The sequence below is a fragment of the Streptomyces sp. LaPpAH-108 genome, assembly GCF_000373625.1.
GTDB lineage: Bacteria > Actinomycetota > Actinomycetes > Streptomycetales > Streptomycetaceae > Streptomyces.
The window spans coordinates 740,520-795,786 of the sequence record NZ_KB891993.1; the positions used below are offsets into that span (position 1 = coordinate 740,520).

Below are 55,267 nucleotides of genomic sequence, written 5' to 3' on the forward strand. Positions count from 1 at the left end.
CCTCGCCACGGGGTACCGGCCGCGCGATCTGACCGCGCTCCTCGGGGAGTCGGCCAAGCTCTGCCTGCGTGACGACGGCGACGCCCTGCGGGTGGGCCGCGACCACCGGGTGGCGACGGCACCGGAGGTCACCGCCGGGATCTACCTCCAGGGCGGCACCGAGCACACGCACGGGCTGACCAGCACCCTGCTGTCCACGACGGCGGTCCGCGCGGAGGAGATCCACCGCTCCCTGCTCGCGGGGCGGGCACCCGCCTGACGCCCGGCGCTCCGCCACCCGTGACACCCCCGGCACCGGCTCACCCGGGGGTGCCCACCCACCGCTCCACCGGCGCCTTCTCGACACTCCCGCGCCCGCCGAACGCCGCCACCAGCGCGTCGGTGTCGGTGATCACGGCACAGGTCGCGGCCAGCCACCGTACGGCCATCGCATGCTCGGCGGCCGTACGGTCGGCCACCGCGTCGGCGGCGACGAAGGGCTCCAGATCCTGCATCCAGGCGTCCGCGGCGGTGAGCAGTATGTCCGTCGCGGCGGCGACCCCGGCGACCACCAGCTGGTCGCGGCCCAGCTCGGTCAGCCGTGCGCGCAGCCGGGTACCGGCGAAGGCGCTGCACCGCTTCCCGGTGAACAGGCTGTCGCCGGGCCGGGGTTGGACGGCGTCGACGACACCGCGTCCCGGCTGGACGGCACCCTGCTCCGGCACCCGTACCGCGTAGACGACGGGCACGCCCGCGTCCCGCGCGGCCCGGACCAGCCGCTCGGTGCGGGCGACGAACCCGGAGCCGTCCGCCACGGGACAGCCGCGTACGTCACGGACGAGGAGCACGGCCCGGCGCACCTCCAGACACCAGGAGGGGCCGCCACCGGGCTCGGGCGTCCCACCAGGGCCCGCACCGGCGGACACATCAGGGAGTTGGGCGGGTCCGGACAGCGGGACGGCATCGGCGGACGGGATCGCTCCGGACGGCATCACGGTCTCGGGGAACGGGAACGGCATGGGCTTCGCCTCTCGCGGTCGGCTCGACGGGTCGCACCCCGCCCTCGGGTACGGCCGCGTGTCGACGCGCCCGGGTGTCGCCGGGCGGGGCGAAGCCGGTCGGGGCCGCCGCGCGTTCCGGTGCCGAGGGGCACCGCCACACCTTCCGCATCCGGCGGTCGTGCCGCCGTCCACCCCGTGCGGCGCGCGCATCGGCGCACGCCGTCCACGGCTCCGCTCCGGAGACGAGAACCCAAGTTAGGGTACCCTAAGTATGCGCGCGGAACGGCGAAGCGCAAGCTCCCGCGCTCAGGCCGGTCCGTGGGTCCAGCGACCGCCGAGCATGGTCGCGAACACGGGCATCGCGCGCAGGGTCGTCAGGTCCGCCTCCCGCGGGTCCACGTCCGTGACCACCAGGTCGGCGGGGTCGCCCACCCTGACCAGCCGCCTGCCCCGGGCCGAGGCGGCGAGCGCGGCGGCCAGGGGCACGCGCTGCTCGGGGTGCCAGGCCGGGCGCTCGTCCCCGGTGCGGCCGACGGCCGACGCGATGCCGAGCCAGGGGTCCAGCGGCGAGACCGGCGCGTCCGAGCCGAACTCGAGCCGGGCCCCGGCCGCGAGCAGGTCCCCGTAGGCGAACGCGCGGTCCGTGCGGCCCGCCCAGTGCCGGTCCGCGATGTCCCGGTCGTCGGTGGCGTGCCGGGGCTGGACGCCCGCCGTGACCCCGAGCGCGGCGAACCTCGGCAGGTCGGCGGCGCTGAGCAGCTGGGCGTGCTCGATCCGGCCACGGCAGCGCACCGCCTCGAAGGCGTCCAGGGCGACCGTGTTGGCGTGGTCGCCGATGGCGTGCACGGCCGGTTCGATGCCGTGGGCGGCGGCGCGGCGCATCAGCGCGACCAGCTCCTCGGTGCCGGTCTCCTGGATGCCGTGCGCCTCGGGGGTGTCCCCGAGTCCCGGGTAGGGGTCGCGGCACAGGGCGGTACGGGTGTTGAGCGAACCGTCCGTGAACAGCTTGAGCGGGCCGACGCGCACGACTCCCGCTCCCTCGTCGACGGGTGAGCCGGTGCGCAGCCCGCGCTCGATCGCCGCGTCCAGATACGACGGGTAGACGGCCGCGTCCACCCGCACCGGGAGCGGTCCGGCCGCGCTCCGCCGCGCCCACTCCGTGACCGTGTCGCCGTACTGGAAGTCGATGATCCCGGTGACCCCGCGCGCGGCGGCGGCCCGGCAGGCTTCCTCAATGCGGCGGTCGACGGTCTCGACGGGCGCCTCGGGCAGCGCGGCGAGGGCTTCCAGGCACTCGTGCTCGCGCAGCAGTCCGCTGGGGTGCCCCACCCGGCCGATCAGCGCGAGGCAGGCCGAGTTGAGCCACGCGGTGTGCAGATCCTGGCTGACCAGCGCGACGGGGACATGGGGGACGACCGCGTCGAGCACGTCCTTGTGCGGGGCGTCGGGCCAGAGCCCGTCCCGGAAGCCGAACCCGGTCAACACCCCGTCGTCCAGCGCCTCTTGGGCCCGCTCGCGGACGGCTTCGGCGACCGCGCGGGCCGAGTCGAGTCCGGACACGTCGAGCCGGGTGCGGGCGGCGGCCCACTCCCCCAGGTGCACATGGGCGTCCCAGAGGCCGGGCAGTACGGTACGCCCGGCCAGGTCGAACACCGGCTCACCGGAGGCGAGTTGGCGGCCCGCGTCCTCCTCGGCCCAGATCCCGGTGATCCGGCCGTCCGCGACCCGGACGCGGGCGAGCGGGCCTCCGGCGCCGAGCCGTACCCGGGCGAGCCACAGCGGCCCCGCCCCCGCGCCGGCCGTCGCGGTGGACACATCGGCGGTGCTCGTCATGGCGGCCTCCAGCGGAAAGACGGGACGTCCGGCCACCGCACCCTACTTAGGCATGCCTAACTCACGCCAGGGCGGCGGCCGTCTCGCGCGCGAAGACCTCGGGGTTGTCCAGCATGATGTTGTGCCCGCAGTCGGGGACGGCCACGACCCGCACCCCGGCCTCCTCCAGGGCCTCCGCACCGGGGAACGGGCCGTCGGCCTCGGGGTAGAGAAAGGTGCGCAGAATCGGCAGCTTCAGCAGCAGCTCACGCATCGTGGGGGTGGTGCCCCGGGTGAGCCGGACCGCGCTGCGGTGCAGGGCCGTGCGGTCGGCCAGGCGCATGGTGGACCACCAGTGCGGGCCCGCCGCCTCGCGGACCTGCTCCCAGCCGCCGTCCAGGAACTCCCGCTCCGAGAACGCGGTGATGCCCGAGCTGCCGGGGGCGCCGGGGACGGGCGTGATCGGGTCCAGGTTGGCGTCGATCAGGACCAGCCGGGAGACCAGTCCGGGATGGCGTGCGGCCAGGACGATCGCGACGGAGCCGCCCATGCTGTGCGCGATCAGCTCGGCGCCGCTCACCTCGGCGGAGGTCAGCGCGGCGGCCAGGGCGTCGGCGTGGGACTCCAGGCTGTAGTCGAAGTCCGCCGGGCGGTCGCTGAGTCCGTGGCCCAGCAGGTCGATCAGCAGCGAGCGGTGACCGGCGAGCAGGGGGTGCACGGCGGTCTCGGTGAAGTAGGCGGGCGAGGTGGCGCCGAGGCCGTGCACATAGACGCGCGGGGCGTCCCGGCCGGGCAGCTCGACCCAGCGCATGAGGTCCCCTCGGGGCGTGACGGCGGCGTTGCGCATGGTCTGCTCCTTGATCACGACGAACGGACGAGTGTATCCGCCCGCACGGACCGCCGGAGCAGCGGCAGGGCAGCTCACGACCCCCGGCAACGCCCCGTGGAGGAACCGCCGAAGGCCCCCTCAGCCCTGTCGCGGCAGCCGTACCACCTGGACGAAGAAGTCGTCGATCTGGCGGACCGCCGCGATGAACTGGTCCAGGTCGACCGGCTTGGTGACGTACGCGTTGGCGTGCAGCTTGTAGCTGCGCAGGATGTCCTCCTCCGCGGCCGAGGTGGTGAGCACGACCACGGGGATGTGGGACAGGTCCGGGTCGGACTTGATCCGCTCCAGGACCTGACGGCCGTCGTACTTGGGGAGGTTGAGGTCGAGCAGGATCAGGTCCGGGCGGGGTGCGTCCGCGTGCTCGCCCTGGCGGTAGAGGAAGTGCAGCGCCTCCTCGCCGTCCCGGACGACATGCAGGGTGTTGCCGATCTTGTTGTCCTCGAACGCCTCCCGGGTCATCAGCTCGTCCCCGGGGTCGTCCTCGACCAGGAGGACGTCGATGGGGGTGGCGGCGGGGGTCGTCATGTCAGGGCCTTTTCCTGGGAGTCGGCGCCGGTCTCGTCCGGGACGGGGGCGGCCGGGGGGAGGGTGAGGCAGAAGCGGGTGCCGTCCGTGCAGGCGGTGTCGAGCCAGATCCTGCCCCCGTGATGTTCCACGATCTTCTTGCAGAGCGCCAGCCCGATGCCCGTACCACCGTAGGCGTCCCGGCTGTGCAGCCGCTGGAAGATGACGAAGACCTTCTCCGCGAACTGGCCGGGGATGCCTATGCCGTTGTCCTTGACGCAGATCCGGACCATGCCGGGCTCGTCGGGGTCGGGTTCGCAGGTGACGGTGAGGTGTGGCACGCGTTCGGCATCGCGGAACTTGAGGGCGTTGCCCACCAGGTTCTGCCAGAGCATGGCCAGCAGGGTCGGGTCGCCGACGACCTCGGGCAGCGTGTCCGGCCGGTCGATGACGGCGCCGGACTCCTCGACGGCCGCGCCCAGGTTGGTCAGCGCCTTGTCCAGCGCCTGGTCGAGACCCACCGGCACGCGGGTGTCGTTGAGGCGGCCGACGCGGGAGAAGGTGAGCAGGTCGTTGATGAGGACCTGCATCCGCTTGGCGCCGTCCACGGCGAAGTCGATGTACTGCCGTCCCCGGTCGTCCAGTTGGTCGCCGTAGCGCTTCTCCAGGAGCTGGCAGAAGGAGGCGACCTTGCGCAGGGGTTCCTGGAGGTCGTGGGAGGCGACGTAGGCGAACTGCTCCAACTCGACGTTGGACCGGCGCAGTTCGACGGCCTGGGCGTCCAGGTCGGCGGTCTGCTGGGCCAGGGTGCGCTCCTGGTCGCGGGAGGCGTCGAGTTCGGCGACGATGCGCTTGCGCATGCCCTCCACGTCGTCGGCGAGCGCGACGAGGTCGGCGGGGCCGCTGCCGGTGATGACGTGGGCGAAGTCACCGCCCGACACCCGGCGGGAGGCAGTGCCCAGGATCTCCAGCGGGCGGGCGACCAGCATGCGCACGAGGAAGGCGAGGGCGATGCCGGTCAGCAGGAAGAGGGCCACCATGCCGCCGAGCACCGAGTTGCGCACGGTGCGTTCGTGGGCGATCTCGACGTGGCCCTCGCGGACGGAGCGGGCCAGGTCGGCGTTCTGCTTCGCCCACGTGGCGCGCAGCCGGTCGAAGTCGCGTCGGCCGCGTTCGGCAGTGGTCTTGTCGACGCGCTTCGGGTCGCCGGGGGTGACGGAGGCCGCCATCGGCTCGGCGTAGGAGCGGCGCCAGTCGGCGGCCTGCCGCTCGACGGCCTCCAGGTCCGCGAGCAGGTCGGGGCGGTCCCCGACGAGCTTGCGCAGCCGGGCGGCCGAGCGGGCCTCGTCGCTCTTGCCCTCGGTGTAGGGGGTGAGGAACTGCCGGTCGGCGGCGATCGCGTAGCCGCGGATGCCGGTCTCCTGGTTGACCAGGGCGGCCTGGAGCCGGTACGCCTCCGTCCGCGCGGGCTGGACGTGCCGGAGCAGCCCGTCGGTGGCGGCGGCCGTTCGGCCCAGCAGGTCGGCGCCGATCACGGTGCCGACCACCACGAGCAGGGCCATCAGCGCCAGCACCAGCTGGAACCAGCCCTGCACCGTCAGGCTGCGCCGGTGCGCGCCCTTGTCGTTCCTCACCGTGTGCTCCGACTCCGTTGGTGTCACTTCTAGTTCCAGCTCACATGAACGACGGCCACATCGTCCGCGAGTCCGCCGCGTTCCTCGGCGAGGCCCTCGGCGCGGTCGATCAGGGTGTCGACGAAGTCCTCGGCGGGCAGGGTGGCCGACTCCCGGGCGAGGGCCAGCAGCCCTTCCTCGCCGAGGCGTTCGGGGCCCCGGCTGACGTGTCCCTCGAACAGGCCATCGGTGAACAGCACCACGGACGCGCCCGGCGGCACCGGCAGTTCGGAGGTGGGCCACCCGGCCACGCCGGGGACCATGCCGAGCGCGGGTCCGCCGGGCACCTCCACCCAGTCCACCTCGGCGCCGGTACGGCGCAGCAGCCCGGGGTGTCCAGCCCGTACGACGCTGGCGCTGTGGGCGCCGGGTACGGCGGCCAGGCTCACCAGGGTGGCGAAGACCTCGTCCCGGGCGCGCTCGGCGACCAGCAACTCCTCCAGGCGGCCGACCTGTTCGGCGCCGGTGATGCCGCTGAGCACGAGGGTGCGCCAGGCGATGCGCAGCGCGACACCGAGGGCGGCCTCGTCGGGGCCGTGTCCGGAGACGTCCCCGACCAGGGCGTGGACGGCGCCGTCGGCGCTCTGCACGATGTCGTAGAAGTCGCCGCCGAGCAGGGCCTGGGCGCGGCCGGGGCGGTAGCGGGCCACCACGTCGACGCCCTCGGCGCGCAGCAACGGCCTGGGCAGCAGGCCGCGTTCGAGGCGGGCGTTCTCCCGGGCCTGCATCTGGCTGGCCTGGAGGGCGACGGCGGACTGCTCGGCCTGCTTGCGCTGGATCGCGTAGCGCACGGCGCGGCCGAAGAGTTCGGGTTCGACGCGGCCCTTGACGAGGTAGTCCTGGGCGCCCGCCGCGACGGCGGCGAGGCCGGTCTGCTCCTCGGCGAGGCCGGTGAGGACGACGACGGCCACCTGGTCGGCGTGCGCCTGGACCAGGGACAGGGCCTCCAGGCCCTGGGCGTCCGGCAGATGCAGATCGAGCAGGACGCAGTCGGGCACCTCGGCGGCGAGCACGTCCGCGGCCTCGGCCATCGAACGCACCCAGCGCAGGCTCATCTTGAGCGCACTGTCGGTGACCAGTTCCTCCACCAGGAGGGCGTCCCCGGGGTCGTCCTCGACCAGCAGCACCGACGGCTCCCGGCCGTCCCACTCCGCCTCGTCCCGTGCCGTCGGCACGAGCCGTGCGGCATCCGACCGCGACGTCACCATGGCCCTGCCCCTCCCACCCCTACCCCGTCGCCTACGCTCAGTGGACGCCGACCGCCAGGGGCCGAGCATACTCATCGCGCCCATCCGATGGTCACCAGTCCCCTATGCCCAGGGAGCGGGGAAAGTGATCCGGGCAATGGGCCGTGCGGCCACGTTTTTCGCGACGGTGCCGGAAAGCCGACCGGGCCTCCAGGACGTTCACCCGGGGTTCGCCGATGAAGCCGAGTGTCCGCCGCTCCGTGTGCGCGCCGACCAACCACCGCACCTCGGACACGGGTTGACAGCCTCTTACGCCGCCGGGGCCGCCCTTGGCGAGGCTCTTACGGCGACGACTCCGCAGGTCGGCTCCCCCGCTGGAGCCTCGCAGAGGTACGGCGCAGCTCGGCCGTGGTGGCGCCCACCGCGAGGACCGCGAGGACGCACAGCAGGCCGCCGCTGACGAGTGCCGTCGTGCCCGTGGTGACGGACGCGACGAGGCCGCCGCGCACGTTGCCGAGGTCGGGCCCGGCCTGGCCGACGATCTGTTCGGCGGCGCCGACCCGGCCGAGCAGTGCGCGCGGGGTGTGTGCCTGGACGACGGTGCCGCGGGCCACGACGGACACCGTGTCGGCGGCGCCCGCGAGGACGAGGCAGCCCAGGCCGAGCCAGGGGTCGGTCGCCAGCCCGAAGAGGATCAGGGCGGCGCCCCACGCGGCGGAGGCGACGAGCATGACCAGGCCGGGGCGCGGGCTCCGGGTGAAGGTCCCGGAGAGCAGGGAGGCCGCCACGCCGCCGACGGCGACAGCGGTGAGGAACAGTCCGAGTGTGCGCGGGTCTCCGCCGAACCGTTCCGCGTTGACCAGCGGGAACAGGCTGATCGGCATGGACAGCACGGTCGCGGCCAGGTCGGTGAGCAGGGCCCCGCGCACGACGGGGGTGCGCACCAGGAAGGCCAGCCCGTCCCGTACGCCGCGCAGTCCGGGCCTGGCGGGCTCGGCGTCGCCGTCCGGGCTCATCCGGGGCAGGCCGAGGGCGCCCAGGAGCGCGGCGAGGAAGGTGAGGGAGTCGATCAGATAGCACCCGCCGACGCCCACCCCGCTCACGAGCAGGCCGCCCAGCGCGGGTCCGGCCAGCATCGCGGCCTGCATGGCGATGCGCCGCAGGGCGAGTCCGGCCGCGCGCTGCGGCTCGGGCAGCAGGTGCGGGACGAACGTCCGCGAGACCGGCGCCCCTCCGGCGACGAAGCAGGACTGGAGGGCGACGAGGCCCAGGACTCCGGCGGGCGGCAGCTGCCCGAGGAATCCCTGGAGGGCGAGGAGCAGTGAGCAGAGGGCCTGGCCGCCGGTCGTCCACAGATAGAACCGGCGCCGGTCCACCCGGTCGGCCAGCGCGCCCGCGAAGAGCCCGAGCCCGACGAGCGGCACCGCCTGCGCCAGCCCGACGGCACCGGTCCACGCCGTGCTCCCGGTCAGCTCCCAGATCTGGAACATCACGGCGACGGCCGTCATCTGGCCGCCGAACCCGGACAGCGTCTGCCCCAGCCACAGCCGCCGGAAGGCGGGCGACGACCGCAGCGGGGTCACATCGAGCAGCACGCGTTCCAGGCCCATGACCGGCCAGTCTGCCCCAGCGGCAACCGAGTTCACGCCACCCGCCCCGAACCGGTCATCCCCTCCCCCGCCTCGCATGAGTCCGCCCATGCCGGGGCAGTCTGAGCAAGCCCGCCACATCCGCCCGAGAGGTGCCGAAATGCCCGACGACGACACCGACTTCGTACCGGCGAAGAGCGGACGGACCCTGAACGTCATCGGCGTCCACCTGTACGCGGAGGACCCGGAGGGCCGCGTCCTGCTCGGCCTGCGCCATCCCGACTCCGCCTACCAGGGCGGGAGTTGGCACTTCCTGGCCGGACACTGCGAGCAGGAGTCCGCCGTCGCGTGCCTGATCCGGGAGGCGTACGAGGAGGGCGGGCTGGTGATCGACCCCGCCGACGTGGAGTTCGCGCACGTGGTGCATCTGCGGGACGCCCCCGGGAGGCGACCCCGCATGCAACTGATCTTCCGCGTGAGCGAGTTGAAAAGCACCCCCGAGGTGCGAGAGCCCGACAAGTGCCTGGCCTGGCGCTGGTGGCCCCCGGACGCCCTCCCGGACCCGCTCGTCCCTTACGCCCGCGCGGCCATCGAGGGCATCCGCGCCGGACGCACGTACACGGAGCTGGGCTGGTGAGCCGGATGAACACCAAGTCGCGCTCCCGGAGCCGCCGTTGAGCACCGAACACCGTCACCGTCACACCGAGCCGGCGCGGCCGACAGTCCGAACCGCCCTTTCACGGAGGCCCGTTGAAACAGAAACCCCTCGGGAAGAAGGTCTGGCTGCCTCCGGAGGAGTACGCCGAGACGGTCATGAAGGCCACCGGTTTCGCCTGTGTCTTCTTCACCGACGAGCACGACCGGCCGCTGCAACTGCACGGCGTCTACAGCGCCACGCACCCCTGGCAGTTCCCGGGCGGCACGATGGAGCCCGGGGAGCGGCCGTGGGAGACTGCGGTCCGGGAGTGTGAGGAGGAGACCGGCATCCGGGTGGCCGGCCCGCCCCGGCTGCTGGCGACGGTGTTCGGACTGCCGGGCTCCCCCTGGCCGTACAGCACCATGGGGCTCGTCTTCGACGGCGGGCGGCTCGGCGCGGCACAGCTCCGGGGGCTCGTGCTGGACCCGGAGGAGCACGACGAGGCGCGGGTGCTGCCGCTCGCCGCCTGGCAACCGCTCATGCCGGTACGGGACTTCGCGCGGCTGAGCGCGGTGGTGGAGGCCCGCACCACCGGGGTGGCGGCCTATTTCGACTCATGGGACTGGGAGACCGAGTGAGCATCGTGCTGATGTCCGACGACCGGGTGGCCGGGATACCGGTCGAGGAGTGCGGGGAGCGGCTGATCGACGTCCGCACCGGGGACACGCTCCGCGTGGACGCCCGCCGCCGGGACGCGGCCGGAGCCTTCGCGCATCTGCGGGAGGGGGTCGTGGAACGGCTGCTGCACGCGCGGTCACTGCTGCCGGACGGGCTCGGCCTGCTGCTCGTGGAGGGGTACCGGCCTCCGGCCCTGCAGCGCCGTTACTTCGCGGACTACGCGGGTGAACTCGCCCGGGACAACCCCGACTGGCCGCCGCACCGGCTCCGCGCCGCCGCCAGCCGCTATGTCTCGCCCCCGGAGATCGCCCCGCACAGCGCGGGCGCCGCCGTCGACCTCACCCTAGTCGACAGCGAGGGCGTCGAACTCGACATGGGCACCCGGATGAACGCCACCCCGGAGGAGAGCGAGGGCGCCTGCTACACCGATGCCGCCAACATCAGCGACCGCGCCCGCGAGCACCGCGCCGTCCTCTCGGCCGCGCTGACCTCGGCGGGCCTGGTCAACTACGGTACGGAGTGGTGGCATTGGAGCTGGGGCGACCGCTACTGGGCCTATCGGACGGACCGGCCCGCCGCGCTGTACGGCCCGGTGGAACACCCGCAACTCCCCCCGGAGCACTGAGCCGATGACACCGCCCAGCCTGCTCGCCGTCTTCGCCCACCCCGACGACGAGTCCCTGGTCTGCGGCGGTGTCCTCGCCCGGCACGCGGCGGCGGGGGCCCGGGTGACGGTCGTGACCACCACCTGGGCCCCCGGCACCTATCGCGCCGACGAACTGGTGGACTCCGTACGGGCGTTGGGCGCCGAGCCGCCTCGCCTGCTCGGCTACGCCGACGACCGCGTCCCCGACTCGGCGCCGGGGCAGCCGCATTGGTGCGACGTACCGCTGGACGAGGCGGTCGCCCGGGTGGTGGCCGCCATCCGGGCCGCCCGCCCGGAGATCGTGCTCACGCACGACGCGTACGGCGGCCTCACCGGGCACCCGGATCACCGCCGCACCCACCAGGTCACCCTGCTCGCCGCAGCCGCCGCCGGACTCGGGGACCTCCACCCGGAGGCGGGCGAGCCGTGGCAGCCGAGGGCCGTGTACCTGGCCACCCACCCGGACACGGCACTGACCGACCTCGTCCCCCTGCTGGCCCGGGCCCGCAAGTCCGTCCTGGCCGTGCCGCAGCACCAGGTGAGCGCGGTGGTGGACGTACGCCCGTGGCGGGACCGGAAATGGGCGGCGATCCTGGCCCACCGCAGCCAGGTGGAGCGCGAACGCCCCCTCCCCGGCATCCTCGCCCGCCTCCCCGCCGCGACACGGCACCGGATCATCGGCACGGAGTACTACCTGCGGGTCGGCCTCGTCCCGGCCTCACCGCCCCTGACCGATCTGACGGCCTGAACGCCCCGAGGAACAGTCCCTCACCCGAGCGTGACCAGCCGCGCCCCGCCGTCCGCCTCCAGCACCGTCCCCGTCAGATTGCCGTTCGTCGCCGCGAGCGCCACCACCTCGGCCACCTCCTCCGCCGTGGCGACGTGCCGTACCGGCAGGGCTGCGGCGGCCTGGGCGAAGTAGCCCTGCCGCGCCTCCTCGGGGAGTCCGTCCCACCAGGGGGTGTCGACGAGCCCCGGGGAGACGGCGTTCACACGGATCGGGGCGAGTTCCACGGCCAGCGGCCGTACCAGCGCCTCGACCGCGCCGTTGACGGCGGCGAGGCCCGCGGTGCCGGGCATTCCGGTGCGGGCGCTGACGGCGCCGAGCAGGGTGATCGAGCCGTTCGGCGCCAGGTGCGGCAGGACCGCCTGGAGGGTGGCGAGGTGGGCCCAGAGCTTGGCGTCGAACGCCCGGCGCAGGACGGTGAGGTCCAACTCCGCGAGCGGGCCCGCGCCTTCGCCGCCGCTGGCCGCGAGGACCAGCCAGTCGACGGTGCCGATGCTCTCGGCGACGGCGCGGATCGCATCGCCGTCGGTGGCGTCGGCCCGGTGGCCGACGAGGACGGGATCGGTGGCGGCGAGCCCGTCGAGCCGTTCCTTGCCGCGGCCGACCACGTGCACGGCCGCGCCGCGCGCCGCCAGGAGGCGGGCCGTGGCGAGCCCGATCCCGGACGTGCCGCCGACCACCAGAGCTGTGTGCTGGGACATGAGCAGGTCTCCTCCGTGCGGGCCGTCGTCGCGACCCGCTAATTTCGAACCGTCGCGTCTCGATTAAGCTAGCCCCCATGGCCATGGACGAGCAACCCCCACCGCACGGCACCCCACCGCCCCCGCCCCGCCGGGGCCGCAAGCGCAGCGAGGAGAGCCGGACCGCGATCCTGGCCGCCGCCTACGCACTCGTCGCGGAGGCCGGATACGCCGACCTCACGATCGAGGGCATCGCGAGCCGCGCCGGCTGCGGCAAGCAGACGATCTACCGCTGGTGGCCGTCGAAGGCGCACGTCCTGCTGGAGGCGCTGGCGGCGAAGGCCGGGCTGTTCGTGTCCAACGCGGACCACGGCTCCTACGCGGCGGACCTGAGGGCGTTCCTGACGGACACCTTCGCGCTGAGCCGCAGAAGCCCGGTCGGCGACATCCTGCGGGTCCTGATGGCACAGGCCCAGATCGACCCGGAGTTCGGCAAGGTCTTCCGCACGGACCTGCTCCAGCGCCGACGGGACGCGCTCCAGGTGGTCCTGGACCGCGCCCGCGTCCGGGGCGACCTGCCGTCCGCTCCCGCCCCGGACACCGTCCTCGACCTGGTCTTCGGCGCCCTGTGGTACCGCCTGCTGGCCACCGGCCGCCCGGCGGACGACGCCCTCGTGGACGACCTGGTGGCCACCCTCGCCCGCGCGTGAGACACGCCGAACCCGCACACGAGACACCCTCGCCCGCGCGTGAGACACGCCCACCCGCGCCTGAGGCACCCTCACCCACGCGCTGGAGGCCGCCCGTCAGCCGTCGAGCCTGCGCACCAGCTCCCGCAGCACCGGCCCGTACTCGGCGTGGGACAGCGCGTGCGCCATCTGGGCCACCAGATAGTCGGCGGGGTTGCCGGTGTCGTACCACTCGCCCTGGATGACCTGGCCGTAGACCGCGCGATGGGCGGCGTAGGCGTTGAGGGCGTCGGTGAGGTAGACCTCGCCGACGGGCTTCCCCTGCCGTTCGGCCTCGTACCAGAGCCGGGTCCGCTCGCGGAGTTCGTCGACGATGCCGGGGGTGACGACGTAGCCGCCGATGGCCGCGTACGCGGACGGCGCGGTCTCCGGTTCCGGCTTCTCGACCAGGCCGGTGATGCGCAGCATGCCGTCGCCGAGGTCCTCCTTGACGACGGGGACGCCGTAGCGGCGCGAGTCGGCCGGGTCCATCGGGAGGAGGGCGAGGACGGGGCAGCCGGTCTGCTCGTAGGCGCGGATGAGCTGCTGGGCGCGGGGGACGTCGGCCACGAACACGTCGTCGGGCCACAGCACCAGGGCGGGTTCGTCGCCGAAGCTGCGGGCGGCGTTGAGGACGGGGGTGCCGTTGCCGTACGGGCCGTGCTGGTCGAGGTAGGTGATGTGGCCCTGCCGGGCCAGCTCCGCGACCTCCTCCACGGCGTCGGCGTAGGCGTCCTTGCCGTCGGCGCGGAGCTGGCGCACGAGCGCGGGGTTGGGGCGGAAGTGATCCTGGATCAGGGACTTGCCGCCGGAGACGACGATGGTGATGTCGGTGATGCCGGAGTCCACCAGCTCGCGCACGGTGTGCTCCACGACGGGCTTGTCACCGACCGGCAGCATCTCCTTGGGCGTGGCCTTGGTCAGCGGCAGCAGCCGCGATCCGAGCCCGGCGGCGGGGATCACGGCCCGGCGGATGGTGGGGGGCATCAGCGCTCCAGGGGTTGTTCCGAGGGGGTGTCACAGCAGGCACCGACGCTAACGAGGAAGGCTGTGGAGGGTTGACATCCCCCGCACAGGCCGGGGACAGGAGGGCTCCGCACGGACGGCACGCGAGGAGACCTCCGACATCAGGAAACCCCCATCAAACCCCTGATATCACCCCACACCCTGACATAGTTCCGCCATGCCTCTCCCCCGTCGCACCCTCCCCCTCCTCGTCCTGACCGGTACCGCCGTCGCCCTCACCGCCACCGCCTTCCTGGTCCTCGAACCGCGCTCCAGGACCCCGGGCGCCCATCCCGCCCCCGGCACCACCCGCACCGCCACCCGGCAGGCGGCCGACGTCCCCGCGCCCGGCGCGCCCGGCATCGGTGACCCGCTCGTGCCGCTGGACGGCAACGGCGGCTACACCGTCGACCGGTACACCCTCGACTTCGACTGGCGGGCGCCCCGCACGCCCTTCCCGGCCACCGCGACCATCGCCGCGACCGCCACCCAGGCCCTGTCCCGCTTCGATCTCGACTTCGCCGGGAACACGCTGGGCGCCGTCACCGTGGACGGCGCACCGGCGAGGACCGAGCGGAAGGGGGACGAGCTGGTCGTGACACCGGGACAGCCCCTCGCGCGCGGGCACCGGTTCACCGTGCGGGTGGCGTACACCGCCGACCCGACCCAGCGGCGCCACCGCGACGACGCGATCCAGGACTACGGCTGGGTGCCCACCGACGACGGCACGCTGCTGTCGCCCCAGCCCGACGGCGCCAAGATGATCTTCCCGGCGGACGACCACCCCAGCCTGCGCGCGCCGTACACCTTCCACGTCACCACCCCGCCGGGCATCACGGCCGTCGCCAACGGACGGCTCGTCAAGCGCGAGCCGCGGCCGGGCGGGCGGACCCGGTGGACGTACGACTCGGAGCAGCCGCTCGCCGCCCAGCTGGTCCAGCTGGCCATCGGCAGACTGACCGTCATCGACGGCAAGGGCCCGAACGGGCTGCCGGTGCGGGACGTGGTGCCGGACGGCCTGGTGGCCGACACCAAGGCGTACCGTTCGCTGACGCCGAGCCATCTGGCCTGGCTGGAGCAGCGGCTCGGGCCGTATCCCTTCCGCCGCTACGGCGTGCTCGTGGGCGCCGGTGACCTGCCCGTGGCGCTGGAGACCCAGTCGCTGTCGACCGTGCCGAGCGCCGATCTGCTGGGGGATCAGGTGACGGCCGAGCGCAACCTCGTCCACGAACTCACCCACCACTGGACCGGCGACAGCGTGGCGATCCGCCGCTGGTCCGACCTGTGGCTGAGCGAGGGTCACGCCCGGTTCTACGAACTGCTGTACGCCGACACCCACGGCGGCCGGAGCATGGCGGACATGATGCGTTCGGCCTACGAGCAGCACGACCAGTGGCGCCACGACGACGGCGCCCCGGCCGAACCGACCGAGGGAACGCTGTTCCGGCAGATCCGCTACGACGGCTCCGCGCTGGTCCTGTACGCCCTGCGGGAGGAGGTCGGCGCGGACACCTTCGCGCGGATCGAGCGCTCCTGGGTGACGGAGTACCAGGGGAAGACAGCGGGCACCCGAGACTTCGTCAGGCTCGCCTCGAAGGTGGCCGGGAAGGACCTGACAGCGTTTCTGGATCCCTGGCTGTACGGCGCGCACACCCCGCCGATGCCGGGTCACCCGGACTGGCACACGGACCCGGTGACGGAGGACTGAGCCGCCGTCCGCCGGGCGGGGCGCGACTGCCGCCGACCGGGTGGCCTCGGCGCGGGGGATGGTCCACGCGGTTGACGCTCGGCGCGACGTGGCGCGCGAGGCAAGGAAACGTACGAGGGGTGACGTGCAGGGCCAGCCCCTGTGCCCTGGTCGCATTCTCTGGCCACGCCGACCTCGTTGGAGCCTCCCGTATGAGAAAACGCGTCGCCCCCCGCGTCTCCGGTTATGTGCGCGGACACCGGCGAATCGTCTGTGTGAGCGCTTCGGCAGCACTGCTGCTGCCGCTGCTGCTGCTCGACCACTCGGACGACGGCGGCGGCCCGTCCGACAATCGTCTCCAGGACGACTACACCGCCGCCGCGGCCGAGTACCACGTGCCCCGCAGCGTGCTGATGGGCGTCTCCTACCTCCAGTCGCGGTGGGACTCGCACCCCGGCGTCGCGAGTGTCGTCGGCGGCTACGGCCCGATGCACCTGGTGGACTCCGCCGGACCCCCGCCCGAGCAGCCGCCGCACCATGTGACGCCCCGGCCCCAGACGCTGACGCCGAGTCCGGCCGCCTCCCACGGGACCGCCTCCCGGAACGCAGTCGGGCAGGCGGACCTGCGGCGGGCCGCCGGACTCCTCAAGCTTCCGCCGGAGCGGCTGCAGAAGGACGACGCCGCCAACGTGCGCGGCGGGGCCGCCCTGCTCGCCGAGACCCAGCGGGGGCTGGGCAAGCCGCTCAGCGCCGACCCGGCCCAGTGGTGGGAGGCGGTGGCGAAGTTCGCCGGGACGACCGACACGGCGCAGGCCGAGGCGTACGCCAACGACGTCTTCGACATCATCCGCAAGGGCGCGGACCGGGTCAACGACGCCGGGCAGCACGTGATCCTGGCCGCGAGCCCGCAGGTGCGCCCGCGCCCCGCCACCGCGCAGGGCGCGCAGCGCTCGAAGAACACCGAGTGCCCGCCGGAGCTGAACTGTTCCTGGCTGAGCGCGCCCTACGTCCGGATCAACGAGGACGCCTACGGCAACCACGACCTGGCGAACCGTCCCAAGGACCAGCGGATCGAGTACATCGTCATCCACGACACCGAGGCACCGCTGGCCTCGATGCTCGCGACCATCCAGGACCCGGAGGAGGCGTCCTGGCACTACTCCATCCGCTCCAGCGACGGTCATGTCACCCAGCATGTGAAGACCAAGGACGCGGCCTGGCACTCGGGCAACCAGTTCGTCAACGGCCGCTCGATCGGCATCGAGCACGAGGGCTTCCTGCGCCAGCCGGACGCCTGGTACACCGAGCAGATGTACCGGTCCTCGGCCCGGCTGGTGAAGTATCTGGCGAAACGTTACTCCATCCCGCTGGACCGGTGGCACATCTTCGGCCACGACAACGTCCCCTCGCCGACCGAGGGCAGCATCCCGGACATGCACGACGACCCGGGGCCCTTCTGGGACTGGCGGCACTACTTCGACCTGCTCGGCGCGCCGCTGAAGGCCACCGCGGGCCCGGACAGCGACATCGTGATGATCCTTCCGGACTACGGCAAGCACAAGCCGGTCTTCACGGGCTGCACCGAGAGCGGCGAGAGCTGCGCGCCGCACGGTTCCAGCGCCGTCCGGCTGCACACGGAGCCCTCCGAGGACGCGCCGCTGATCCAGGACCCGGGCCGCCGTCCCGACGGCGAGGACACCACGGTCGACGTGGACGACCTGGGCTCGCGGGTCTCGGCGGGCCAGGACTTCGCGGTCGCGGAGCGCAAGGGCGACTGGACGGCGATCTGGTTCCAGGGCCACAAGGCATGGTTCAAGAACCCGAAGAACCAGCCGACGGCGGTCGGCGCGCGCGGCCACATGATCACCCCCAAGGCGGGCCAGAGCGAGATCCCCGTCTTCGGCCGCGCGCTCCCGGAGGAGTCCGCCTACCCGGACGGCGTGGACGAGGCGCAGGAGGCCCCGCTGCCGTACACCATCAAGGCGGGCCAGCGGTATGTGACCGGGGCGCGGGTGTTCGGCTCGTACGTGGACCGCTCCTCCTTCCCGGACGTCCCGGCACCGGTCATCAAGGGCCAGGAGCCGTACTACGAGATCCAGTTGGACCACCGGCTCGCCTACGTCCGGGCGAGCGACGTGGACGTGATCTCGACACCCGGCGCGGCGGGCGCGCCCGCGCACGCGGGCCCGACACCCCAGCGCTGACCGCCACTTGAGGGCCGGCTTCGCCACCGGAGTCGGCCCTCACCCGTGAAGTACGCGTGCTGGACGTGCTGGTGGGGAGTCAGCAGACTGGAGCACGGGAGGAAGCGATGGCAGACGAAGAGGTCCCTCGCGTCCAGCTCACGCCGCAGGCGGCCGAGCTGGTGCGCACGCTGCGGGCCGAGCACGGTCCGCTGATGTTCCACCAGTCCGGCGGCTGCTGTGACGGCAGCGCGCCCATGTGCTACCTGGCCGGCGAGTTCCGCACGGGCGGCTCCGACGTCCTGCTGGCCGAACTCGTCGTGGAGGACGTGCCGGAGCCGGTGCCGTTCTGGATGTCCAGGTCCCAGTTCGAGGTCTGGAGCCATACGCGCCTGACCGTGGACGTGGTGCCGGGCCGGGGCAGCGGCTTCTCCCTCGAGGCACCCGAAGGGGTCCGGTTCCTGATCCGCTCGCACGTGGTCGAGAGCTAGCCGCGCCGTGAACCGCCGGTCGGCGGTGGCCGCCGCGTGCGGTGCGGTGTTCGCGCTGCTCACCGTGTTCGTGGCCCCTGCGGGGGCGGCTCCGGACGGCGGCTCGGTCGTACGGGGCGTGCGGTACCGGCAGTTCGACGTGGCCGGGGTGGCCGGGACCGCGCGGGTGCATCTGCTCACGGTCGACCTGGGCGACCGGCATGTCCGGGTCCGGCTGCTGCAGCCGGGCGCGGTGGCCGCGCGCGAGACCGTCTCGCGGCTCGCGGAGACGTCCGGGGCGGTCGCGGGGGTCAACGGGGACTTCTTCGACATCACCGAGACCCAGCATCCGGGTGTCGACGCCACGGGCGCGAGCGTGGGCCCCGCGGTCGCGGACGGACGGCCGATGAAGGCGGCGGTCCCGGCGGGCCAGCGGTTCGGACCGGCGCCGCCGCCCGGCACGACCGGGCGCGAGGTGTTCGGCGTGGGCGTCGACCGCAGGGCCCGGCCGGGACGGCTGCGGCTGGTCGGCTCGGTCCGCACAGCGACGGGCACGTTCCCGCTCGGCGCCCTCAATCAGTACGCACTCCCCCAGGACTCCATAGGCGCCTTCACCATGTGGTGGGGCACCGTCTCCCGGGCCCGCGCCGTGTGCGGCACCGACACCAACAGGGCGGCGGGCTGCGATACGGATGCCCGGGAGGTGACGGTGCGCGGCGGGCGGGTGGTGAGCGTGTCCGAGGGGCCCGGCGGGGGCCCGATCGACCGGGACACGACGGTACTGCTCGGGCGCGGCAGCGGGGCACGACAACTGGGCGGCCTGTCCGTGGGCGACCGGGTGCGGGTCCGGTACGGCCTGGTGGCGGGGTCGGTGCCGTACGCCTTCGCGATCGGCGGCTTCCCGGTCCTCAGCCGGGGCGAGCCGCTGCCCGGTCTGAACGGCACCGTCCCGGCCGTACGCACGGCGGTGGGCGTCACCCCCGGTGGCCGTCGGCTGCTGCTGCTCGCGCTGGACGGCTCGGCCGACTACCGGGCCGGTCTGACCCTCGCCGAGGAGGCCGCGGTGCTGCGGAAGCTGGGCGCGGCCGAGGGGTTCAACCTGGACGGCGGCGGGTCGACCGAGCTGGTCACCCGGGAGCGGGGCGGGGTGGTGATCCGCAGCCATCCGAGCGGCGGCGCGGAGCGGCCGGTGCCGAACGGGATCGGGGTGTTCGCGGTGCCGTGAGTCAACTCGGCCTGGGTGAACGGACTTTCGGGGCGCCCCGCGCGTCAGGGCCGCAGCCCGCTGACCAGTTCGGCGGTGGCGGTGAGCCCGCTGGAGATGCTGGGGCCCATGCTGGTGCCCGCCAGGCAGAAGCCGAGCAGGACACAGGTCAGGGCGTGGGAGATCTTCAGCGCGCCGTTGCGCAGGAAGACCACCGCCAGGATCAGGAGCAGCAACATCACCGAGATGGAAACGGCCATCGGAAACCTCCTCCGCCACGCCCCTTGAGCGGCGTTCGGCCGCAAGTGTGGCGTAGCGGAGGGTTCGTCCGGGCAGCTGACGTGTCCCCCGTCCGGGTGATGTCGCGCGGACGGGGGCGGTGCGGGACCGCTGCCAGGGCCGGTGTCAGGGCGCCTGAAGATCGACCAGTGCGGCCAGGGCCTCCCGATGGGCGCCCGCCGTGCCGTACGCCAGCGAGTCGGCCTTGGCGCGCTTGAGAGACAGGTGCGCGGGGTGCTCCCAGGTCATACCGATGCCGCCGTGCAACTGGACGGCCTCCTCGGTGGCGTGGACGGCGACCGGAGCGGCGTACGCCTGGGCGACGGCCACCGCGACCTCGGTGTCCACGCCCGTGGCCAGCGCGTCGGCGGCGGCGCGGGCTGCGGCACGGAGGTTGACGACCTCCAGCCACAGCTGGGCGAGCCGGTGCTTGAGCGCCTGGAACCCGCCGACGGGCCGGTTGAACTGCCTGCGCTCCTTGAGATAGCGCACGGTCTCGGTCAACGACCAGTCCGCAAGCCCCAGTTGCTCGGAGGCGAGCAGTCCGGCGGCAGCCGTCAGGGCACGTCGTACGGCGGGTTCGGCAGCCCCGAGACGACGGCCCTGCGCACCGGCGAGGGTGACGGTGGCGAGCGGGCGCGTGAGATCGAGCGAGATCTGCGGGGTGACGGTCACCGCGTCGGCGTTCACCGCGTAGAGGCCGCCGTCGTCGGCCGGGACGAGCAGCACGTCGGCGGCGGTGGCGTCCGCGATGCCGGTGAACTCCCCGTGCAGCAGCCCCTCTTCGAGACGGGCGACGGGGAACGCGGCGCCGGGTGCGCGGTGCAGGCCGACGGCGAGGGCGGCGACGACCCGCCCGGAGGCGAGACCGCGCAGCGACTCGGCGTCCTCACAGGCGAGCAGCGCCTCGGTGGCGGTGACCGCACTGGTGAGATACGGCACCGGCGCCACGGAGCGCCCCAACTCCTCCAGCACCACGGCGACTTCGCGATGCGTCGCGCCCTGCCCGCCCAGATCCTCGGGGATCAGCAGTCCGGCCAGCCCCATACCGTCGGCCAGCAGCTTCCACAGGGCGAGGTCGTGCGGGGTGTCCGTCTCGATGCGGGCGAGCACGGACTCCGGGGCACAGTGGTCAGAGAGAAGGTCACGGACGGCGGCGCGGAGCGCTTCTTCCTCTTCCGAGTAGAGCAGATCGGGTTCGGTGTCCGGCGTCCGCACACCGGTGTTCGTCGTGCTCATCGGGCGAGGTCCTTCCAGGCGACGTCCTTGTCGGTGCGTGGTTCGGCGGGGAGGCCGAGGACGCGTTCGGCGACGATGTTCAGCAGGACCTCGCTGGTCCCGCCCTCGATGCTGTTGCCCTTGGCGCGCAGATAGCGGTATCCGGCGTCGCGGCCGGTGAAGTCGACCAGTTCGGGGCGGCGCATGGTCCAGTCGTCGTACAACAGGCCCTCTTCGCCTCGGAGTTCGACCTCCAGGCCGCTGATCTCCTGGTTGAGGCGGGCGAAGGCGAGCTTCATGCCGGAGCCCTCGTAGCCGGGCTGTCCGGCGACGAGCTGCTGGCGCAGGCGTTCGGCGGTGAGGCGGGAGACCTCGGACTCGACCCAGAGCTTGAGGAGACGCTGGTGCAGGTCGTGGGTGCGCAGTTCGGGGCGTTCGCGCCAGGTCTTCGCGACCGGGCCGATCATGCCGCCCTCGCGGGGCAGCCGCATGCCGCCGATGGAGACGCGCTCGTTCATGAGGGTGGTCTGCGCGACCCGCCAGCCGTCGCCGGTCTCGCCCAGGCGGCGCGCGTCGGGGATGCGCACATCGGTGAGGAAGACCTCGTTGAACTCGGCCTCGCCGGTGATCTGGCGCAGCGGCCGGACCTCGACGCCCGGGTCGCTCATGTCGCAGATGAAGTACGTGATGCCGGCGTGCTTGGGCACGTCCGGGTCGGTGCGGGCGATGAGGATGGCCCAGCGGGCGAGGTGGGCGCTGGAGGTCCACACCTTCTGCCCGTTGACGACCCACGATCCCCCACTCTCGGCTTCGCTCGAGCGGGCGGTACCCCCATCCTCGCGCACGGCGCGGGTGCCGAGCGCGGCCAGGTCGGACCCGGCGCCGGGCTCGCTGAAGAGCTGGCACCACACCTCCTCGCCGGTCCACAGCGGGCGCAGGAAGCGGGACTTCTGCTCGTCGGTGCCGTAGCGCAGGATCGTGGGCGCGGCCATGCCGAGGCCGATGCCGATGCGCCGGGGGTCGTTGTCGGGCGCCCCCGCAGCCGCCAACTCGGCGTCCACGACGGCCTGGAGGGCGCGCGGGACACCGAGGCCGCCAAGGCCCTCGGGGTAGTGGACCCAGGCGAGTCCGGCGTCGAAGCGGGCGCGCAGGAAGTCGAGCCGGTCGGTGGTGGCGGGCGGGTGCGCGGCCAGCAACTCGGCTGTGCGGCGGCGCAGTTCCCCGGCGTCGGTCATGCGGCGGCTCCGTTCTCCAGGACCACGGCGATACGGCCCGTGGTCGTACCGTCGGCGACCCGCCGCACGGCGTCGGCCGCGCCGCTCAGGGGCACGCGCTCGCTGATCAGCGGCTTGATCGCGCCGCGCGCGGCGAGTTCGGTCAGTTCCTCGTGGCAACGCAGGATCAGCTTGGGGTTCTTGGTGTTGTACAGGCCCCAATGCAGGCCCACGATCGAGTAGTTCTTCACCAGGGCGTGGTTGAGGGCGGGGCTCGGGATGGTGCCGCTGGCGAAGCCGACGACGACGATCCGGCCCTCGAAGGCGACCAGCTTGGCGGACTGCGCGTAGGCGGCGCCGCCGACGGGGTCGTAGATCACGTCCGCGCCCCGGCCGCCGGTGGCCTCCTTGACGGCGGCGACCACGTCCTCGCTCAGCCGGTCCACGACCACGTCACAGCCCAACTCGCGGGCAACAGCCGCCTTTTCGGCGCCGCCCACGACGCCGATGACGCGTGCCCCGGCCGCCTTGCCGAGCTGGACGGCCGCGCTGCCGACCCCTCCGGCGGCGGCGTGCACGAGCAGGGTCTCGCCCGCTTCCAGGTGGGCCCTGCGGTGCAGCCCGAACCAGCCGGTCTGGTAGCCGATGTGCAGGGCGGCGGCCTCCGCGTCGTCCAGCGAGTCGGGGGCGGGCAGCAGCGCGCGGGCGTCGGCGAGGGCGTACTCCGCGAAACCGCCGTACGGCAGTGCGGGGTTGGCGATCACCCGGCGCCCGTCTTCGGTCTCGCCGCAGATCTCGACGCCGGGTGTGAAGGGCAGCGGGGGCCGGATCTGGTACTGGCCCCGGCACAGCAGGGCGTCCGGGAAGTTGACGTTGGCGGCACGCACCCGGAGCAGCACCTGCCCCTCGCCGGGCACCGGCTGGTCCACTTCCGCGAGGCGCATCACCTCACCCGGCTCGCCGTTCTCGTGCACCTGCCATGCCTGCATGTGAAGCCTCCACGGGACTGCCTCGTGCGACCGGGGTCCTCGGCATACTAAGCGGTCGCTTGCCGGTGAGGGAAGGGCGGTCACGCGGCGCCGGTGGCCGACCACGCGCCGCTCGCCCGCGCTCGGCCCCGCCCACCCGGAACCCCGGGCCGCCCCCGGCTCACTCCTTCTCGCCCTGCCGCCCCGTCCGCGCCCGCACATGCATCCGCTCCCCCTGCGGCCCGAACAGGCTCAGGAACTCCACAGGACCCTCCCCCGTGGACCCGAACCAGTGCGGCACCCGGGTGTCGAACTCGGCCGCCTCGCCCGGCCCGAGCACCACGTCATGGTCGCCCAGCACCAGCCGCAGCCTGCCGGAGAGGACGTACATCCACTCGTAGCCCTCGTGGGTGCGCGGGTCGGGTTCGCGGACGCGCTGCGGCTCCAGCACCTTGAACGCCTGGAGGCCGCCGGGGCGCCGGTTCAGCGGCAGAAAGGTGCGCCCGTCCCGCATCAGCGGCTTGGCCCGCACCCGTGGATCACCGACCGGCGGCGCCCCGACCAGCTCGTCCAGCGGGACCTGGTGCGCCTGTGCGATGGGCAGCAGCAGCTCCAGGCTGGGCCTGCGCAGCCCGGACTCCAGCCGGGACAGGGTGCTGACGGAGATGCCGGTGCGCTCGGAGAGGGCGGCGAGGGTGACGTCCCGCTGCTTGCGGATACGGCGCAGGCGCGGCCCGACCCCGGCCAGCACCTCTTCCGTGCTCTCCTCGGTGCTGTCCTCGGTCCCCCGGTGGCTGTGGTTCATGTCTTTCATTGCAGAATCAGCAAAGAGGTTTGTCAACACGGCAGGGAACGCGCGACCGTCGGAGCCGGAGGTGGTCACCTTGACCGAGAGTTCCGGGAACGCGGACAACTACAACGAGAACAGCTACGACGTGGTCGTCGTCGGAGGCGGCGCGGCCGGACTGTCCGCCGCGCTGGTGCTGGGCCGGGCCCGGCGGCGCACGCTGGTGGTGGACGCGGGTGAACCCCGCAACGCCCCCTCGGCCCATCTGCACGGCTATCTGTCGCGCGACGGCATGGCACCGGCCGACTTCCTGGCCGTGGGCCGCGAGGAGATCGCCCGGTACGGCGTGGAACTGGTGCGGGACCGGGCACTGACGGCGATCCGCGACGCGGACCTGACACCGGGCGCACCCGGCCGCGCACCCGGCGGCTCCGACCTGACCCCCGACGGCTTCACCGTCACCCTCGCGAGCGGCCGGACCGTACGCGCCCGGCACCTGGTCGTCGCCACCGGCCTCAGGGACGAACTCCCGCCCCTCCCGGGCCTGGCCGCCCGCTTCGGCCGGGACGTGATCCACTGCCCGTACTGCCACGGCTGGGAGGCCCGCGACCTGCCCACCGGCGTGCTCGCCACCAGCCCGCTCAGCGCGCACCAGGCGCTGATGGTCACCCAGTGGTCCGACGACGTACGGCTCTTCCTGCACGAGGTCCCGGAGTCCGACCTGGCGGACGAGGACCGGCGCAGGCTGGCCGCCGCCGGGGTGGAGGTCGTTCCCGGCGAGGTGACCGGCCTGGTGGTGACCGACGACCGGCTCACCGGGGTCCGGCTCGGCGACGGCACGGTCCACGACCGCGCGGTGCTGTACGTCGCCCCGCGCCCCGTACCCCGCGACGAGCTGCTGACCTCGCTGGGCGCCGAGATGCGCGAGACGCCGTTCGGCCGGTACCCGGTGATCGACGAGCGGGGTCTGACGAGCGTGCCGGGGCTGTGGGCGGCGGGCAACGCGAGCGGATTCGCGGAACAGGTGGTGAACGCGGCGAGCCGGGGCTACCGGGCGGGCGCCGCCATCAACGGCGAACTGCTCTTCGCGGACCTGGACGCGAAGGCCGCGGAACCCGCGTAGCCCCGGCTCCCGTATCGGGGTGTGATCCGCCCGCCCCCGATGCACCATGGCTGCATGTTGCTGACCCGCCTCGCGGAGGTCTCCCGGGAGGTCGCCGCCACGGCGTCCCGGAACCGCAAGACCGCCCTGCTCGCGGAGCTGTTCCGGGACGCGGAACCGGCCGACGTGCCGATCGTCATCCCGTATCTGGCGGGACGGCTGCCGCAGGGGCGGATCGGGGTCGGCTGGAAGGTGCTGGGCGAGCCGGTGCCGCCCGCCGACAGGCCCTCGCTCACCGTGCGGGAGGTCGACGCCCGGCTGACGGAGCTGGCCGCGGTCTCCGGCGCGGGCTCGCAGAAGGAACGCGCCCGGATCCTCGGCGAGCTGATGGGCGCGGCAACGGAGGACGAGCAGCGCTTCCTGCGGGCCCTGCTCACCGGCGAGGTGCGGCAGGGTGCGCTGGACGCGGCGGCCGTGGCGGGGCTGGCCGCGGCGACCGGCGCGGACCCGGCGGAGGTGCGGCGGGCGGTGATGCTCGCCGGGTCGCTCCAGCCGGTGGCCGGGGCGCTGCTCGCCGAGGGGCCGGGGGCGCTGGAGCGGTTCCGGCTCACGGTGGGGCGGCCGGTGCTGCCGATGCTGGCGCGCAGCGCGTCCTCGGTGGCGGAGGCGGTGGAGAAGCTGGGGGCGTGCGCGGTCGAGGAGAAGCTGGACGGCATCCGGGTCCAGGTGCACCGCGACGGCGACGCGGTAGGCATCCACACCCGCACCCTGGACGACATCACCGACCGGCTGCCGGAGGTGGTGGCGGCTGCCCTCGAGCTGCCGGGCGAGCGGTTCGTGCTGGACGGCGAGGTGATCTCGTTCGGCCCGGACGGACGGCCGCGTTCCTTCCAGCAGACGGCGGGCCGGGTGGGCTCCCGGGTGGACGTGGCGCGGGCGGCCGAGGAGGTGCCGGTCTCCCCCGTCTTCTTCGACGCGCTGTCCGTCGACGGCCGCGATCTGCTGGACCTGCCCTTCGCCGAGCGGCACGCGGAGCTGTCCCGGCTGGTGCCGGAGCCGATGCGGGTGCGCCGGGCGCTGGTGGCGGGGCCCGAGGAGACCGGCGAGGCGGAGGCGTTCCTGGCGCAGACGCTGGCGCGCGGCCACGAGGGCGTGGTGGCCAAGGGGCTGGACGCGCCGTACAGCGCGGGGCGGCGCGGCGCCTCCTGGCTGAAGGTGAAGCCGGTGCACACCCTGGACCTGGTGGTGCTGGCCGCCGAGTGGGGACACGGCAGGCGCACCGGCAAACTCTCCAACCTGCATCTGGGCGCCCGCACCGCCGACGGGGGTTTCGTGATGCTGGGCAAGACCTTCAAGGGCATGACCGACGCGATGCTCGCCTGGCAGACCGAACGCCTCGGGGAGCTGGCCGTCGAGGACAACGGCTGGGTGGTGACCGTACGGCCCGAACTCGTCGTGGAGATCGCCTACGACGGTCTCCAGCGCTCCACCCGCTACCCGGGCGGTGTCACCCTGCGCTTCGCGCGCGTGGTCCGCTATCGCGAGGACAAGCGGCCCGAGGAGGCCGATACGGTGGAGGACCTGCTCGCGGCCCACCCGGAGGTCATGGCGTGACAGTGCGTGCGACGAAGCGCAGCGCGGGACTGCTGGTGTTCCGCCACACCGATGACGGACTCGAGGTGTTGCTCGGCCATATGGGCGGCCCCTTCTACACGAAGAAGGACGCGGGCGCCTGGACGGTCCCCAAGGGCGAGTACGAACCGGACGAGCCCGCGTGGGAGGCGGCCCGGCGGGAGTTCCGCGAGGAGCTGGGGCTCGAACCGCCGGACGGCGAGGCCCTGCCCCTGGGCGAGATCGCGCAGCGCAACGGGAAGATCGTCACCGCCTGGGCGGTCGAGGGCGACCTCGATCCCGGGACCATCTCGCCGGGCACCTTCACGATGGAGTGGCCGCCGCGCTCGGGGCGTACGCAGGAGTTCCCCGAGCTGGACCGGGTGGCCTGGTTCACCCCCGAGAAGGCCCGCGAAGTCCTCGTCGCCGGGCAGGGGGCGTTTCTCGACCGGTTGGCGGAGCACTCGGGCTGAGACGGACGGCCACGCGTTGCGCTGCCCCGCACCGCGCGCGAAGGTCGAGGAAAAACCCGCTCAGGGAGGCCAGCCATGCCCATCGCGACGGTGAACCCGGCGAACGGCGAGACGCTCAAGACGTACGAGCCGATGGACGACGCCGAGGTGGAGCGCAGGCTCCAGCTCGCGGAGGCCACCTTCCGCACCTATCGCACGAGCCCGTTCGCCGAGCGCTCCCGGCTGCTCAACCGGGCCGCCGACCTGCTGGACGCCGACCGCGACGAGGTCGCGCGGGTCATGACCCTGGAGATGGGCAAGCCGATCGGGCAGGCCCGCGCCGAGGCCGCCAAGTGCGCCAAGGCGATGCGCTGGTACGCCGCGCGCGCCGCGGAACTGCTCGCCGACGAGGTCCCGGACCCGGAGGACGTACGGGACTCGGGCGCCCTCGGGGTCCGGGTCGTCTACCGCCCCCTTGGCCCGGTCCTCGCGGTGATGCCGTGGAACTTCCCGCTCTGGCAGGTGATCCGCTTCGCCGCGCCCGCGCTGATGGCGGGCAACGTCGGCCTCCTCAAGCACGCCTCGAACGTGCCGCAGACCGCCCTGTATCTGGAGGACCTGTTCCACCGGGCGGGCTTCCCCGAGGGCTGTTTCCAGACCCTGCTGATCGGCTCCTCGGCCGTCGACGCGATCCTGCGCGACGACCGGGTGAAGGCCGCGACGCTCACCGGCAGCGAACCGGCCGGACGCGCGGTCGCCGCCACCTCCGGCGAGATGATCAAGAAGACGGTCCTCGAACTGGGCGGCAGCGACCCCTACCTCGTCCTGCCCTCCGCCGACCTGGACCGCGCCGCACGCACGGCGGTGCTCGCCCGGACGCAGAACAACGGCCAGTCCTGCATCGCCGCGAAGCGGTTCATCATCCACCGGGACGTGTACGACGCGTTCGTGACCGAGTTCGTCGCCCGCATGAAGGACCTGACCGTCGGCGACCCGCTGGACGAGAACGTGGACATCGGCCCGCTCGCCACCGAGCAGGGCCGCAGCGACGTGGAGGAGCTGGTCGACGACGCGCGCCGCAGCGGGGCCGAGGTGCTGTGCGGGGGCGAGGCGCCCGGGGGCGTGGGCTGGTTCTACCCGCCGACCGTCCTCGGCGGGATCACCCGCGAGATGCGCATCCACCGCGAGGAGGCGTTCGGGCCCGTGGCCACGCTGTACCGGGCCGACGACCTGGAGGAGGCGATCCTGATCGCCAACGACTCGCCGTTCGGTCTCAGTTCGAGCGTGTGGACGCACGACACGGAGGAGATGGCGCACTGCGCGCGGGACATCGAGGCGGGGGGCGTGTTCATCAACGGGATGACGGCCTCTCACGCGGCGTTCCCCTTCGGCGGTGTGAAGCGGTCGGGGTACGGGCGTGAGCTGTCCGGGCAGGGAATCCGGGAGTTCTGCAACATCACGACGGTTTGGCAGGGGGCGTGAGGGCGGCGGGGCTACGATCCGGACTGTGACCCGCGAAGTGACGTTGCCCTTGATCGTGGACGACCGTGGTGCGCTGTCGGTTTCAGCGGCCGATGTGAGTGCGTTGCTGCGCAGTGTGGGGGCGCGGTGGGTGCATCTCGTCGAGGCGGGGGAGAGGCTGGACGAGGATACGGTCGCCGCGTTGGCCATTGAGTTGGCGAAATTGGCTGACCGGATCGATGTGGCGTGCATCGCGCACAGCAGTGGGGCGCCGTAGTTCTTTCGGCCGGATGTCGGGTGCGGGTGCGTGGTGGCTGATCGCGCCCACGCGGCGGAGCCGCATATCGACACAGCCCCGCGCCCCTTGAGGGAGTTGCCCTCGGGCCTGATTTCAAGTGGCCGCTGACCTGCGCAAACAAAAGATCGTCACTCTCTGTTCTCGCCGGTTCGGCGTAACACCGCGCGAGTTCGTCGCTCTCTTGGGTGAGTGTGGGTGGACCACCTTCTGACCGGCGGACGAAGGCCCGCCGGACGGCGAAAGCAGGGACCGCTCATGGCGACTTTGTGCAGACCCTCGGTGTCCGTGCCGGAGCATGTGATCACGATGGAGGAGACGCTGGAGCTGGCGCGTACGCATCACGCGGACAACCCTCAGCTCCCGCTGGCCCTCCGGTTGATCGAGAACACCGGAGTGCGCACCCGGCACATCGTGCAGCCCATCGAGGAGACCCTGAAGCACCCCGGGTTCGAACAGCGCAACAAGCTGTACGAGTCGGAGGCCAAGGCCCGTGTCCCGGCAGTGATCCGCCAGGCGCTCGACGACGCGGAACTCCTCACCTCTGACATCGATGTCATCATCTACGTGTCGTGCACGGGCTTCATGATGCCCTCGCTCACCGCGTGGCTGATCAACGAGATGGACTTCTCCAGCACCACCCGGCAGCTGCCCATAGCCCAGCTGGGCTGTGCGGCCGGTGGTGCGGCCGTCAACCGCGCGCACGACTTCTGTTCGGCCTACCCCGACGCCAACGCCCTCATCGTGGCCTGCGAGTTCTGCTCGCTGTGCTACCAGCCCACCGACCTCGGCGTCGGATCGCTGCTGTCCAACGGCCTGTTCGGCGACGGCATCGCGGCGGCCGTCGTACGCGGCCAGGGCGGCCGGGGCGTCGAGCTGGAGCGCAACGGCTCGTATCTGATCCCCAAGACCGAGGACTGGATCTCGTACGACGTGCGGGACACCGGGTTCCACTTCCTGCTGGACAAGCGGGTGCCGACCACGATGGAGCCGCTGGCCCCGGCGCTCCAGGACCTCGCGGGCACCCACGGCTGGAACGCCTCCGACCTGGACTTCTACATCATCCACGCGGGCGGCCCCCGCATACTCGACGACCTCAGCAAGTTCCTGAACGTCGAGCCGCACGCGTTCCGGTTCAGCCGGTCCACGCTCACCGAGTACGGGAACATCGCGAGCGCCGTCGTCCTGGACGCGCTGCGCCGGCTGTTCGACGACGGCGGCCCCGAGGAGGGGGCGCGCGGGCTGATGGCCGGGTTCGGCCCCGGCATCACCGCCGAGATGACCGTCGGCCGCTGGTCCGAGGGCAGTTGAGAGGAGGCGCCATGTCCGAGAAGACACTCACCGAGACCCAGCCTCCCGTCCGGCAGTGGCCCGCGGTCGACCTGGCCGGGACGGACTTCGACCCGGTGCTCACCGAGCTGATGCGCGAGGGCCCGGTCACCCGCATCCAGCTGCCCAACGGCGAGGGCTGGGCGTGGCTGGTCACCCGGCACGACGATGTGCGCATGGTGACCAACGACCCCCGGTTCGGCCGGGAGGCGGTCATGGACAAGCCGGTCACCCGGCTCGCCCCGCACTTCATCCCGGACCGGGGAGCGGTCGGCTTCCTGGACCCGCCGGACCACACCCGGCTGCGCCGTTCGGTCGCCGCCGCGTTCACCGCGAAGGGCGTGGAGCGGGTCCGCGAGAAGTCCCGCCACCTGCTGGAGGAGCTGGTCGACGAACTCCTCCAGGACGGTCCGCCCGCCGACCTCACCCGCTCGGTGCTGAGCCCCTTCCCCATCGGGGTGATCTGCGAGCTGATGGGCGTCCCGGCCGCCGACCGGCACTCGATGCACGAGTGGACCCAGCTCATCCTGTCCTCCGCGCACGGCAAGGAGGTCAGCGAGAAGGCCAAGCGCGAGATGAGCGCCTACTTCTCCGACCTGATCGCGCTGCGCGAGGGCAGCACCGGCGAGGACGTGACCTCGCTGCTCGGCGCTGCTGTCGGCCGGGCCGAGGTCACCCTGGAGGAGGCCGTCGGGCTCGCCGTACTCCTCCAGATCGGCGGCGAGGCGGTCACCAACAACAGCGGGCAGATGTTCTATCTGCTGCTGACCCGGCCGGAGTTGGCGGACCGGCTGCGCGCGGACCCGGCGATCCGCCCGCGGGCCATCGACGAGCTGCTGCGCTACATCCCGCACCGCAACGCCGTCGGCCTGTCCCGGATCGCCCTGGAGGACGTGGACATCAGGGGCGTGCGCATCAGGGCGGGCGACGCGATCTACGTCTCCTACCTGGCCGCCAACCGCGACCCGGAGGTCTTCCCGGACCCGGAGACGATCGACTTCGAGCGCAGCCCCAACCCGCATGTGGCCTTCGGTTTCGGCCCGCACTACTGCCCCGGCGGCATGCTGGCCCGGCTGGAGTCCGAACTCCTGGTGGACACGCTCCTGGACCAGGTGCCCGGCCTCAGGCTCGCGGTGCCGCCGGACCAAGTGCCCTTCCGCAAGGGCGCGTTGATCCGGGGTCCAGAGGCGCTGCCGGTGACCTGGTGAGCGGCCCATGACCACCGAGGGACTGCTGGTACCGCCGGGAGCGGGCCGGGTCGTCGAGACGGCCGCCCAGCGGGTCACGTTCAAGGTCACCGGCACCCACTCGCGGACGGCCTCCACCTTCGAGGTGGAGGTCCCGCCCGGGTTCGACGTCGGCGCCCATGTCCACACGCGCAGCGAGGAGTTGTTCTACGTCCTGGACGGCGAACTGGACGTCCTCGCCTTCGAACCACGCATCCGCACCCCCGACAACTGGCAGAAGTGGGAGTCGAGTTCGGGCACAAGGGTGGTAAGAGCCACGCCAGGCACCCTCATCGTCGTCCCGCCCGGCTGCCCCCACGCCTTCGCCAACCCGACCGACACCCCGGCGAAGATGTTCTTCCAGGCCTCTCCCCCACCGGACCACGAACGCTACTTCGAGGAGCTGCTGGAGATCCTGGACAGCGGAGGCCCGCCGGACCACGAGGCGATAGAGGCGCTGCGAAAGCGCTACGACATCACCCAACTCACACCCTTGAAACACCGGTGAGTTGACCAACCTCAAAGGGGCGCGGGGAACTGCGCGACAAGCCACAGACGACCGTCAGTCCGCAACGCACCCGCGCCCCCACGGCGCTACCGAATCGGCACCCCGGCAAGCGTCCGCGCAATAACAAGCCGCTGAATCTCGCTGGTCCCCTCGAAGATCGTGTAAATAGCCGCATCCCGATGCATCCGCTCCACGGGATACTCGCGCGTGTACCCGTTCCCCCCGAGAATCTGAATCGCCTGCCCGGTGACCTTCTTGGCCGTCTCGGAGGCGAACAACTTCGACATCGACCCCTCGGCCGCAGTGAACGGCTTCCCATTGACCGCCATCCAGGAAGCCCGCCACACGAGCAACCGAGCCGCGTCGATAGAGGTCCGCATGTCGGCAAGCTGGAACGCAACCCCCTGGTTGTCCACAATGGCCCGCCCGAACTGCTCCCGAGTGACGGCGTAATCGAGGGCAACCTCATAAGCAGCCCGAGCCGTACCCACCGCCATGGCCCCGACGGCAGGTCGAGACGCCTCGAACGTGGCCATGGCCGCGTTCTTGACCCGCTCGCCACTGCGGGCCCGCTCCCGCGCCCGCGCCAGCCGCTCGTCCAGCTTCTCCTTGCCCCCGAGCAGGCAGGACCCGGGCACCCGGACGTTGTCGAGCACGACCTCCGCCGTGTGCGAGGCACGAATCCCGTGCTTCTTGAACTTCTGCCCCTGGGAAAGACCCGCCGTGCCGGGCGGGACGATGAAGGAGGCGTGGCCCTTGGAGCCGAGGTCCGGGTCGACCACCGCGACGACGACATGGACGTTGGCGATGCCGCCGTTGGTGGCCCAGGTCTTGGTGCCGTTGAGCACCCACTCGTCCTTGGCCTCGTCGTATACGGCACGGGTCCGCATCGAGGCGACGTCGGAGCCCGCGTCGGGCTCGGAGGAGCAGAAGGCGGCGACCTTCACGTCACTGGCGTCGCCGTACATCTGGGGTATCCAGGTGCCGATCTGCTCCTCGGTGCCGTTGGCGAGGACGCCGACGGCGGCGAGGCCGGTGCCGACGATGGACAGCGCGATGCCCGCGTCGCCCCAGAACAGCTCCTCCATCGCCATGGGTATGCCGAGCCCGGTGGGGTCGAAGTACTGCTGGGCGTAGAAGTCGAGGGAGTAGATGCCGACCTTGGCGGCCTCCTGGATGACCGGCCAGGGAGTCTCCTCACGCTCGTCCCATTCGGCGGCAGCGGGACGGATCACATCGGCGGCGAAACCGTGCAGCCAGTCCCGGACCTCCTTCTGTTCGTCGTTGAGCTCCATGGTGAACTCGGCCATGTCCCCTCCAGCGGCGGCGCGTACTACTGTTACTAGCGGTAACCAGAGTCTGTTACCGACCGGTAGCGGAAGTCAACTCCGTAGGGCCTCTCGGTATCCCGTTCGATGTCAGGGGGCCTTTCAGTGTTACTTTGCGCAGGCGTCACCGAATCAGCACAGGTGGGGAGAGCACATGGACACCACGCAGCGGACCGATCAGCAGCGGTCCGCCGACCGCCGACGGCGCGAGTTGCTGGAGGCCGCCGACCGGGTGGTGCTGCGCGAAGGACCGCAGGCGTCGATGAACGCCATCGCCGCGGAGGCGGGCATCACCAAGCCGATCCTCTACCGCCACTTCGGCGACAAGGGCGGGCTCTACGCCGCGCTCGCCAAGCGCCACACCGACGCCCTGCTGGACTCGCTGCGGGCGGCCCTGGACGCGCCCTCGGACCGGCGCGAGCGGGTGGAGAACACGCTCGACACCTATCTGGCCGCCATCGAGGCCCGGCCGCAGGTCTACCGCTTCCTGATGCACCCCGCCGAAAGCGGCCCGTCCGGCGACCCGGGCTTCGACGTGGGCAAGCACAGCGTGCCGCTGCTGCGGCGGATGGGCGAGGAGCTGGCGCAGGTCATCGAGGAGCGCGTGGACCTCGGTCCGGGCAGCGAGCAGCTGGCCCGGGTGTGGGGGCACGGGATCGTCGGCATGATGCACGCGGCCGGTGACTGGTGGCTGGGCGAGCGGCCCTGCTCCCGGGCCGAACTGGTGCGTTCCCTCGCGGACTTGCTGTGGGGCCGCCTCGCGGCTGCCGGGGACCGGGTCGGCGGCCCCGGTTTCTGACGGACCCGGTAAGCCCTCAACCAAGCCCGGAGGACCTTCAGCGGCTCCAGTCGGCCCGCCTCACCTGCCGCTCCAGCCGCCGCTTGCGCCAGCCGGTGACCCGGTCGGCATAGACCGTGCCGTCCAGGTGGTCGCACTCGTGCTGGAGACAGCGGGCGAAGAAGCCCGTGCCGTCCACGCTCACCGGTTCGCCGTCCTTCGTGAATCCCTCGACCACCGCGTGGTCGTACCGTTCCGTGCCCGCCTCAAGACCGGGCAGGGACAGGCAGCCCTCCGGTCCGCGCAGCTCGATCCCGTCCGCCGTCACCAGGCGCGGGTTGACCACGTGGCCGAGGTGGCGGACCTCCTCGTCGTCGGGACAGTCGTAGACGAACACCCGCAAAGGGACGCCGATCTGGTTGGCGGCGAGGCCGACTCCCCGGGCCGCGTACATGGTCGCGAACAAGTCGGCGACGAGCCGCGCGAGTTCCGGGCCGAAGTCGGTGACCTCCGCGCAGGGGGCGTGCAGAACGGGGTCGCCGAGGAGGGAAAGCGGCCTGACGCGCCCTCGGGCGCCCGGGATGGAGCGTTGTCGCATGGCGGCAAGGGTACGGTTCGTTCGGCCCCTCACCACCGCGCGGTGTGGGGCCGGGATTCGGGTGTGCGAACGGTTCTCGATAGGCTGAGGCCCCCACCACGTTGCCGGATGGCCTGAGGCGCGGCGCGTACGCAAGGAGGATCGAGAACTGATGGCAGGCAACTCGGACCCGCTCTCGCCGCGGGCCAAGCTGGCCGTGACCGCGGGCAAAGCGGTCGCGGCGGCATCACGCGCCGCCGGACGCGGCAGCGGGTCGGTGATCGGCGGGAAGGTCGCCCTGCGGCTCGACCCCGACCTGCTGGCCCGGCTGGCCACGCACCTGGACGTCGTCCTGGTGTCGGCGACCAACGGCAAGACCACCACCACCCGGCTCATCGCGGAGGCACTGCGCGCCGCAGGACCGGTCGTGTCCAACGCGCTCGGCGCCAACATGCCGGCCGGTATCACCTCCGCCCTGGCGGGCGGCTCGGACGCCAAGTTCGGCGTCATAGAGGTGGACGAGAAGTACCTGGCCGGTGTGGCGCGGGACACCAGCCCGAAGTGCATCGCGCTGCTGAACCTCTCCCGCGACCAGCTGGACCGCGCGGCCGAGACCCGGATGCTCGCCGAGAACTGGCGCGAGGGTCTGTCGGGCTCCAAGGCCGTGATCGTCGCCAACTGCGACGACCCGCTGGTGGTGTGGGCGGCCTCGTCCTCCCCCAACGTGGTCTGGGTCGCGGCCGGACAGATGTGGAAGGACGACGCCTGGTCCTGCCCGTCCTGCGGCGGTGTCATGCAGCGTCCGGGCGACGACTGGTTCTGCGGCGAGTGCGGCTTCCGCCGTCCGACGCCGAGCTGGGCGCTCTCCGGCGACCATGTGCTCGACCCGCACGGCTCGGCCTGGCCGATCCACCTCCAGCTGCCGGGCCGCGCCAACAAGGCGAACGCGGCCAGCTCCGCGGCCGTCGCCGCCGTCTTCGGGGTGCCCCCGCAGGTCGCCCTGGAGCGGATGTACCAGGTGCAGGCGGTCGCCGGACGCTACGACGTGGTCCAGTTCCAGAACCGCGATCTGCGCCTGCTGCTGGCGAAGAACCCGGCCGGCTGGCTGGAGACCTTCTCCCTGATCGACCCGCCGCCCACCCCGGTGATCCTGTCCGTGAACGCGCGCGGCGCGGACGGCACCGACACCTCGTGGCTGTGGGACGTGGACTACACGCGGCTGACCGGCCACCCGATCTTCGTGATCGGTGACCGCAAGCTGGACCTCGCCGTCCGCCTGGAGGTCGCGAACCAGGACTTCCAGGTGTGCGAGAACCTCGACCAGGCCGTGCAGCTCGCACCGCCGGGCCGTATCGAGGTCATCGCGAACTACACCGCGTTCCAGGACCTGCGCCGCCGGGTCGGCAACTGATCAGGAAGGGCGATCACCTCATGAGCGACAACCAACTGCGGCTGGTGTGGATCTATCCCGACCTGCTGAGCACCTACGGCGACCAGGGCAACGCGCTCGTCGTCGAGCGCCGGGCGCGCCAGCGCGGCCTGGACGTGGCCCGGCTGGACGTGCGCAGCGACCAGCCGATCCCGACCTCCGGTGACATCTACCTGATCGGCGGCGGCGAGGACCGGCCCCAGCGCCTGGCGGCCGAGCGGCTGCGCCGCGACGGGCACCTCCAACGGGCGGTGGAGAACGGCGCGATCGTGTTCTCCGTCTGCGCGGGCTACCAGATCCTGGGCCACGAGTTCATCAACGACCTCGGCCAGCGCGAGCCGGGCCTCGGTCTGCTCGACGTGGTCTCGGTGCGCGGCGAGGGCGAGCGGTGCGTCGGCGACGTCCTTGGCGACATCGACCCGCAGCTCGGCCTGCCCCAGCTGACCGGCTTCGAGAACCACCAGGGCGTCACCCATCTGGGCCCGACCGCCCGCGCCTTCGCCCAGGTCCGCCTGGGCCGGGGCAACGGCACCGGGGACGGCACGGAGGGCGCGTACAACGGGACCGTGTTCGGTACGTACATGCACGGCCCCGTGCTGGCCCGTAACCCGCAGATCGCGGACCTGCTGCTGAAGCTGGCGCTGGACGTGAACGCGCTGCCGCCCATCGACGACCGGTGGTACGAGGCGCTGCGCGACGAGCGGATCGCGGCGGCGAAGCAGCCCGCGTAAGGGCGAACCCCACACACGGGGTCAAAGCAGTGCACTTCAGGCGGGCCTGTGACGGTGTCACGGGCCCGCCTGACTGTGTGTCCGCTCACCTGTGCGGACACGTCCATCAGGCGGACGCCCGGTGGGGCGCGGAGCGTCCGCGCCGTACTCTGGCCGGGAAAGCCGCCGGACAACGCGGTCCGGCCTCCCGGTACTCGTCGAGAAGGTATCTCGGGCTATGCGCATTGGTGTCCTCACCTCCGGTGGCGACTGCCCCGGTCTGAACGCCGTCATCCGGTCCGTCGTACACCGTGCCCTCGTCGACCACGGTGACGAGGTGATCGGCTTCCGGGACGGCTGGAAGGGCCTCCTGGAGTGCGACTACACGAAGCTCGACCTCGATGCCGTCAGCGGCATCCTGGCGCTCGGCGGCACCGTCCTCGGCTCGTCCCGGGTGCGCCCCGAGCGGCTGCGCGGCGGGGTGGAGCGGGTCCGGGGCCATGTCGAGGAGCTGGGCCTGGACGCGATCATCCCGATCGGCGGCGAGGGCACGCTCAAGGCGGCCCGGCTGCTCTCCGACAGCGGGCTGCCCATCGTGGGCGTGCCGAAGACCATCGACAACGACATCGCCGCGACGGACGTCACCTTCGGCTTCGACACGGCGGTCGGCGTCGCGACCGACGCCCTCGACCGGCTGAAGACCACCGCCGAGTCCCATCAGCGGGTGCTCATCGTGGAGGTCATGGGGCGCCACACCGGCTGGATAGCGCTGCACTCGGGCATGGCGGCGGGCGCCCACGCCGTCCTCGTCCCGGAACGGCCCTTCGACGTCGAGGAGTTGGCGCAGCGGGTCGGCGCCCGGTTCGCGGCGGGCAAGCGGTCGGCCATCGTGGTCGCGGCCGAGGGCGCCGAGCCGCGCGCGGGCTCCATGGAGTTCGACGAGGGCGGTACGGACGTGTACGGCCACCGGCGCTTCGCCGGGGTCGCCCGGCAGCTCGCGGTGGAGCTGGAGCGGCGGCTCGGCAAGGAGGCCCGCCCGGTGATCCTCGGGCATGTCCAGCGCGGCGGCACCCCGACGGCGTACGACAGGGTGCTGGCGACCCGGTTCGGCTGGCACGCGGTGGAGGCGGTGCACCGCGGGGAGTTCGGGATGATGACCGCGCTGCGCGGCACCGAGATCGTGACGGTGCCGCTGGCGGAGGCGGTGAGCCGGCTGAAGACGGTCCCGGCGGAGCGGTACGCCGAGGCGGAGTGCGTGGTCTGAGGGGCCGGGGGTACGGGCGACCCCGCTCACGGGCGGGCACGGCGGCGCCCGTACCCTGAGTGCGGACAGAATCCGCACAACCCCCACGAACCAGGAGCCGCCGGATGGACCACAGCGGGCACGGCATGATGCCGGATCTGCCGCCGTTCACGCTGGGACGGGGGCTGGAGTGGTCGGCGGACCCGTTCTTCCTGATCGCCTGTCTGGCCGGGCTCGGGCTGTACGCCTGGGGCGTGGTGCGGCTGCGGCGGCGCGGGGACCAGTGGCCGGTGGCGCGGACGGTGTCGTTCGCGGTGGGCGTGCTGACGATCGGCCTGGTGATGTGCACCAAGCTGAACGACTACGGCATGGTCATGTTCAGCGTGCACATGGTGCAGCACATGATCATCAGCATGCTGTCGCCGATCCTGCTCCTGCTCGGCGCCCCGATGACGCTGGCGCTGCGCGCGCTGCCGACGGCGGGCAAGGGCCGCACGGGGCCGCGCGAGCTGCTGCTGGCCCTGCTGCACAGCCGGTACATGCGGGTGATCACGCACCCGGCGTTCACCATCCCGATGTTCATCGCGAGCCTGTACGCGCTGTACTTCACCCCGCTGTTCGACTTCCTGATGGGCTCGCCGCTCGGGCACATCGCGATGATGGTGCACTTCCTCGCGGTGGGCGTGGTGTTCTTCTGGCCGATCATCGGCGTGGACCCCGGTCCGCACCGGCCCGGCTATCTGATGCGGATGCTGGAACTGTTCGCGGGGATGCCGTTCCACGCGTTCTTCGGTATCGCGCTGATGATGGCGTCCGAGCCGATGGTGAAGACCTTCCAGCACCCGGCGGCCTCCCTCGGCATCGACGCCCTCTCCGACCAGAACGCGGCGGGCGGCATCGCCTGGGGCTTCAGCGAGGTCCCCTCGGTGCTGGTGCTGATCGCCCTGCTGTTCCAGTGGTACGGCTCCGAGCAGCGGCAGGCCCGCCGCAAGGACCGCGCCGCGGACCGGGACGGTGACAAGGAGCTGGAGGCGTACAACGCCTATCTGGCCTCGCTGAGCGGGCGCCAGGGCTGACGCCACCGAGGGAACACGGGTCGTACGGGGCCGGTCGCGAAGAACGCGACCGGCCCCGAGTCGTGCCACGGACGGCGGACACGGGGCACCATGGGGGTGGACCGACCACGAGGAGGGTGCCGCGATGCCCGGTTCCACGAACGGTTCCACCAACGGCTCCACCAGGATCATGGGAGCCCTGACGGTCGGCGGCCTCGTCGTCGTCACGGCATACACGGTCGCCCTGGGCGGCAACGGCTGGCTCTGGTTCGGCTGGATCGTCCTGGTCCTGCTGACCCTGGCCCTGGTCCTGACCAAGTCGTAGGGCGCCCCCTGGCCAGGCTGATTACAGTTCCCGCATGAGCAGCAGGGCCGCGTCCTTCGACGATCTCGACCGGAAGATCATCACCGCGCTGATGGCGAACGCGCGGAGCAGTTTCGCCGAGATCGGGGCGGTGGTCGGGCTGTCGGCCACGGCGGTGAAGCGGCGGGTGGACCGGCTGCGGGAGAGCGGGGTGATCACCGGGTTCACGGCCACCGTGGAGCCCTCGGCGCTGGGCTGGCGCACCGAGGCGTATGTGGAGGTCTACTGCGAGGGGGCGGCCCCGCCCCGGCGCCTTGCCGAGGTCGTGCGGGGGCATCCGGAGATCGCGGCGGCCATGACGGTGACCGGCGGCGCGGACGCGCTGCTGCATGTGCGGGCGCGGGACGTGGAGCACTTCGAGGACGTGCTGGAACGCATTCGCGCCGAGCCCTTCATCCGGAAGACGATCAGCGTGATGGTCCTGTCCCACCTTCTCCCGGACAGTCCGGAAGCGGGCGCCACCCAGGCCGCACCGGAGTGATCATCCGATAAACCTCGAATAGGCGCAGGTGTCGTGCGTTCTCGTCGGCCAAGACGCAGCGATACTGCACTGACACGCAGCTTTTGTTTCTTGTCCGCCGTCGCCGGGTGTTCTTACCGTGGTGACATCCCCGAGTGACACACCGGAAAGCGGAGGAAACCCTCTGTGGCCGAAACCCGTGTGCGGCGCCCCCGGCGCTTCCTGGTCTGCGAACCCAGACACTTCGAAGTGCGGTACGCCATCAACCCCTGGATGCGTCCCGACGCCCCCGTGGACGCCGAGCTGGCGCGGACCCAGTGGCGCACGCTGATCAGCGCCTACCGCGACCACGGGCACACCGTGGAGGAGATCGACCCGGTCCCCGGACTGCCCGACATGGTGTTCGCCGCCAACTCGGCGATCGTGGTCGGTGGCCGCGTCTTCGGCTCGCTGTTCCACGCCCAGGAGCGGCGCCCGGAGTCCGAGCACTACGACGCCTGGTTCAAGACGGCGGGCTACGACGTCTACCGCCCGCTGTCGGTGACCGAGGGCGAGGGCGACCTGGTGTGGACCGGCCGGTACGTGCTGGCGGGCACCGGCTTCCGCACCTCCCGCGAGGCCCACCGCGAGGTCCAGGAGTTCTTCGGGCACCCGGTGATCGCCCTGACCCTGGTGGACCCGTACTTCTACCACCTGGACACGGCCCTGTTCGTGCTGGACGACGACAACATCGTCTACTACCCGGAGGCCTTCTCGGCGGGCAGCCAGGAGGTGCTGCGGCGGCTGTACCCGGACGCCGTGCTCGCCACCCGGGACGATGCGCTGGCCTTCGGCCTGAACTCGGTCTCGGACGGCCGTCACGTCTTCATCGCCCCCCAGGCGGAGGCACTGGCCGCGCGTCTGGACGACCATGGATACACCCCCGTTCCCGTCGACCTGTCCGAGCTGCACAAGGCGGGCGGCGGCATCAAGTGCTGCACCCAGGAGATCCGCTCATGACCGCACCCGCGCACCCGCGCACCACCGACGACCTCATCCGGGCGGAGGAGCCGGTCCTCGCGCACAACTACCACCCGCTGCCCGTCGTCGTCGCACGGGCCGAGGGCGCCTGGGTGGAGGACGTGGAGGGCCGCCGCTATCTCGACATGCTGGCGGGCTACTCGGCCCTCAACTTCGGCCACCGCCACCCGGCGCTGATCCGGGCCGCCCACGACCAGTTGGACCGCCTCACCCTGACCTCCCGCGCCTTCCACAACGACCGGCTCGCCGAGTTCGCCCAGCGTCTGGCCGCGCTCACCGGTCTCGACATGGTGCTGCCGATGAACACCGGCGCGGAGGCGGTGGAGAGCGGCATCAAGCTGGCCCGCAAGTGGGCGTACGACGTGAAGGGCGTCCCCGACGGCCAGGCGAACATCGTGGTCGCGGCGGACAACTTCCACGGGCGGACGATCACCATCGTCAGCTTCTCCACCGACGAGTCGGCGCGGGCGGGCTTCGGCCCCTTCACGCCCGGCTTCAAGATCGTGCCGTACAACGACCTCGCGGCACTGGAGGAGGCGGTCGACGAGCACACGGCCGCGGTCCTGATCGAGCCCATCCAGGGCGAGGCCGGGGTGATCATCCCGGACGAGGGCTATCTCACCGGGGTGCGCGAGCTGACCCGGCGCAAGGGGTGCCTGTTCGTCGCGGACGAGATCCAGTCCGGGCTCGGCCGCACCGGGCGCACCCTCGCCGTCGAGCACGAGAACGTGGTGCCGGACGTGCTGCTGCTCGGCAAGGCGCTCGGCGGCGGCATCGTGCCGGTGTCGGCGGTCGTGGCCCGGCGCGAGGTCATGGAGGTGCTGCACCCGGGCGAGCACGGCTCCACCTTCGGCGGCAACCCGCTGGCGGCGGCCGTCGGCACGGCGGTGGTCGAACTCCTGGAGACCGGCGAGTTCCAGAGCCGGGCCGCCGAGCTGGGCCTGGTCCTGCACGAGGGTCTTACGGCGCTGCTCGGCCACGGCGTGACCGGGTTCCGGGCGCGCGGGCTCTGGGCGGGCGTGGACATCGACCCGGCGCTGGGCACGGGGCGCGAGATCAGCGAGCGGCTGATGCGCGAGGGCATCCTCGTCAAGGACACCCACGGTTCGACGATCCGGCTGGCGCCGCCGCTGACCATCACGGCGGAGGAGCTGCGGGGGGCGCTGGACACGCTGGCGAAGGTGCTGGGGCAGGCGGGCTGAGTACGGAGCCGGTGGGCCGGGCGCGGGCGCGTCCGGCCCACCGGCGTGCCCGGCGCTACTTGTCGCCGTCGAGGAGCTTCCTCATCTCCGCGATCTCGGCGCTCTGGCCCTCGATGATGGCGTCGGCCATCTTCGTGGCGGGGGTGTAGCGGCCCTTGTCCTTCTCCGTGGTGGCCATCTCCACGGCGCCCTGGTGGTGGCGGATCATCAGGGAGAGGAAGGCGGAGTCGAAGTCGGCGCCCTTCTTCTTCTCCAGGTCCGCCATGTCGTCGGCACCCATCATTCCGGTCATGCCGGTGTGGGCCGAGTGGTCCATCCCGGCCATGGGCGGCTGCTCGCCCCAGGACTTCAGCCAGCCGGTCATGGTGCGGATCTCCGGGTCCTGGGCCTTCTCGATCCGCGCGGCGAGGTCCTTGACCTGGGCGGACCCGGCCCGCCCGGCGGCGAGCCGGGCCATCTCCAGGGCCTGCTGGTGGTGCGGGATCATGCCCTGCGCGAAGGCGACGTCCTGGGCGTCGTGCGCCGCCGCGGTGGCGGAGGCACCGTGCGCGGAGTGGGCGCCGGTGTCGGTGTGGGCGCCGCCGCAGGCGCCGAGGAGGAGCGCGGCGGAGAGGGTGGCCGCGCCGAGCGTGAGGGCGCGCAGGGGTTGACGGATGGTCATGTGGAACTCCTGTGGTCCGAGGGTTCTGAGGGCACACCGCTGAACGCGACCGCGTACGGCCGCGCGGGTGCCTCTAGATCCGCAGGAGTTGGAGTTCCGCCAGGGAGGGCGGCGCGCGGGCACCGTCCGGCGCCGACGCGGCACGGGCGGGCGAGAGGGCGCCGGGTACGGGGGTGACGGCGTCCGGGGAGGCGGGAAGCGCGAGTTCGGGCCCACCGGGTACGGCGCCGGACGCACAGGTGGCGTCGGCGTGGTGCACATGCCCGCTTCCGTCGTGGCCGTGGTGGGCCCCGCAGTCGCCGGGAGCGCTGAGCACGACGGCCGCGTGCGGGGCGCTCGCCCGGTGCACGGGTCCGAGTCCGCCGCCGGGCGCCAGACCGTGCATGCCGAGCAGCCCGCCCAGCACCAGCAGCACGAGCAGCCGCCACGGGGGCGGGCCTGGGGTGCGCTGACGGGTGCCGGACATCGGTCGCATCGTACGACGGCACTGTCCCGGGCCCGCGCCCGGACCCGCCGGTCGGCGCGCGCGGGGTCAGCCCGAGGCGTCCGACGCGGAGCAGAGCACGCACTGTTCGGTGACCTGGCCGCACGACCCGCCGGTCCGCCGGAGCCGCCCATGGCGCCTGCGTGGGCGACCGGGTGGGGCTACTCGTGGCAGCGGTGGCACTCCGAGGCCGTCAGGATGCCGTAGGTGACGGTGCCGTAGACCAGGTGCGGGACCACGTCCGAGGTCCAGTCGACGGGGGACCAGGTTCTCGGGTCGCTCACGCCGAGGCGGGCCATCGGCACGTCGGCGCCGGCCATGGCGAGGGCGCCGGTCACGAGGCCGCCCAGCCACCAGGGCAGCCGGATGCCGGCCCCGCGCAGCAGGCCGACGACCACACCGGTGGCGCAGCCGACGCCGATGCCGGTGAGCGCGGCGATGCCGGTCAGCCGGTTGTCCAGGGTCTCGCCCTTGCCGGGGACGGGGTGTCCCACGTCGTGGGCGATCTTGTCGACGACCTCGGAGGGGGCCTCGCTGGCGGGCCTGCCCCGCAGCGCCATGTCGGCGTAGGTGACGGCGTTCAGGACGGTCGTTCCGGCGGCGCCCGCGACGCCGCCGCGCAGAATGGTCTGGATCATGCCCGCCGTGTTCCCAGGCGCGCGCGGCCGAATCCTGATCGGGCCGCCGTGCTGATCCCGGCCGTCCCGCCGTACACCCCGGAGACGGAGAGGGTGCCGCCCCGGCGCACGGTGTCCAGGTCCGAGCGGCCGGTGGCCGATCTGTGCGGGGCGTATGACGGTCCGCGTGTACGGGTACCCGGCGGGCCGGAAAGCAGGTGAATCGCGCGTATATGCCGGGAGGCGGCTGCCATGGCGGACACGGGGCTGAACGACAAGGGCGGCCTGCGGGTCGTGGTCGTCGGGGCGACCGGCAACGTCGGCACCAGCGTGGTGCGGGCGTTGAGCGAGCGCCCGGAGGTGGGGTCGGTCCTCGGTCTGGCCCGCCGGACACCCGACTGGCGGCCGGAAAAGACGACCTGGGCGGCCGTGGACGTCGCCCCCGGCGGCGGCGACCTCCTCCCCCACTTCAGGGGCGCGGACGCGGTGATCCAGCTGGCCTGGAAGTTCCAGCCCACGCACGATCCGCTGACGACCTGGCGGACCAACGTGCTCGGCAGCAGGCGGGTGTTCGAGGCCGTCGCCGAGGCCGGGGTGCCCGCGCTGATCCACGCCTCGTCCGTGGGCGCGTACTCGCCGGGCCCCAAGGACCGTACGGTGGACGAGTCGTGGCCGACCGACGGCTGGCCGCAGGCGGCGTACTGCCGCGAGAAGGCGTACCTGGAACGCTGCCTGGACGCCTACGAGTTGGCGCGCCCGGAGATCCGGGTCGTACGGATGCGTCCCGGCTTCATGTTCAAGCGGGAGTCGGCCGCCGAGCAGCGCAGGATCTTCGCGGGGTCGCTGATCCCGCCGCAGCTGATACGGCCGCAGTTCGTACCGGCGGTGCCGAAGCTGCCCGGGCTGGTGTTCCAGGCGCTGCACACCGACGACGCCGCCGACGCGTTCGCGCGAGCCGTCACCCTGCCGGTGCGCGGCGCGTTCAACCTCGCCGCCGAACCGGTCCTGGACTCTGCCGAGTTGGGCAAGCTCCTGGAGGCGAGGCCGGTGCGGGTGCCGCTGCCCCCGCTGCGGGCCGCGCTCGCGGCGGCCTGGTGGCTGCGGCTGGTGCCCGCCTCCCCCGACCTCTTCGACGCGGTGCTGCGGCTGCCGCTGATGAACTGCGCCCGCGCGCATGAGGAGTTGGGCTGGCGGCCGACGCGTACGGCCCTGGAGGCGATCCAGGACTTCCTGGACGGGCTCGGTGAACGCGCGGGCATGGACACCGCGCCGCTCGCCGCCTGAACTCACCTGATGTGAGGAGGGCTTGATGCCTGAGCTGCCCGATGTCGAAGGATTCCGTGGGGTGTTGGAGCGCTGCGGGCAGGGGCGGCGCGTCCAGGAGGTCGACGTCCGTGACGCGGGGGTGCTGCGCGAGGTCTCCGCCGAACGGCTGCAACACACCGTGGAGGGACGGCGGTTCGGGGAGCCGCGCCGTCACGGCAAGTTCCTGGTCGCGCCGCTGGACGACGGCTCGGGCCCCGCCCTGGTCTGGCACTTCGGCATGACCGGCGCCCTGCTGTGCGCCCCCGCCGACGAGCCGCCGCACGAGCACGACCGGGTGCTCCTGACCCTGGACGACGGCAACCGGCTCGGCTATCGCGACCAGCGCAAGCTCCAGGGCGTACGGCTCGCGGACACCCCCGACGACGTGGCCGCGCTGCTCGACGGCCTCGGACCCGACGCGCTCACCATCGGGCGCGACGACTTCGTGGACCTGCTCGCCGACCGGCGCGGCGCGGTCAAGAGCCTGCTGATGGACCAGTCCGCGCTCGCGGGCCTCGGGAACCTGCTCAGCGACGAGATCCTGTGGCGGGCCCGCATCGCGCCCGGCCGCCCGGCGGGCGAGATCGAGGAGGCGGAGGCGCGCGGGCTGTTCACGGCGATGGGCCGCGTCCTCGACACCGCCGTACGTGACGCACGCGTGCCACCACGCCGGAACTGGCTCACCGGCCGCCGCGACGACACCGAGCCGCAGTGCCCGCGCTGCGGGGGCCCGCTGGACTCGCGCCGGGTGTCGGAGCGGCGGACGGTGTGGTGCCCCCACTGCCAGCGATGAGGCTCCCGCGCACCCGGGCACGTTTCGGCCCGGCTCACCTGGAGAACCGGCAGGTGGACGCGGACCCGTCCGGGACGGCACCGGCCTTCCCGGACACGGTCGGAGGTGGTCGCTCATGTCTGCTGACCTGGCCCGGGTCGACCCCGGCCAGATGCCCGAGGCCCTGTGCCGCGCGTGCGTGGGGCCGATGCGCGTCGACGGCGCCTCCGTCTCCCTCGCGGGCGGCCCGGGCGTACGGGCCGCCTGGTGCGCCAGCGACCGTACGGCGGCGCGGCTCGCGCAGGCGCAGTACGCACTGGGCGACGGCCCCTGCCAAAGCGCGCTGGACGGCGCGGCGACGGTGGAGGCCGCCGACCTCACCCGGGGCCCGGACGCGCACCGCTGGCCCGAGTTCGCCGCCGAGGCCGTGAGCCTGGGCGTGGGGGCCGTGTTCTCGCTGCCGCTGGGCGTCGACGGAACCACCGTCGGCACGCTCGATCTGTACCGCGACCGCCCCGGCGCGCTGTCCGAGTCCGATCTGCGGATCGCCCGGTGGACCCGGGACGCCGTCACCTTCGCCGTCACCGATCTTCCGCCCGGCCACGAGGCGGTCGGCGTGGTCATGGCCCGGCTCGGGCTGTCCCCGGAGCAGGCGCTGGACCGTATCCGGGAGGCCGCGTTCGCCGAGGGGCGGACGGTCGGCGAGCTGGCGCACGAGATCGTGCTGCGCGGGTCCGGCTTCGGGCCGGAGCCGGGCGAGGGCCATGTTTGCCCCGCGCCGCACCGGTGACTCGGCCGAGGTAGCCCTGCGGGGACTCCGAAGGAAGTTGAAGGCCGTGACCAGCGACACCGCCATGACCAAGGACACCGAGGACAGCACCGGGGACACGCGGGAGTGGGCGTCCGTCCGCGTCGTCGAGACCGGCTGGGCCAGGGCCCGCCGCCTGCGCGGCCAACGGGTGCGCACCTGTGTGGCCGCGGTCGTCACGAAGGACTCCGCTCCCCGGACCGGTGCGGAGGAGAACATCGTCAGGGGCGAGGACTGATCGCCCAGGCCCACCGGTCGGCCTATCGGCCGGAGACCTCGGTACGCGTTTCCGACCTGCGGACATGACGGGATCCGGGTCCGCCGCCCCCGCGTTTCACCTGGTGTCCGCCGGATACTTGAAAGGGAGTGTTTCCTCCGCCCGAGAGGGTGTTTCCCATGGATGTCGTCTATCTGTCCGAGCGGGAATTGCGGGCATTGGCCGAGATGGACAAGACCTTGGGCAGGGAGCCCTTCCTGATCCGGCACCTGCGGGGGCGGCGGCTCGCCGTGTGGGTGTCGGTGCTCGCGTTCGTCTCCTTCTGCCTGCTCGCCCTGGACGTGGTGTTCCGTGATCCGCTGCTGACCGGCGCGTTCATGGCCGTCTGGGCGGTCACCCTGACCGGTCTCGTGGGGCTGGTCGTGCGCTGGAGCCATCGGTGGAAGAGGCAGGTGACGATCCGTATATGAGGAGGCCGGAGACCGGGGCGGCGATGAGGGAGCCGGAGGGCGGAGAAGCGGGGTACGAGCCCGACCCGCGCCGGTGGCGGGCCCTGTCGGTCACGCTGGTGGCCGGGTTCATGAGCCTGCTGGACGTGACGATCGTGGCGGTCGCGCTGCCGACCATCCAGCGGGATCTGCACGCCTCCCCCGCCCAGGTGCAGTGGGTGGTCTCCGGCTACGCCCTCACCTTCGCGCTCGCCCTGGTCACCGCCGGGCGGCTCGGCGACGCGCTGGACCGGCGCCGTATCTTCCTGCTGGCGCTCAGCGGCTTCGTGCTGTTCAGCGCGGCCTGCGGGGCGGCCCCCGACATCACCCTGCTGGTGATGGCGCGGCTCGCGCAGGGTCTTGCGGCGGGCTTCATGGCGCCGCAGAACTCCGCGCTGATCCAGCAGCTGTTCCGGGGCGCCGAGCGCGGCCGGGCCTTCGGCTTCTTCGGCGCGACGGTCGGCATCTCCTCCGCCGTCGGCCCCCTGACCGGCGGCGCCATCCTCGCGCTGGCCTCGGGCGACCAGGGCTGGCAGTGGATCTTCTACGTCAACGTGCCCATCGGCATCCTCGCCGTCCTGCTGGGCCGACGGCTCCTCCCCCGGGTCCGCCGCAGCGGCCGGGGCCATGTGGACGTGCCCGGGGTGCTGCTCCTCGGGCTCGGCGTGCTCGCGGTCATGTTCCCGATGGTCCAGGCGGACTCCGGGGGTATCGGGCGCCTGTGGTGGCTGTTCCCGGTGGGTGCGGCGCTCCTCCTGGTCTTCGCCGCCTGGCAGCGGCGGCTGGTCGCCCGGGGCACCCAGCCCCTGCTGGACCCGCGCCTGTTCACCACCGTGCGCGGCTATGCCGTCGGCGCGGGCGTGGGCACGCTGTACTTCATCGGCTTCAGCGGTGTCTGGCTGGTGTTCGCGCTCTTCTACCAGCACGGTCTCGGCTTCTCGCCGCTGCTGTCCGGGCTCGCGGTGACCCCGTTCGCGCTCGGCTCGGCGATGGCCGCCGTACTGGCCGGGCGGCTGGTGGAGCGCTTCGGCCGGGTGCTCACGGCGTGCGGTCTGACGGCGGTGATCGCGGGCCTGGGCGGCACCGCGCTCCTGCTCCGCCTCGCCCCGCTCGGCAGCGCCCCCTGGCTGGCGGCCCCGCTGCTGCTCCTGGGCGGTGTCGGCAGCGGGTTCGTGGTGTCCCCGAACATCACCATGACCCTGCGCGAGGTGCCGGTCCGCATGGCGGGCGCGGCGGGCGGCGCCCTCCAGACCGGCCAGCGCCTCGGCGCGGCGGTGGGTACGGCGGCGCTGCCCGGCCTGTTCTACGTGGCGCTCGGCGGTCACGGCGACTACCGCTCCGCGCTCACCACGGCCCTGGTCGCCGCCCTCGTCGGCATGGGGGCGTCCCTGGCGCTCGCGACGTTCGACTGGCGGCGGGACCGGCGCGCGTCGCGGGCGCGGCGGGCGTGTCCGGACGAGGTCGCGAACGATCCGGTGAACGCGCGGCAGAGCTGAGGGCGGCATCGGCACGCGGTGTGCTTTTCCGACCACTGCTCCACTCGTGTGCGACAACCACCCGTACGGCGGCATGTCGACCGCCCGGGGGCGTCCTTCTCCGGCCCGAGCCACCAGGATTGCGCTCATCTACGCCATGGGGCGGCCGGACCGCGAACACCAGGAGAAGCGCAACTCGTGACTACCATCGACCGGCCCGAACCGGCAGCGGAGGACTCGTCCGAGAACGAGCTGCTGGTCCGGCGCAGCGAGCCCGGCAGTGTCGTGGTGAAGTGGCTGACGACCACCGACCACAAGACGATCGGCACGCTGTATCTCACGACGTCGTTCGCCTTCTTCCTGGTGGGCGGTGTGCTCGCGCTGCTCATGCGCGCCGAGCTGGCCCGCCCGGGCCTGCAGATCATCTCCAACGAGCAGTTCAACCAGGCGTTCACGATGCACGGCACCGTGATGCTGCTGATGTTCGCGACACCGCTGTTCGCGGGGTTCACCAACTGGATCATGCCGCTCCAGATCGGTGCGCCCGATGTCGCGTTCCCCCGGCTGAACATGCTGGCGTACTGGCTGTATCTCTTCGGCTCGCTCATCGCGGTGGGCGGCTTTCTCACCCCGCAGGGCGCGGCCGACTTCGGCTGGTTCGCCTACTCGCCGCTCTCGAACGCCATCCGCTCCCCCGGCGTGGGCGGCGACATGTGGATCATGGGTCTGGCGCTTTCCGGCTTCGGCACGATCCTCGGCTCGGTCAACTTCATCACCACGATGATCTGCATGCGCGCGCCCGGCATGACCATGTTCCGGATGCCGATCTTCTGCTGGAACGCCATGCTGACCAGCGTGCTGGTCCTGTTCGCCTTCCCGGTCCTCGCGGCTGCGCTGCTCGCCCTGGAGGCGGACCGCAAGTTCGGCGCCCATGTGTACGACGCGGCCAACGGCGGCCCCCTGCTGTGGCAACACCTCTTCTGGTTCTTCGGCCATCCGGAGGTGTACATCATCGCCCTGCCGTTCTTCGGCATCGTCACGGAGATCATCCCGGTGTTCTCCCGCAAGCCGATCTTCGGCTACATGGGCCTGATCGCCGCCACGATCGCGATCGCGGGCCTCTCGGTGACCGTGTGGGCGCACCACATGTACGTCACCGGTGGTGTGTTGCTGCCCTACTTCTCCTTCATGACCTTCCTGATCGCGGTGCCCACAGGAGTGAAGTTCTTCAACTGGATCGGCACCATGTGGAAAGGCTCGGTGTCCTTCGAGACACCGATGCTGTGGACCACGGGCTTCCTGGTCACCTTCCTCTTCGGCGGCCTGACCGGCGTCATCCTGGCCTCCCCGCCGATGGACTTCCACGTCTCCGACTCGTACTTCGTGGTCGCCCACTTCCACTACGTCGTCTTCGGCACCGTCGTCTTCGCGATGTTCGCCGGCTTCCACTTCTGGTGGCCCAAGTTCACCGGCAAGATGCTGGACGAGCGCCTGGGCAAGATCACCTTCTGGACGCTGTTCATCGGCTTCCACACCACGTTCCTGGTCCAGCACTGGCTGGGCGCGGAAGGCATGCCGCGCCGCTACGCCGACTACCTCGCGGCCGACGGCTTCACCGTCCTCAACACGGTCTCGACCATCGGCGCGTTCCTGCTGGGCCTGTCGATGCTGCCCTTCTTCTACAACATCTGGAAGACCGCGCACTACGGCAAGCTCGTCAACGTGGACGACCCCTGGGGCTACGGCCGCTCCTTGGAGTGGGCGACCTCCTGCCCGCCCCCGCGCCACAACTTCCTCACCCTGCCCCGCATCCGCAGCGAATCCCCCGCCTTCGACCTCCACCACCCCGACATCGCGATGGCCGAGCACGCCGCGCACTCGATCCGGCCGTGAGCACGCGGAGACACCATGAGCGACCCAGCGGGACGTGAGGCCGAGGACGCCAGGCTCGGCAACGAGGTCGAGGGATACCTGCTGTGGCAGGCCACCATCGCGGTCGCCGAACAGCGCGCGCGTGACTTCACCGGTCCCCTGGACTGGCTGACCACCGCGCAGCGCGAGGAGATCGAACGGCACTACATCGCCGACAGCCTCCACCGCGCCCGCCAGGACCTCGAACGCGTCGCCGCCCGCTGCCGCTCCCTGCGCGCGGAGTACGAGGAGCGCTACCGCACCCTCCGCCTCCGCTGCGTCGCCTGCACCCTGGCGGCCGTCGCCTGCCTGACCTCGGTGACGACGGCCGCGGTGTCCCTGGCCAGATGACCCGGCTCCCTCCGTGACGAATCCCGCCTGCCCGGGTACCCGGCAGGCCTCACGGAGGGAGCCCGTCCATGAGCTTCGAGACCCCCACCCCGTCCCAGGCCGAGGGCGAACGCGACCCGGACATCGAAACCCCCGGCCACCCCACCCACCGCGACGTCCCCCGCACGACGCCGTCCCAGGCGGAGGGGGAGGACCCGGACGAGGAGGACGGCTAGGACGGACGCACGGTGCCCCTCAGCCCGGGACAGTGTTCGCCGCGTACTCCACGACAAGGGGGCTCGCCACTACACACCGAGCACGGGCGGGAGTGCTCGGAAGAACCCCGGTGACCCGCGCGTATCCGGTCATCATCGCGGACGTCTCGATGCTGTCGTCCCCCCGGTCCAGCGCGTCGAGCAGTTCCCGCACACCCCGGCCACGCAGACGCGCGGCCGTCCCGGATCGGCTCTACTCCTCCGCCAGCGGGTCACGGTGCGTGGTGAGTGCTTCCACGACCCGTCCTGCCCTGGTGACGAAGGCGGTTCCCAGGCTGGAGGCCGAGTTCTCCGCCTCCAGCGCGGGGCCGTCCACCGGCACCGGGGTCCAGCCCCTCAGATGACGGGCCGACCCGTGCATGAGCAGGCGGCAGCCCCGGTCCGTCTCTCCTCCGGCTGCGGGGTCCACGAACAGGACGAGGTCCTGGTGGGCGCCGCTGAGCATCACGCACCGCAGCGGCGCTTCGAACTGCACCCACTGACCGGGACGTAGATCAGGGGCCGCGTACCAGTCCGCCACGAGTTCGACGTGCGTCCGGCCCGATACGGAAGCAAATCAAGCCAGTTGCCCGCCGAACTCGCTACCCGGAGCCGAGAATGGGCAGGCACGCACCACATACGGCGATGACCTCGGGGGATGTCATGGAGGACAGGCTTGAGCCGGAGTCGGCACTGGACCGGCTCAGTGAACGCATCGTAGGCGTGGAGAAGGGGCAAGCGCGTCACGAGGAGAAGCTGGACGGCTTCAGGACCGGTCTGCACGATGTGCGGACCGACCTCGTGAAGCTCGGCGACGAGGTCACCGGTGTGCGTACGAAGGTCACCGGGCTGGAACACTCGATCACCGACACACGCCAGAGACTGGACGGCTTCCTGGAGCAGTACGGACGCGACCGCGAAGTGTCGCGAGCCCAGGCCGAGTTGTCCCGCCTGACCACCGAATGGCACGCGCACTTCGCCCAGCGCAAGCAGACCCGCGCCCTGGCCCGCAGCCTGGTGCACACCCTCACCGCGCAGGCCGTCGAGGGAAAGGTGGTGAACACGGCCACGGTGCGCGCCTGTTCCGAGGAACGGCTGCTCCTGGAACCGACGTACTGGCTCGCGCCCGCCACCATGGCGGTCGCGGCCGATTTCCGCCGCGAGCGGGAACAGGCCGAACGCGCCCAGTCACACGCCTGCGCCCTGGACGCCGCCAAGGCCAACCTCTTCTTCTCGCTGACGTGCTCTCGCCTGGGCAACGAGACCCGAGCCGCCGCATGGATGGACCTCTACCTCCAGTCCCTCGATCCTGACGAACTGGGGCAGGACTTCTGCGTCGTCCTGGACGCGGTCGCGAGCAGAGAACTGGGCGAGAAGGCGCGTGGGTACACCCAGCAGACCATGGCGCGCTGGAACCGCGGAAGCCTGCGCCTCTCGGCCGACTCGCGCATGGCGCGGGGCACCCGCGGGGGCGCTCACCTGGAATCCCGCCTGCTGAACCTGCGCAGCCGCATCACCGAGAAGCAGTACGCGGCGCTGCGCACGACCTGCGGAAAGGACTGGCAGAACCTCCTGAGCGGCTGGGAACTCGCGACCGTGCCCGGCGGGATCCTGACCCATCTCAAGCGCCGGTTCCCCGACGGAGCCGAGGGGGTCGACGCACCGGTCGGCGGCGGCGGTCACGCGGAGAGCGCTCTGGACCGCCTCATCGAGCAACTGGAGCCGGACGAAGCGGACATGCGCGAGAAGATGCGGCGGCTCGAGCGCGTCATCGAACACGAGGGAGACCTTGAGAAGGCCACGGCGGCACACCGGTCGTCGCTCGCCCCTGACGCGGCCCCGGTCGCGTTCATGACGCTCCTCGATCAAGCCGTCTTCGAGCCGGACGACGTTCCGCTCGGCGAGCCGGCTCGCCACATGGCCCTGCGTGTCGTGTGGCCGGGCTTGGAGAACGCCGCACAGCGGTTCGTCGCCGACTCCCGGCAGCGCCTTCCGCCGCACCTCACCTTGCGCATCGCGGGCTGGAAACGCACCGTCCCGACGGACTCGCGGACACCGGTCCAGCCAGGACCTCTCGTCGACGAACTCGCCACGCACCTCGAGCGACAGACCCAGGCCCAGTCGGATGCCGTGGTGCGCAGATGGCCTCGCGTGGTCGCCGCTGTCGTGATGGGCGTCGTCGCCGGGGCGCTCGTGGTGCCGTTCGTCGACGGCATGTCCCAGTGGATGTTCGGCCTGCTCGCGCTCGCCCTGTTCGGGTGGGCGATCTGGGAGTTCTGGAGCGTTCCGTTCCGGAAGAAGCAGGTCCGCGACCAGGGAGATCGCTTGCGGCACGAGGCCGTCACCACCTTGTCCCAAGCGCTGCGCCAGCGGGAGGAATTCTTCGAGGACTGGCGTGACGCGATGGATCAACTGCCCGCCCTCCTCCGATGGGGCGCGCCCTACAGGCAGGACTGACCGACCGCCTCGGCCGCGACTGCCAGGACTTCTTCGGCCCCTACGACGTACAGGCACTCAACGCCTTGTCAAAAGGTGAGTCGCAGGGCGGCCCGTTTATCCGCATGACAGCCCGGCGCCGGTCTGCCTACGATGCGCGCGATGAAGAACTCCTCCTCTTGTGGATCGGGGGAATCGTTCGCGCAAGGTGAGTGCTGATGGCACATCACTTCGTGAACGTTCCGACCCGACTGTCGATGTGGCGGCGCGTACGGGAGTACGCGGTGCCGCTGTCCATGATCGAGACGGCCACCGCGCGGCGTGCGGTCGGTGACTGGGGTGGCGCCTGTGCGGCGGCCCGGGTCGATGTCGCTCTCGATCTGCGCGCCGTGCGTGAGCGGTACGGCACGGAATTCACCGGTCTGCTGCGGGCGGATCTGCGGGGACTGGTGCCGGATCTGCTGCGCTGGCACATGCCCCGGATCGCCCCCGACGGGCGGCTGCGGCCCGGCCTCACCGTGACGCTCGCCCGCTATCCCGGGCCCGCCCCCGTGCATCTCGTCGTCCGGACGCCGCCCGCCTGGGCGGATGCCGGGCAGCGGATGACGCTGGGCCTGTGGGAGGGGCCGGGGAGCCGCTACGGCGGTCATCATCCGCATCCGCGTCCCGACCGGCGTTTCCGGCTCGATCTGCACCGGCGGCTGTGGGACGCCCGGGAGTGCGGCACGCTCGGGCGACCGCCCGGCCGGGCCGCGCCTCCCGAGGGGCTGGAGCTGCCCGCACCGTGGGCCGTCGGGGACTGGGCGGCCGAGGCGGAGGCGCTGCTGCGCGCCGAGGAGCGTGCTCGGGGGGCGTTCACCGTCCGGCTCGGGTCGCGTCGTCGTGTCGTCCTCGAACTCGTCGCGCCCGATGACAGTCATGCGCCGAGGGTCCGGCTCGTGCGGGAGGCGCTGCCCGCGCAGGAGGTCGCGGCGCTTCCGGTGCTGCCGGAGGCGGCGGCGCGGGTGCTGCCGGACCTGGAGCTGCTGCGGGCCGGACTGGTGACGCCGTCGCGCTTGCATCCGCTCGTCGGGGCCGCGTTGGCAGCGTACGGGACGGGGGCCTGCGTCGAGTCTCCTGCCGACCCGCACGATCCGCATCGGGTCGAGTGCCGGGGTGAGGTGCACCGGATCGCCCTGCGGGACGGTGTGCTGACCGCCGTCGACCACGATCCCGCCGAACTGCGCCGCGAGGAACTGCTGGTGGGGCTCGGCGGTCCGCCGCTGCCGTGTCTGCGGGCGATCGACGCCGTGCACCGCGGTCCCGAGGCGCTGCCCGCGATCCGGGAGCGGCTGCGGCACGGCGACACCGCCGGGGCACTGGCCGTGGTGGAGGGGCTGCTCGGTCCAGGGGCGCTGCTGCGCGACGGGCCGTTGCGGGACGAGCTGGAGTCGGCGGCGACCGGCCGGATCGAGCACGGCCTGTACCGCTCGGGGCTGGTCGCCGTGCACCCCGCCGCCGAGGCCGCCTGGGAGGCGGAGCGGCGCCCCCGCCTCGGCCGCCGCTCGCCCCTCC

The 55,267-nt window shown here is 72.2% G+C and carries 58 protein-coding genes and 1 pseudogene (2 of these 59 only partly in view); 38 read left to right on the forward strand and 21 right to left on the reverse strand.

What is annotated here, in order from left to right; genetic code table 11:
* On the forward strand, positions 1-259 hold the 3' end of the coding sequence (locus tag B079_RS0114700; RefSeq protein ID WP_420705766.1) for a lysine N(6)-hydroxylase/L-ornithine N(5)-oxygenase family protein. The gene continues 1,097 nt to the left of window position 1, outside the view; only the last 259 of its 1,356 coding nucleotides appear in the window; its start codon lies beyond the left edge, outside the window; it ends in the stop codon at positions 257-259.
* 40 nt (positions 260-299) lie between these two features.
* Here B079_RS0114700 and B079_RS32095 read toward each other — a convergent pair whose 3' ends face one another.
* The 8 genes and pseudogenes from B079_RS32095 to B079_RS0114735 all read right to left on the reverse strand — a co-directional run bounded on the left by B079_RS32095 (position 300) and on the right by B079_RS0114735 (position 8,655).
* Positions 300-998 (reverse strand): isochorismatase family protein, encoded by a 699-nt coding sequence (locus tag B079_RS32095; protein ID WP_234016793.1) that lies wholly within the window; start codon positions 996-998, stop codon positions 300-302.
* Between the two features lie 288 nt (positions 999-1,286).
* The gene (locus tag B079_RS0114710; RefSeq protein WP_018546582.1) at positions 1,287-2,813 is read right to left on the reverse strand and encodes an amidohydrolase; all 1,527 of its coding nucleotides are present in this window, start codon (positions 2,811-2,813) and stop codon (positions 1,287-1,289) included.
* A 61-nt stretch (positions 2,814-2,874) separates the two neighbouring features.
* Positions 2,875-3,639, reverse strand: coding sequence for an alpha/beta fold hydrolase (locus tag B079_RS0114715; protein ID WP_018546583.1), 765 nt, complete (start codon positions 3,637-3,639; stop codon positions 2,875-2,877).
* 120 nt (positions 3,640-3,759) lie between these two features.
* On the reverse strand, positions 3,760-4,206 hold the full coding sequence (locus B079_RS0114720) for a response regulator (RefSeq protein WP_018546584.1): 447 nt from the start codon (positions 4,204-4,206) through the stop codon (positions 3,760-3,762).
* A complete protein-coding gene (locus B079_RS0114725) occupies positions 4,203-5,747 on the reverse strand; it encodes a sensor histidine kinase (protein WP_051095135.1) in 1,545 nt (514 codons plus the stop codon). Before B079_RS0114725 ends, B079_RS0114720 begins: the two co-directional genes overlap by 4 nt.
* 101 nt (positions 5,748-5,848) lie before the next feature.
* On the reverse strand, positions 5,849-7,066 hold the full coding sequence (locus B079_RS0114730) for a PP2C family protein-serine/threonine phosphatase (RefSeq protein ID WP_018546586.1): 1,218 nt from the start codon (positions 7,064-7,066) through the stop codon (positions 5,849-5,851).
* A gap of 91 nt (positions 7,067-7,157) precedes the next feature.
* Positions 7,158-7,343: pseudogene (locus B079_RS36555) on the reverse strand (potassium-transporting ATPase subunit C); the annotation flags it as partial.
* 43 nt (positions 7,344-7,386) lie between these two features.
* The gene (locus B079_RS0114735; RefSeq protein ID WP_018546587.1) at positions 7,387-8,655 is read right to left on the reverse strand and encodes an MFS transporter; all 1,269 of its coding nucleotides are present in this window, start codon (positions 8,653-8,655) and stop codon (positions 7,387-7,389) included.
* A 139-nt stretch (positions 8,656-8,794) separates the two neighbouring features.
* Between B079_RS0114735 and B079_RS0114740 the strand changes: the two genes are divergently transcribed.
* The 4 genes from B079_RS0114740 (at position 8,795) to B079_RS0114755 (ending at position 11,343) form a co-directional block, all read left to right on the forward strand.
* Entirely contained in the window at positions 8,795-9,271 is a 477-nt protein-coding gene (locus B079_RS0114740; protein ID WP_018546588.1) for an NUDIX hydrolase, read from the forward strand.
* Between the two features lie 113 nt (positions 9,272-9,384).
* Positions 9,385-9,909: an NUDIX domain-containing protein gene (locus tag B079_RS0114745; protein ID WP_018546589.1), complete on the forward strand. Its 525-nt coding sequence runs from the start codon at positions 9,385-9,387 to the stop codon at positions 9,907-9,909.
* Positions 9,888-10,574 (forward strand): M15 family metallopeptidase, encoded by a 687-nt coding sequence (locus B079_RS0114750; RefSeq protein ID WP_037801500.1) that lies wholly within the window; start codon positions 9,888-9,890, stop codon positions 10,572-10,574. Before B079_RS0114745 ends, B079_RS0114750 begins: the two co-directional genes overlap by 22 nt.
* Before the next feature lie 4 nt (positions 10,575-10,578).
* Positions 10,579-11,343 carry a PIG-L deacetylase family protein gene (locus tag B079_RS0114755; protein ID WP_018546591.1) on the forward strand — a complete coding sequence of 255 codons (765 nt, stop codon included), beginning with the start codon at positions 10,579-10,581 and terminating at the stop codon, positions 11,341-11,343.
* A gap of 20 nt (positions 11,344-11,363) precedes the next feature.
* On the opposite strand, the gene B079_RS0114760 is transcribed toward B079_RS0114755, so the two are convergent.
* Positions 11,364-12,083, reverse strand: a complete 720-nt coding sequence (locus B079_RS0114760) for an SDR family oxidoreductase (protein WP_018546592.1) — start codon at positions 12,081-12,083, stop codon at positions 11,364-11,366.
* Between the two features lie 77 nt (positions 12,084-12,160).
* Between B079_RS0114760 and B079_RS0114765 the strand changes: the two genes are divergently transcribed.
* Complete coding sequence (locus B079_RS0114765) at positions 12,161-12,772, forward strand: TetR/AcrR family transcriptional regulator (protein ID WP_018546593.1); 612 nt, start codon at positions 12,161-12,163, stop codon at positions 12,770-12,772.
* A 96-nt stretch (positions 12,773-12,868) separates the two neighbouring features.
* On the opposite strand, the gene B079_RS0114770 is transcribed toward B079_RS0114765, so the two are convergent.
* Entirely contained in the window at positions 12,869-13,777 is a 909-nt protein-coding gene (locus B079_RS0114770; protein WP_018546594.1) for a UTP--glucose-1-phosphate uridylyltransferase, read from the reverse strand.
* Positions 13,778-13,973: 196 nt separating this feature from the next.
* On the opposite strand from B079_RS0114770, the gene B079_RS0114775 reads away from it, so the two are divergent.
* The 4 genes from B079_RS0114775 (at position 13,974) to B079_RS0114790 (ending at position 19,360) form a co-directional block, all read left to right on the forward strand.
* Positions 13,974-15,503 carry a M1 family metallopeptidase gene (locus B079_RS0114775; protein ID WP_018546595.1) on the forward strand — a complete coding sequence of 510 codons (1,530 nt, stop codon included), beginning with the start codon at positions 13,974-13,976 and terminating at the stop codon, positions 15,501-15,503.
* A 254-nt stretch (positions 15,504-15,757) separates the two neighbouring features.
* The gene (locus B079_RS0114780) at positions 15,758-17,686 is read left to right on the forward strand and encodes an N-acetylmuramoyl-L-alanine amidase (RefSeq protein ID WP_018546596.1); all 1,929 of its coding nucleotides are present in this window, start codon (positions 15,758-15,760) and stop codon (positions 17,684-17,686) included.
* Between the two features lie 107 nt (positions 17,687-17,793).
* A complete protein-coding gene (locus B079_RS0114785; RefSeq protein WP_018546597.1) occupies positions 17,794-18,156 on the forward strand; it encodes a DUF779 domain-containing protein in 363 nt (120 codons plus the stop codon).
* A 7-nt stretch (positions 18,157-18,163) separates the two neighbouring features.
* A complete protein-coding gene (locus tag B079_RS0114790) occupies positions 18,164-19,360 on the forward strand; it encodes a phosphodiester glycosidase family protein (protein WP_018546598.1) in 1,197 nt (398 codons plus the stop codon).
* A gap of 44 nt (positions 19,361-19,404) precedes the next feature.
* On the opposite strand, the gene B079_RS0114795 is transcribed toward B079_RS0114790, so the two are convergent.
* The 5 genes from B079_RS0114795 to B079_RS0114815 form a co-directional block, all read right to left on the reverse strand.
* The gene (locus tag B079_RS0114795) at positions 19,405-19,599 is read right to left on the reverse strand and encodes a hypothetical protein (RefSeq protein WP_018546599.1); all 195 of its coding nucleotides are present in this window, start codon (positions 19,597-19,599) and stop codon (positions 19,405-19,407) included.
* Positions 19,600-19,744: 145 nt separating this feature from the next.
* Positions 19,745-20,857, reverse strand: a complete 1,113-nt coding sequence (locus tag B079_RS0114800) for an acyl-CoA dehydrogenase family protein (RefSeq protein ID WP_018546600.1) — start codon at positions 20,855-20,857, stop codon at positions 19,745-19,747.
* Positions 20,854-22,071: an acyl-CoA dehydrogenase family protein gene (locus tag B079_RS0114805; RefSeq protein ID WP_018546601.1), complete on the reverse strand. Its 1,218-nt coding sequence runs from the start codon at positions 22,069-22,071 to the stop codon at positions 20,854-20,856. Before B079_RS0114805 ends, B079_RS0114800 begins: the two co-directional genes overlap by 4 nt.
* A complete protein-coding gene (locus B079_RS0114810) occupies positions 22,068-23,039 on the reverse strand; it encodes an NADPH:quinone oxidoreductase family protein (RefSeq protein ID WP_018546602.1) in 972 nt (323 codons plus the stop codon). Before B079_RS0114810 ends, B079_RS0114805 begins: the two co-directional genes overlap by 4 nt.
* 160 nt (positions 23,040-23,199) lie before the next feature.
* Positions 23,200-23,823, reverse strand: a complete 624-nt coding sequence (locus B079_RS0114815; RefSeq protein ID WP_018546603.1) for a helix-turn-helix transcriptional regulator — start codon at positions 23,821-23,823, stop codon at positions 23,200-23,202.
* A gap of 70 nt (positions 23,824-23,893) precedes the next feature.
* Here B079_RS0114815 and B079_RS0114820 point away from each other — a divergent pair, with 70 nt between their 5' ends.
* The 8 genes from B079_RS0114820 (at position 23,894) to B079_RS0114855 (ending at position 31,789) form a co-directional block, all read left to right on the forward strand.
* Positions 23,894-24,928: an FAD-dependent oxidoreductase gene (locus B079_RS0114820; protein ID WP_018546604.1), complete on the forward strand. Its 1,035-nt coding sequence runs from the start codon at positions 23,894-23,896 to the stop codon at positions 24,926-24,928.
* 54 nt (positions 24,929-24,982) lie between these two features.
* Positions 24,983-26,521: an ATP-dependent DNA ligase gene (locus tag B079_RS0114825; RefSeq protein WP_026248707.1), complete on the forward strand. Its 1,539-nt coding sequence runs from the start codon at positions 24,983-24,985 to the stop codon at positions 26,519-26,521.
* Positions 26,518-26,991: an NUDIX domain-containing protein gene (locus B079_RS0114830; protein WP_018546606.1), complete on the forward strand. Its 474-nt coding sequence runs from the start codon at positions 26,518-26,520 to the stop codon at positions 26,989-26,991. The genes B079_RS0114825 and B079_RS0114830 overlap by 4 nt, the downstream gene beginning before the upstream one ends.
* A gap of 75 nt (positions 26,992-27,066) precedes the next feature.
* Entirely contained in the window at positions 27,067-28,452 is a 1,386-nt protein-coding gene (locus B079_RS0114835) for an NADP-dependent succinic semialdehyde dehydrogenase (protein WP_018546607.1), read from the forward strand.
* A gap of 25 nt (positions 28,453-28,477) precedes the next feature.
* Positions 28,478-28,708, forward strand: a complete 231-nt coding sequence (locus B079_RS0114840; protein ID WP_026248708.1) for a DUF6213 family protein — start codon at positions 28,478-28,480, stop codon at positions 28,706-28,708.
* Positions 28,709-28,984: 276 nt separating this feature from the next.
* A complete protein-coding gene (locus B079_RS0114845; protein WP_051095109.1) occupies positions 28,985-30,037 on the forward strand; it encodes a type III polyketide synthase in 1,053 nt (350 codons plus the stop codon).
* 11 nt (positions 30,038-30,048) lie between these two features.
* Positions 30,049-31,263, forward strand: a complete 1,215-nt coding sequence (locus tag B079_RS0114850; RefSeq protein ID WP_018546610.1) for a cytochrome P450 — start codon at positions 30,049-30,051, stop codon at positions 31,261-31,263.
* 7 nt (positions 31,264-31,270) lie between these two features.
* Positions 31,271-31,789, forward strand: coding sequence for a cupin domain-containing protein (locus B079_RS0114855; RefSeq protein ID WP_018546611.1), 519 nt, complete (start codon positions 31,271-31,273; stop codon positions 31,787-31,789).
* An 86-nt stretch (positions 31,790-31,875) separates the two neighbouring features.
* On the opposite strand, the gene B079_RS0114860 is transcribed toward B079_RS0114855, so the two are convergent.
* Positions 31,876-33,099, reverse strand: a complete 1,224-nt coding sequence (locus B079_RS0114860) for an acyl-CoA dehydrogenase family protein (RefSeq protein ID WP_018546612.1) — start codon at positions 33,097-33,099, stop codon at positions 31,876-31,878.
* A 172-nt stretch (positions 33,100-33,271) separates the two neighbouring features.
* On the opposite strand from B079_RS0114860, the gene B079_RS0114865 reads away from it, so the two are divergent.
* Entirely contained in the window at positions 33,272-33,916 is a 645-nt protein-coding gene (locus B079_RS0114865) for a TetR family transcriptional regulator (protein ID WP_018546613.1), read from the forward strand.
* Positions 33,917-33,953: 37 nt separating this feature from the next.
* Here the strand turns inward: B079_RS0114865 and def are convergent, their stop codons facing one another.
* On the reverse strand, positions 33,954-34,493 hold the full coding sequence (gene def / locus B079_RS0114870; protein WP_018546614.1) for a peptide deformylase: 540 nt from the start codon (positions 34,491-34,493) through the stop codon (positions 33,954-33,956).
* A gap of 151 nt (positions 34,494-34,644) precedes the next feature.
* On the opposite strand from def, the gene B079_RS0114875 reads away from it, so the two are divergent.
* The 8 genes from B079_RS0114875 to rocD all read left to right on the forward strand — a co-directional run bounded on the left by B079_RS0114875 (position 34,645) and on the right by rocD (position 41,955).
* Complete coding sequence (locus B079_RS0114875) at positions 34,645-35,883, forward strand: MurT ligase domain-containing protein (protein ID WP_018546615.1); 1,239 nt, start codon at positions 34,645-34,647, stop codon at positions 35,881-35,883.
* A 20-nt stretch (positions 35,884-35,903) separates the two neighbouring features.
* A complete protein-coding gene (locus tag B079_RS0114880) occupies positions 35,904-36,632 on the forward strand; it encodes a type 1 glutamine amidotransferase (protein ID WP_018546616.1) in 729 nt (242 codons plus the stop codon).
* Between the two features lie 217 nt (positions 36,633-36,849).
* Complete coding sequence (locus B079_RS0114885; protein ID WP_018546617.1) at positions 36,850-37,875, forward strand: 6-phosphofructokinase; 1,026 nt, start codon at positions 36,850-36,852, stop codon at positions 37,873-37,875.
* A 104-nt stretch (positions 37,876-37,979) separates the two neighbouring features.
* Positions 37,980-38,930, forward strand: a complete 951-nt coding sequence (locus tag B079_RS0114890) for a cytochrome c oxidase assembly protein (protein ID WP_018546618.1) — start codon at positions 37,980-37,982, stop codon at positions 38,928-38,930.
* Between the two features lie 124 nt (positions 38,931-39,054).
* Positions 39,055-39,234 carry a hypothetical protein gene (locus tag B079_RS0114895; RefSeq protein ID WP_018546619.1) on the forward strand — a complete coding sequence of 60 codons (180 nt, stop codon included), beginning with the start codon at positions 39,055-39,057 and terminating at the stop codon, positions 39,232-39,234.
* 34 nt (positions 39,235-39,268) lie between these two features.
* Positions 39,269-39,754, forward strand: a complete 486-nt coding sequence (locus B079_RS0114900; RefSeq protein WP_018546620.1) for an Lrp/AsnC family transcriptional regulator — start codon at positions 39,269-39,271, stop codon at positions 39,752-39,754.
* A 165-nt stretch (positions 39,755-39,919) separates the two neighbouring features.
* On the forward strand, positions 39,920-40,732 hold the full coding sequence (ddaH, locus tag B079_RS0114905; RefSeq protein WP_018546621.1) for a dimethylargininase: 813 nt from the start codon (positions 39,920-39,922) through the stop codon (positions 40,730-40,732).
* Complete coding sequence (gene rocD, locus B079_RS0114910; protein WP_018546622.1) at positions 40,729-41,955, forward strand: ornithine--oxo-acid transaminase; 1,227 nt, start codon at positions 40,729-40,731, stop codon at positions 41,953-41,955. Before ddaH ends, rocD begins: the two co-directional genes overlap by 4 nt.
* A 55-nt stretch (positions 41,956-42,010) precedes the next feature.
* Here rocD and B079_RS0114915 read toward each other — a convergent pair whose 3' ends face one another.
* From B079_RS0114915 to B079_RS0114925, 3 genes are all read right to left on the reverse strand, one after another.
* The gene (locus B079_RS0114915) at positions 42,011-42,616 is read right to left on the reverse strand and encodes a DUF305 domain-containing protein (protein WP_018546623.1); all 606 of its coding nucleotides are present in this window, start codon (positions 42,614-42,616) and stop codon (positions 42,011-42,013) included.
* A gap of 73 nt (positions 42,617-42,689) precedes the next feature.
* Positions 42,690-43,082, reverse strand: a complete 393-nt coding sequence (locus tag B079_RS0114920; protein ID WP_018546624.1) for a DUF6153 family protein — start codon at positions 43,080-43,082, stop codon at positions 42,690-42,692.
* A gap of 179 nt (positions 43,083-43,261) precedes the next feature.
* Entirely contained in the window at positions 43,262-43,738 is a 477-nt protein-coding gene (locus B079_RS0114925) for a hypothetical protein (RefSeq protein ID WP_018546625.1), read from the reverse strand.
* Positions 43,739-43,984: 246 nt separating this feature from the next.
* Here B079_RS0114925 and B079_RS0114930 point away from each other — a divergent pair, with 246 nt between their 5' ends.
* From B079_RS0114930 to B079_RS35515, 9 genes are all read left to right on the forward strand, one after another.
* Complete coding sequence (locus B079_RS0114930) at positions 43,985-45,001, forward strand: NAD-dependent epimerase/dehydratase family protein (protein WP_026248710.1); 1,017 nt, start codon at positions 43,985-43,987, stop codon at positions 44,999-45,001.
* A 25-nt stretch (positions 45,002-45,026) separates the two neighbouring features.
* Positions 45,027-45,815, forward strand: coding sequence for an Fpg/Nei family DNA glycosylase (locus B079_RS0114935; protein WP_026248711.1), 789 nt, complete (start codon positions 45,027-45,029; stop codon positions 45,813-45,815).
* 115 nt (positions 45,816-45,930) lie between these two features.
* Complete coding sequence (locus B079_RS32100) at positions 45,931-46,584, forward strand: GAF and ANTAR domain-containing protein (RefSeq protein WP_018546628.1); 654 nt, start codon at positions 45,931-45,933, stop codon at positions 46,582-46,584.
* 46 nt (positions 46,585-46,630) lie between these two features.
* Complete coding sequence (locus B079_RS0114945) at positions 46,631-46,840, forward strand: hypothetical protein (RefSeq protein WP_018546629.1); 210 nt, start codon at positions 46,631-46,633, stop codon at positions 46,838-46,840.
* Between the two features lie 158 nt (positions 46,841-46,998).
* Entirely contained in the window at positions 46,999-47,289 is a 291-nt protein-coding gene (locus B079_RS0114950) for a hypothetical protein (protein WP_018546630.1), read from the forward strand.
* Positions 47,286-48,803 carry an MFS transporter gene (locus tag B079_RS0114955; protein ID WP_037801502.1) on the forward strand — a complete coding sequence of 506 codons (1,518 nt, stop codon included), beginning with the start codon at positions 47,286-47,288 and terminating at the stop codon, positions 48,801-48,803. The genes B079_RS0114950 and B079_RS0114955 overlap by 4 nt, the downstream gene beginning before the upstream one ends.
* Positions 48,804-48,980: 177 nt before the next feature.
* Positions 48,981-50,675, forward strand: a complete 1,695-nt coding sequence (gene ctaD, locus B079_RS0114960) for a cytochrome c oxidase subunit I (protein WP_018546632.1) — start codon at positions 48,981-48,983, stop codon at positions 50,673-50,675.
* 15 nt (positions 50,676-50,690) lie between these two features.
* Positions 50,691-51,044, forward strand: coding sequence for a hypothetical protein (locus tag B079_RS0114965; protein WP_018546633.1), 354 nt, complete (start codon positions 50,691-50,693; stop codon positions 51,042-51,044).
* 68 nt (positions 51,045-51,112) lie between these two features.
* Entirely contained in the window at positions 51,113-51,259 is a 147-nt protein-coding gene (locus B079_RS35515; RefSeq protein WP_018546634.1) for a hypothetical protein, read from the forward strand.
* Between the two features lie 232 nt (positions 51,260-51,491).
* Here the strand turns inward: B079_RS35515 and B079_RS33285 are convergent, their stop codons facing one another.
* On the reverse strand, positions 51,492-51,818 hold the full coding sequence (locus tag B079_RS33285; RefSeq protein WP_267880472.1) for an SAVMC3_10250 family protein: 327 nt from the start codon (positions 51,816-51,818) through the stop codon (positions 51,492-51,494).
* Positions 51,819-51,940: 122 nt separating this feature from the next.
* Between B079_RS33285 and B079_RS0114980 the strand changes: the two genes are divergently transcribed.
* Together B079_RS0114980 and B079_RS0114990 are read left to right on the forward strand one after the other, a co-directional pair.
* Entirely contained in the window at positions 51,941-53,734 is a 1,794-nt protein-coding gene (locus tag B079_RS0114980; RefSeq protein WP_158684991.1) for a hypothetical protein, read from the forward strand.
* 197 nt (positions 53,735-53,931) lie between these two features.
* Positions 53,932-55,267, forward strand: partial view of a hypothetical protein gene (locus B079_RS0114990; RefSeq protein WP_026248713.1) — the 5' portion only. 56 nt of this gene lie beyond the right edge of the window; only the first 1,336 of its 1,392 coding nucleotides appear in the window; its start codon is at positions 53,932-53,934; its stop codon lies beyond the right edge, outside the window.

Excerpts from the sequence above, each read along its gene's own strand:
- B079_RS32095 (WP_234016793.1), bottom strand. The coding sequence starts at position 998 with ATGCCGTTCCCGTTCCCCGAGACCGTGATGCCGTCCGGAGCGATCCCG.
- B079_RS0114710 (WP_018546582.1), bottom strand. The coding sequence starts at position 2,813 with ATGACGAGCACCGCCGATGTGTCCACCGCGACGGCCGGCGCGGGGGCG.
- B079_RS0114715 (WP_018546583.1), bottom strand. The coding sequence starts at position 3,639 with ATGCGCAACGCCGCCGTCACGCCCCGAGGGGACCTCATGCGCTGGGTC.
- B079_RS0114720 (WP_018546584.1), bottom strand. The coding sequence starts at position 4,206 with ATGACGACCCCCGCCGCCACCCCCATCGACGTCCTCCTGGTCGAGGAC.
- B079_RS0114725 (WP_051095135.1), bottom strand. The coding sequence starts at position 5,747 with ATGGCCCTGCTCGTGGTGGTCGGCACCGTGATCGGCGCCGACCTGCTG.
- B079_RS0114730 (WP_018546586.1), bottom strand. The coding sequence starts at position 7,066 with ATGGTGACGTCGCGGTCGGATGCCGCACGGCTCGTGCCGACGGCACGG.
- B079_RS0114735 (WP_018546587.1), bottom strand. The coding sequence starts at position 8,655 with ATGGGCCTGGAACGCGTGCTGCTCGATGTGACCCCGCTGCGGTCGTCG.
- B079_RS0114740 (WP_018546588.1), top strand. The coding sequence starts at position 8,795 with ATGCCCGACGACGACACCGACTTCGTACCGGCGAAGAGCGGACGGACC.
- B079_RS0114750 (WP_037801500.1), top strand. The coding sequence starts at position 9,888 with ATGGGACTGGGAGACCGAGTGAGCATCGTGCTGATGTCCGACGACCGG.
- B079_RS0114755 (WP_018546591.1), top strand. The coding sequence starts at position 10,579 with ATGACACCGCCCAGCCTGCTCGCCGTCTTCGCCCACCCCGACGACGAG.
- B079_RS0114760 (WP_018546592.1), bottom strand. The coding sequence starts at position 12,083 with ATGTCCCAGCACACAGCTCTGGTGGTCGGCGGCACGTCCGGGATCGGG.
- B079_RS0114765 (WP_018546593.1), top strand. The coding sequence starts at position 12,161 with ATGGCCATGGACGAGCAACCCCCACCGCACGGCACCCCACCGCCCCCG.
- B079_RS0114770 (WP_018546594.1), bottom strand. The coding sequence starts at position 13,777 with ATGCCCCCCACCATCCGCCGGGCCGTGATCCCCGCCGCCGGGCTCGGA.
- B079_RS0114775 (WP_018546595.1), top strand. The coding sequence starts at position 13,974 with ATGCCTCTCCCCCGTCGCACCCTCCCCCTCCTCGTCCTGACCGGTACC.
- B079_RS0114785 (WP_018546597.1), top strand. The coding sequence starts at position 17,794 with ATGGCAGACGAAGAGGTCCCTCGCGTCCAGCTCACGCCGCAGGCGGCC.
- B079_RS0114795 (WP_018546599.1), bottom strand. The coding sequence starts at position 19,599 with ATGGCCGTTTCCATCTCGGTGATGTTGCTGCTCCTGATCCTGGCGGTG.
- B079_RS0114800 (WP_018546600.1), bottom strand. The coding sequence starts at position 20,857 with ATGAGCACGACGAACACCGGTGTGCGGACGCCGGACACCGAACCCGAT.
- B079_RS0114805 (WP_018546601.1), bottom strand. The coding sequence starts at position 22,071 with ATGACCGACGCCGGGGAACTGCGCCGCCGCACAGCCGAGTTGCTGGCC.
- B079_RS0114810 (WP_018546602.1), bottom strand. The coding sequence starts at position 23,039 with ATGCAGGCATGGCAGGTGCACGAGAACGGCGAGCCGGGTGAGGTGATG.
- B079_RS0114815 (WP_018546603.1), bottom strand. The coding sequence starts at position 23,823 with ATGAACCACAGCCACCGGGGGACCGAGGACAGCACCGAGGAGAGCACG.
- B079_RS0114825 (WP_026248707.1), top strand. The coding sequence starts at position 24,983 with ATGTTGCTGACCCGCCTCGCGGAGGTCTCCCGGGAGGTCGCCGCCACG.
- B079_RS0114835 (WP_018546607.1), top strand. The coding sequence starts at position 27,067 with ATGCCCATCGCGACGGTGAACCCGGCGAACGGCGAGACGCTCAAGACG.
- B079_RS0114845 (WP_051095109.1), top strand. The coding sequence starts at position 28,985 with ATGGCGACTTTGTGCAGACCCTCGGTGTCCGTGCCGGAGCATGTGATC.
- B079_RS0114850 (WP_018546610.1), top strand. The coding sequence starts at position 30,049 with ATGTCCGAGAAGACACTCACCGAGACCCAGCCTCCCGTCCGGCAGTGG.
- B079_RS0114855 (WP_018546611.1), top strand. The coding sequence starts at position 31,271 with ATGACCACCGAGGGACTGCTGGTACCGCCGGGAGCGGGCCGGGTCGTC.
- B079_RS0114860 (WP_018546612.1), bottom strand. The coding sequence starts at position 33,099 with ATGGCCGAGTTCACCATGGAGCTCAACGACGAACAGAAGGAGGTCCGG.
- B079_RS0114865 (WP_018546613.1), top strand. The coding sequence starts at position 33,272 with ATGGACACCACGCAGCGGACCGATCAGCAGCGGTCCGCCGACCGCCGA.
- def (WP_018546614.1), bottom strand. The coding sequence starts at position 34,493 with ATGCGACAACGCTCCATCCCGGGCGCCCGAGGGCGCGTCAGGCCGCTT.
- B079_RS0114875 (WP_018546615.1), top strand. The coding sequence starts at position 34,645 with ATGGCAGGCAACTCGGACCCGCTCTCGCCGCGGGCCAAGCTGGCCGTG.
- B079_RS0114880 (WP_018546616.1), top strand. The coding sequence starts at position 35,904 with ATGAGCGACAACCAACTGCGGCTGGTGTGGATCTATCCCGACCTGCTG.
- B079_RS0114885 (WP_018546617.1), top strand. The coding sequence starts at position 36,850 with ATGCGCATTGGTGTCCTCACCTCCGGTGGCGACTGCCCCGGTCTGAAC.
- B079_RS0114890 (WP_018546618.1), top strand. The coding sequence starts at position 37,980 with ATGGACCACAGCGGGCACGGCATGATGCCGGATCTGCCGCCGTTCACG.
- B079_RS0114895 (WP_018546619.1), top strand. The coding sequence starts at position 39,055 with ATGCCCGGTTCCACGAACGGTTCCACCAACGGCTCCACCAGGATCATG.
- B079_RS0114900 (WP_018546620.1), top strand. The coding sequence starts at position 39,269 with ATGAGCAGCAGGGCCGCGTCCTTCGACGATCTCGACCGGAAGATCATC.
- rocD (WP_018546622.1), top strand. The coding sequence starts at position 40,729 with ATGACCGCACCCGCGCACCCGCGCACCACCGACGACCTCATCCGGGCG.
- B079_RS0114915 (WP_018546623.1), bottom strand. The coding sequence starts at position 42,616 with ATGACCATCCGTCAACCCCTGCGCGCCCTCACGCTCGGCGCGGCCACC.
- B079_RS0114920 (WP_018546624.1), bottom strand. The coding sequence starts at position 43,082 with ATGTCCGGCACCCGTCAGCGCACCCCAGGCCCGCCCCCGTGGCGGCTG.
- B079_RS0114925 (WP_018546625.1), bottom strand. The coding sequence starts at position 43,738 with ATGATCCAGACCATTCTGCGCGGCGGCGTCGCGGGCGCCGCCGGAACG.
- B079_RS0114935 (WP_026248711.1), top strand. The coding sequence starts at position 45,027 with ATGCCTGAGCTGCCCGATGTCGAAGGATTCCGTGGGGTGTTGGAGCGC.
- B079_RS32100 (WP_018546628.1), top strand. The coding sequence starts at position 45,931 with ATGTCTGCTGACCTGGCCCGGGTCGACCCCGGCCAGATGCCCGAGGCC.
- B079_RS0114950 (WP_018546630.1), top strand. The coding sequence starts at position 46,999 with ATGGATGTCGTCTATCTGTCCGAGCGGGAATTGCGGGCATTGGCCGAG.
- B079_RS0114955 (WP_037801502.1), top strand. The coding sequence starts at position 47,286 with ATGAGGAGGCCGGAGACCGGGGCGGCGATGAGGGAGCCGGAGGGCGGA.
- B079_RS0114965 (WP_018546633.1), top strand. The coding sequence starts at position 50,691 with ATGAGCGACCCAGCGGGACGTGAGGCCGAGGACGCCAGGCTCGGCAAC.
- B079_RS35515 (WP_018546634.1), top strand. The coding sequence starts at position 51,113 with ATGAGCTTCGAGACCCCCACCCCGTCCCAGGCCGAGGGCGAACGCGAC.
- B079_RS0114980 (WP_158684991.1), top strand. The coding sequence starts at position 51,941 with ATGGAGGACAGGCTTGAGCCGGAGTCGGCACTGGACCGGCTCAGTGAA.